This is a genomic window from Streptomyces sp. NPDC006551, assembly GCF_040611675.1.
Taxonomy (GTDB): Bacteria; Actinomycetota; Actinomycetes; order Streptomycetales; family Streptomycetaceae; genus Streptomyces.
Genome location: NZ_JBEXOT010000004.1, coordinates 1 through 56222, shown reverse-complemented (window position 1 = coordinate 56222; position 56222 = coordinate 1). Strand labels below are relative to the sequence as shown.

The following is a 56222-nucleotide window of genomic DNA, read 5'->3' as shown; positions in this document are numbered from 1 at the left end:
GTGCCGTGCCCGGTCTTGAAAGCGCGGATCTGTGGTGCCAGGCGGGCGTACGTCTCGGGGTCGTCGGTGGAGAGCGTGGCGACGAGCGCGCCGTTCGAGGCGTTCATCGCGGCGAGCAGTTCGGCCTCGGTGTCGACCAGGACGATCGTGTCGACCGGCCCGAAGGGTTCGGCGTGGTGCAGCGGTGAGGAGGGGGGCGGGTTGAGGAGCGTGACGGGTGGGAGGTACGCGGAGGTGTCCTGGCCGGCGAGGAAGCGGCCATCGGTGAGGGAGCCCTGGTGGAGGGGGATCGCGCCGCGGTCGACGGCCTCGGCGACCTGGTCGCCGAGCTCCTTGGCCTTGGCCGCGTTGATGAGCGGGCCGAAGTCGAGTGCGGGAAGGTCGTCGCTGGGGTGCGCGACGGCGAGCGGGTGGCCCATGCGGAGCGAGCGGACCGCCGGCAGGTAGGCGGCAAGGAAGTCGGCGAAGAGGGTGCGCTGGACGACGAAGCGCGGGTAGGCGGTGCAGCGCTGCTTGCCGTAGTCGAAGAGTTTGGGGATGACGGCGGTCAGGGCGGGCCAGTCGCCGAAGTTCCAGATGCCCCAGGTGTTGAGGCCCTCCTGTTCGAGGATGTGGCGTTTGCCCAGGTCGGCGACTGCCGTGGCGATCCGGGCGCCGGTGTCGCGGCCGCCGACGAAGGAGACGCAGCCGATCTCGGGGGCGCGGACGAGGGCCTCGGAGAGTTCGCCGCCGATGCCGCTGACGAGGGTGATCGGGACGCCCTCGCGGGCGGCGAGCGCCGAGGCGAGGGTGAGGCAGGCGAGGCCGCCGTCGGTCGGGGTCTTGGCGATGACGGCGTTTCCGGCCAGCGCCTGGACGAGCAGGGCGTGGACCAGGACCGACATCGGGTAGTTCCAGCTGGCGATGTTGGAGACCGGGCCGGGGAGCGGGCTGCGGCCGGCCAGCATGGGCTCGACGCCGTCGACGTACCACCGCACTCCGTCGATGGCGCGGTCGACGTCGGCCTGGGCGAGCCGCCAGGGTTTGCCGATCTCCCAGACGAGGAGGAGGGCGAGCAGCTCGCGGTGGGCGGCGAGCGCGTCGAGGGTGGCCGCGACGCGGGCGCGGCGCTCGGGCAGCGGGATGTGCCGCCAGGCGCGGTGCTGGTCGAGCGAGGCCCGTACGGCCTGGTGGGCGGTGGCGGCGTCGAGGCGCGGCGGGCCGGCGATGGGGCTGCCGTCGACGGGGCTGGTGGCGGGGAGCGCGCGGCCGTCGGGCCGCCAGGTGCCGGCCCAGAGGTTGAGGACGTTCTCGTCCCGGAACGCCTCGGGGGCGACGGTCAGACAGCGCTGCCAGGCGTCGGTCCAGGCCGTGCCCGGCTTGAGGGTGAGGGGTCTGGTGGGCGCGGGGGCGGGTTGAGCAGGGCTGGGTGCCATGGAGGGTCTCCGCTCTCGGTGCACAGTCGGGCGGGAGGTGGTCGTTGTGTCCGGTCAGTCGTGGGGGACGCCGGGGACCGTGAGGCGGGCCAGGACGAGGCCGGCGGTCTCGGTGGGGGTGGAGCCGACCTGTACCCCGGCCGCTTCCAGGGCTTTTCGTTTCCCCTCGGCCGTTCCGGACGATCCGGAGACGATGGCGCCGGCGTGGCCCATGGTCTTGCCCTCGGGGGCGGTGAAGCCGGCGATGTAGGCGATGACGGGCTTGGTGATGTGGGCCGCGATGTGGTCGGCCGCGCGTTCTTCGGCGTCGCCGCCGATCTCACCGATCATCACGATCAGATCGGTGTCGGCGTCGGCCTCGAAGGCGGTCAGGCAGTCGATGTGGGTGGTGCCGACGACCGGGTCTCCGCCGATGCCGACGGCTGACGAGAAACCGTGCTCCCGCAGCTCGTACATGAGTTGGTAGGTGAGCGTGCCGGACTTGGAGACGAGTCCGATGCGGCCGGGCTCGGCGGCGATGTCGGCGGGGATGATGCCCGCGTTGGACTGGCCGGGGCTGATCAGGCCGGGGCAGTTGGGGCCGATGATGCGGGTGCCGTGGGCGCGGGCGTGGGCCTGGAAGGCCACGGTGTCGTGGACGGGGATGCCCTCGGTGATGACGACGGCGAGGCGGACGCCCGCGTCGACGGCTTCGAGGACGGCCGCCTTGGCGAAGGGTGGCGGTACGAAGACGACCGTGACGTCCGCTCCCGTGGCCTCGATCCCTTCGCGGACGGAGCCGAAGACGGGGATCGTCCGGCCGCCGATGTCGACGCCGCGGCCGGCCTTGCGCGGGTTGACTCCGCCGACGACCTCGGTGCCGGCGGCGAGCATCCGGCGGGTGTGTTTCATGCCTTCGGCGCCGGTCATGCCCTGGACGAGGACTCTGCTCTCCTTGGTCAGGAAGATGGCCATGTCTCTCACTCCCCTTCAGGTGGTGGCGAGTTCGGCGGCGCGGGCGGCGGCGCCGTCCATGGTGGTGGCCTGTTCGACCAGGGGGTGGGCACGGGCGTCGAGGATGGCCCGGCCGCGTGCCGCGTTGTTGCCGTCGAGGCGTACGACGAGCGGTTTGGTGAGGCGGACGGATTCGAGGGCCCGGACGATGCCTTCGGCGACGGCGTCGCAGGCGGTGATGCCGCCGAAGACGTTGACGAGGACGGCTCTGACGTCGGGGTCGCTCAGGATGACGTCGAGGCCGTCGGCCATGGTGCGGGCGGAGGCGCCGCCGCCGATGTCGAGGAAGTCGGCGGGGCGGGCGCCGCGGCCGGCGACGACGTCGAGGGTGGACATGACCAGTCCGGCGCCGTTGCCGATGATGCCGACCTCGCCGTCGAGCTTGACGTAGTTGAGGCCCTTGGCCCGGGCGGCGGCCTCCAGCGGGTCGGCGCCGGGGTCGTCCGCCGGTTGGGCCGCGTCACTCCCCCAACGCGCTTGGCGGAAGCGTGCGTTGTCGTCGACGGTGACCTTGCCGTCGAGGGCGAGGATCACTCCGTCGGCGGTGCGGACGAGGGGGTTCACCTCGACGAGGAGGGCGTCCTCACGGACGAGGACCCGCCAGAGGCGGTGGAGCACGGCGGCGGCCTCCGGGGGCAGTCCGGCCGCGGCGGCGATCTCGGCGGCCTTGGCCTCGGTGACGCCTTCGGCCGGGTCGACGGGGATGCGGGTGACAGCCTCGGGGCGGTTCGCGGCGACCTCCTCGATCTCCACGCCGCCTTCGGCGGAGGCGATGGCGAGGAAGGTGCCGGCCTCCCGGTCGAGGACGTAGCTCACATAGAACTCGTCCTGGATGTCGACGGGTTGGGCGAGCATCACCCGGCGGACGGTGTGGCCCTTGATGTCCATCCCCAGGATCTGGCGGGCGGTGATCTCCGCGGCGGCGGGGTCGGCGGCGAGTTTGACGCCGCCCGCCTTGCCCCGGCCGCCGGTCTTCACCTGCGCCTTCACGACGACGCGTCCGCCGAGGAGTTCGGCCGCGTGCCGGGCCTCGCGTGGGTGGTCGACGACGGCCGCGTCGGGCACGGCGATGCCGTGGTCCTTGAACAGTTCTCTTGCCTGGTACTCGTACAGGTCCATCTCGGCTCCTGTCTCGAAAGTGCCGCACACCCCCTGGACACCATCCGGGCGATGCGGGATAACAAGCTTCATACAGTATTCGTCGACTGTATGCAATCGACCGCGACGGCACCTCAATCCCCCTACGAAGGGACAGGACTTCGCCATGCCCGACGACAGCCGGCAGCCTCGACAGGAACGCATCTCCGGCGGCCACCTGGTCGCCAAGGCCCTCAAGGCGGAGGGGGTCGACGTCATCTACACCCTCTGCGGCGGCCACATCATCGACATCTACGACGGCTGCGTCGACGAGGGCATCGAAGTCGTCGACGTACGCCATGAACAGGTCGCCGCGCACGCCGCCGACGGCTACGCCCGGATCACCGGGAAGCCGGGGTGCGCGGTGGTCACCGCCGGCCCCGGCACCACCGACGCCGTCACCGGTGTCGCCAACGCCTTCCGCGCCGAGTCGCCGATGCTCCTGATCGGAGGCCAGGGAGCCCACACCCAGCACAAGATGGGCTCACTGCAGGACCTTCCGCACGTCGACATGATGACGCCCATCACGAAATTCGCCGCGACCGTGCCGGACACGGCACGGGCGGCGGACATGGTCTCCATGGCGTTCCGCGAGTGCTACCACGGAGCGCCCGGCCCCTCCTTCCTGGAGATCCCGCGCGACGTCCTCGACGCCAGCGTGCCGGTGGAGAAGGCACGCGTGCCGAAGGCCGGGCAGTACCGGGCGTCCACCCGCAGCCCCGGCGACCCCGAGGCGGTCGAGAAGCTCGCCGATCTGCTGGTGCACGCCGAGAAGCCGGCGATCCTGCTCGGCAGCCAGGTCTGGACGACCCGCGCCACCGACGCGGCCGTCGAACTCGTACGGACCCTGAACCTCCCCGCGTACATGAACGGCGCGGGACGCGGCACCCTGCCGCCCGGCGATCCGCACCACTTCCAGCTCTCGCGGCGCTACGCCTTCTCGAACGCCGATGTCATCGTGATCGTCGGCACCCCCTTCGATTTCCGGATGGGTTACGGCAAGCGGCTCTCCCCCGACGCGACCGTCGTCCAGATCGACCTGGACTACCGCACCGTCGGCAAGAACCGGGACATCGACCTCGGGATCGTCGGCGACGCGGGGCTGATCCTGAAGTCGGTGACGGAGGCGGCGAGCGGCCGGCTCAACGGCGGTGCCATCAAGCGCAAGGCGTGGCTGGAGGAGCTGCGCGCCGCCGAACAGACCGCGCTCGACAAGCGGCTGCCTCAGCTGCGTTCGGACGCCTCCCCCATCCACCCGTACCGCCTGGTCAGCGAGATCAACGACTTCCTGACCGAGGACTCGATCTACATCGGGGACGGTGGCGACATCGTCACCTTCTCCGGGCAGGTCGTGCAGCCCAAGTCACCCGGGCACTGGATGGACCCGGGGCCGCTCGGCACGCTCGGCGTCGGCATCCCCTTCGTCCTGGCCGCCAAGCAGGCCCGCCCGGACAAGGAGGTCGTGGCCCTCTTCGGCGACGGCGCCTTCTCCCTCACCGGCTGGGACTTCGAGACCCTCGTCCGCTACAACCTCCCCTTCGTCGGCATCGTCGGCAACAACTCCTCGATGAACCAGATCCGTTACGGCCAGGCCCAGAAGTACGGGCTTGAGCGCGAGCGGGTCGGCAACACCCTCGGCGACGTCCACTACGACAAGTTCGCCCAGATGCTCGGCGGTTACGGCGAGGAGGTGCGCGACCCCGCCGACATCGGCCCGGCCCTGCGCCGCGCCCGCGAGTCGGGACTGCCGTCCCTGATCAACGTCTGGGTGGACCCGGACGCGTACGCCCCCGGAACCATGAACCAGACCATGTACAAGTGAGGGGTCTCGACGTGACCAAGGCACTCGAAGGCATCCGTGTCCTCGACATGACGCATGTGCAGTCCGGCCCGTCCGCCACACAGCTGCTCGCCTGGCTCGGCGCTGATGTGGTGAAGGTGGAGGCACCGTCCGGCGACATCACCCGCAAGCAGCTGAGGGACATGCCCGAGGTCGATTCGCTCTACTTCACGATGCTCAACTGCAACAAGCGGAGCGTCACCCTCAACACCAAGACAGAGCGTGGCAAGGAGCTGCTCACGGAGCTGATCCGGCGCAGCGACGTCATGGTCGAGAACTTCGGCCCGGGAGCCGTCGACCGGATGGGCTTCACCTGGGAACGCATCCAGGAGATCAATCCGCGAATCGTCTATGCCTCCATCAAGGGGTTCGGTGACGGCCCGTACACCAACTTCAAGGCGTACGAGGTCGTCGCTCAGGCCATGGGCGGCTCGATGGCCACCACCGGGTTCGAGGACGGGCCGCCGCTGGCGACGGGCGCCCAGATCGGTGACTCCGGCACCGGCATCCACGCCGTCGCCGGGATCCTCGCGGCGCTCTTCCAACGCGAGAACACCGGGCGGGGGCAGCGGGTGAACGTCGCGATGCAGCACGCGGTACTGAATCTGTGCCGGGTGAAACTGCGGGACCAGCAGAGGCTGGCCCACGGGCCGCTCTCCGAGTATCCCAACGAAGATTTCGGCGAGGAAGTCCCCCGTTCGGGTAATGCTTCGGGCGGCGGCCAGCCCGGCTGGGCGGTGAAGTGCGCGCCCGGCGGGCCGAACGACTATGTGTACGTCATCGTCCAGCCCATCGGCTGGGCCCCGATCTCTGAGCTGATCGGCCGGCCCGAACTCGCCGCCGACCCGGAGTGGGCGACGCCCGAGGCCCGGCTGCCGAAGCTCTCCAAGATGTTCCAGCTGATCGAGGAGTGGTCCTCGACGCTTCCCAAGTGGGAGGTGCTCGAACTCCTCAACGCCCGGGGGATTCCCTGCGGTCCGATCCTGTCCACCAAGGAGATCATCGAGGACGCCTCGCTGGTGGCCAACGAGATGGTGGTGGAGGTCGCGCACCCCGAGCGCGGCAGCTTCACCACGGTCGGCTCGCCGCTCAAGCTGTCCGACTCCCCGGTCGAGGTGCTCACCTCGCCCCTGCTCGGCGAGCACAACGAAGAGGTGTACATCGGCGAGCTCGGGCTCGGCGACGAGGAGCTGCGGCTGCTGAAGACGAGCGGGGTGATCTAGTGACGGATCCGGTGAAGGCACACGGCTCGGACGGCTTCGATCAGCGGGCGGTGCGGCGACTGCTCGACGCCGTACGGGCGGACGGGCGCACCTCCCTGACCGCGCCCGAGGGCAAGGTGATCGCCGACGCGTACGGGATCGCCGTGCCGGGCGAGGCCCTCGCCCGGGACGTCGACGAGGCGGTGGCGCATGCCGACCGGCTCGGCGGGAAGGTCGTCCTCAAGATCGTCTCCCCTGACATCCCGCACAAGACGGAGGCCGGCGGGGTGGTCGTCGGCGTGGAGGGGGCGGCCCAGGTCCGGGAGGCGTTCTGCCGGATCGTCGAGAACGCCCGGGCGTACGCGCCGGACGCCCGCGTCGAGGGCGTCCAGGTTCAGCGGATGCTGCCGCCCGGCCAGGAGGTCATCGTCGGATCGGTCACCGACCCCGCCTTCGGCAAGGTCGTGGCCTTCGGACTCGGCGGCGTGCTGGTGGAGGTGCTGAAGGACGTCACCTTCCGGCTCGCACCGGTGACCGCCGACGAGGCGGTGTCGATGCTCGACTCGATCCGGGCGGCGGAGATACTGCGCGGCGTGCGCGGGGCGCCGGCCGTGGACCGCTGGGCGCTCGCCGAGCAGATCCGCCGGGTCTCCCAGCTCGTCACCGACTTTCCCGAGATCGCCGAGGTCGATCTCAATCCGGTGATCGCCACGCCGCAGGGTGCGACGGCCGCCGACATCCGCGTCATCCTCGCTTCGGAGGCACCGGTCCGGCGCCGGACCTACGGCCGTGAGGAGATCCTGCGGGCCATGCGGCGGCTGATGGAGCCGAGCGCGGTGGCCGTGATCGGGGCCTCCAACGAGGGGGGAAAGATCGGCAATTCGGTGATGCGCAACCTCATCGACGGTGGTTTCCGGGGCGAGATCCATCCGGTGAACCCCCGGGCCGATGACATTCTCGGCCGCAAGGCGTACAAGAGTGTCACGGACGTTCCCGGTGAGGTGGATGTGGCGGTCTTCGCGATCCCCGCTCCGTTCGTGGCGTCGGCGTTGGAGGAGGTGGGCCGCAAGGGCATCCCCAACGCGGTACTCATTCCGTCCGGCTTCGCCGAGACCGGGGAACACGCCCTCCAGGACGAGATCGTGGCCGTGGCGGAACGGTACGGGATCCGGCTCCTGGGGCCGAACATCTACGGCTACTACTCGACCTGGCAGGACCTGTGCGCCACGTTCTGCACGCCGTACGACGTCAAGGGCGGTGTGGCCCTGACCTCGCAGTCGGGCGGGATCGGGATGGCGATCCTGGGCTTCGCCCGCACCACGCGCACGGGGGTGTCGGCGATCGTCGGGCTCGGCAACAAGTCGGACATCGACGAGGACGATCTGCTCACCTGGTTCGGCGAGGATCCGCGTACCGAGTGCATCGCCATGCACCTCGAGGACCTCAAGGACGGGCGCGCCTTCGTCGAGGCGGCCCGGGCGACGGTCCCGAAGAAACCGGTGATCGTCCTCAAGGCGGGGCGGACCAGTGCCGGCGCCAGGGCGGCGGGCTCGCACACGGGCGCACTCGCGGGTGACGACGCGGTGTACGACGACATCCTGCGGCAGGCGGGGGTGATCAGGGCGCCCGGACTGAGCGACATGCTGGAGTATGCGCGGGCGTTGCCGGTCCTGCCGACGCCGCGGGGGGACAACGTCGTCGTCATCACCGGGGCCGGCGGGTCGGGGGTCCTGCTGTCCGACGCGATCGTCGACAACGGACTGCGTCTGATGGACATCCCGGAGGATCTGGACGCCTCCTTCAAGGCGTTCATCCCGCCCTTCGGGGCGTCCGGGAACCCCATCGACATCACGGGCGGCGAACCTCCGTCGACGTACGAGGCCACGATCAGGCTCGGCCTGGAGGATCCGCGCGTCCACGCGCTGGTGCTCGGCTACTGGCACACCATCGTCACTCCCCCGATGGTGTTCGCCGAGCTCACCGCGCGCGTGGTGGCGGAGTTCCGGGAGCGGGGCGTCGAGAAGCCGGTGGTGGCGTCGCTCGCGGGCGATGTCGAGGTCGAGGAGGCGTGTCAGTACCTCTTCGAGCGGGGCGTCGTGGCCTACCCGTACACGACCGAGCGGCCGGTCGCGGTGCTCGGCGCGAAGTACCGGTGGGCGCGCGCCGCGGGGCTGCTCGGAGCGGACGGTGCGGTGGGGAGGCGGTCGACGGGCTGAGCGACAGCTCGAACCACGGGGCTCGCGGCGGCCGCACGCCGCGGGCCCCGGTGCGAAGAGAACGGACAGGGGGCGCTGGCCAGACTTCTTCCACGCGAGGGGTTCGATCTCCATGACGACAACCGACATCACCACCTCCCTCCCTTACAGGGAGGTGACGGACGCCAACGGTCGCACGTACCGGATCGGCGAGTCCGACGTCGACCTGATGGGCCGCACGCGCAAGTGGATGGTCATCCTGCCGTGGGTGGGCATGATGGGCATCAGTTCGGCGGAGTACGCGTTCGCCTCCGCCGAGGAGACCCTGCACACCGCGCACAGCTGGAGCAGTGCGCACATCTTCTGGATGCTCGGGGTCTGGGTGTTCTTCCAGGCCGCCGTCGCCTTCCCGGCCGGGAAGCTGCGGGAGAGCGGCAAGCTGCCGGCCCGCTGGGCGATGATGCTGGGCGCGCTCGGCACGCTGCTGGGCTATCTCTCGCTCGCGTTCGCGCCCCATGTGATCGTCGCGTACCTCGGCTTCGGCATGTTCAGCGGCATGGGCGCGGGCATGGTGTACGCGACCTGCGTCAACATGGTCGGGAAGTGGTACCCGGAGCGGAAGGGCGGGAAGACGGGCTTCGTGAACGGCGGCTTCGCCTACGGTTCGGTGCCGTTCGTCTTCATCTTCACCGGCTACATGGACCTGACCAACTTCCGTTGGGTGCTGGTCTCGGTGGGGCTGTTCCTGGCCGCGATGGTGGCGGTCGCGGGATACTTCTTCCAGGACCCGCCGAAGAACTGGTGGCCCGCGCAGGTGGATCCGCTGAGGAAGCCGGACGACCCGCGGGCGAGGAGGGCGCTGGAGAAGAACCCTCCGGCGGTGAAGCAGTACACGCCGATCGAGGCCTGGCGGACGGGCCGGGTGGCGCTGATGTGGTTCTGTCTGCTGTGCACCTCGGGCGTGAACATCTTCGGCATCGCCTTCCAGGTGCCGTTCGGTGACGAGGCCGGCTTCGCGGGCGGGATCGTGGCGACCGCGATGTCGTTGAAGGCGATCGTGAACGGCACGGGCCGTGGCGTGATCGGCTGGCTCTCCGACCGCTACGGCCGCAAGCAGTGCCTGATCTTCGTCTGTGTGGTCCTGGGACTCTCCCAGTACGGCATCCTGTGGTCCGGCAACATCCACAACCTGCCGCTGTTCCTGGTGTTCTCCAGCATCTCCGGCTTCGGCGGCGGCGCGATCTTCCCGATGTTCGCGGCGATGACCGCGGACTACTTCGGGGAGAACAACAACGCCTCCAACTACGGTCTGGTGTACAGCTCCAAGCTGGTGTCGGGGCTGCTCGGCTCGGGCATGGGCGCGGTCGTGGTCGCCTCCTGGGGCTATTCGGGAGCGTTCGTCCTCGCCGGGACGATCTCGCTGTTCGCCGGGATCGTGGCGCTGTTCCTGCATCCGCCGGGACGGCCGCGGGCCCGCCGCGTGGTGGCGAACCCGCGGCCGATCAGCCGGGATGCCGGAGCCGAGTGATGCCCCGGGTCAGCAGTCCTTCTCGCGCAGGGAGTGGAGGTGCGCGCTGGACTTCCGGGCGAAGTCGAACGACTCGACGGGGTTGTCGCGTTCGGCCTGCCAGTGATGGGCGTGGCGCCCGTGGCGGGTGCGGTTCACCTCCGAGATGAAGCGCCGGTAGTCGATGTCTCCGTCCCCGACGTCCGCCATGCGGTAGCCGTCTCGGACGGAGTCGTCGCGTTCGCCGTCCTTGACGTGGAAGAGCGGATAGCGGTGCGGCTGGTCGAGGACGTAGTCCAGCGGGTCGAAGGGGGCGGGGGTGCCGTCGACGCGCCGGGAGAAGCGGTGCTGGGCCACGTACGCCCAGTAGATGTCCATCTCGAGGTGGACGAGGTCGGGGTCGGTCTCGGCGAGCAGCACGTCGTAGAGCCGGACGTCCGGGCGGTCGGTGGCGAAGGAGAACTCCTCGGCGTGGTTGTGCTGGTAGAACTTCATGCCGCGCTTCTTCGCCTCGGCGCCGTAGTGGTTGAACTCCTCGGCGCAGCGCTTCCAGCCGTCGACGGTGGCGCCGTAGCGCCAGGGGCCGGAGGCGGTGCCGATGTGCGGGAGGCCGAGCGCCTGGGCGTCGTCGAGGACCTTGGTGAGGTTCTGGGCGAAGGTGTACGCCTTGGGGTCGGAGGAGTAGTAGCCGACGTGGCTGCCGATGCCGCGCAGGCCGTGGTCGCGGGTGAGCCGCTTGAGCTCCGCGAGGGTGAGGGGGCCTGCCGAGCCCTGCTGGTAGCCGGCGAACTCGACTTCGTCGTAGCCGTACTTCTTCAGCTCGGCGAAGACGGCCGCGAAGCCGAGTGCGGAGACCTTGTCGCGCAGGGAGTAGAGCTGGATGCCGAGGCGGCCGGGAGGCAGGACGGGGCGGCCGTGGCCGTTGCCGCGGGTGGCGGGGTCGGCCGCGGCGGGTCCTGTCCCCGCTTCGGTCTCGGCGGCCGAAGCCGTCGGGGCGGTCGCGCCGAGGAGGGCCGCGGCAGTGGCGCCGGCGGCGACGCCGAGCATGTTCCGTCTGCTGAGCTTGCGGGTCAGTTCGGGGTCGGCGGAGGGGCTGTGGATACGTCGGGTGCGGCTCATCTGTGGATAACTCCTGGTTGTCGGTGGAGTCTGCTTCACTGGAGTCCGGTCAGCAGAGACCGGCCAGTCGGAGCAGCAGGGATTTCACATCGGTGGCCGCGACGCGACCGCTCACAGCGCGGGGGGTGGAGCACAGAATGAGCGGACTTTCGTCCTCGCTCGTGGGGAGGCGGCCATGGCTGCCGCGAATAGGTGAGGGGTCGAGAGGCACGACCGCCAGCCGGTAGCGCATGCCGAGCTTCTTGCGGGCGATCGCCTTCGCCGCCTTGATCCGTACGTACGGGTCGTGCGGGTCCATGAACAGCTCGACGGGGTCGTAGCCGGGTTTGCGGTGGATCTCGACGAGCTGGGCGAAGTCGGGCGCCTTCGTGTCGTCGAGCCAGTAGTAGTACGTGAACCAGGCGTCGGGATCGGCGAGGGCGACGAGCTCCCCGGAGCGGGGGTGGTCGAGGCCGTGTTCCTTCTTGCCTTCGTCGTCGAGGAGCTGCTCGATGCCGGGAAGGCCGGTGAGGGCTTCCCGGGTGGGTTCGAGGTCTTCCGGGCGTCGTACGTAGACGTGGGCGAGCTGGTGGTCGGCGACCGCGAAGGCGCGGGAGGCCATCGGGTCCAGGTACTCCATGCCGTCCTGGGTGTGGACCTCCAGGAGGCCGGCGCGGCGCAGGGCGCGGTTGATGTCGACGGGGCGGGTCACGCGGGTGATGCCGTACTCGGAGAGGGCGACGACGGTGCGGCCTTCGGCTCGGGCGTCGTCGAGAAGGGGGGCGAGGGCGGTGTCGAGTTCGGCGGCGGCGCGGAAGGACCGCGGGTCGTCGGGGCCGTAGCGCTGAAGGTCGTAGTCGAGGTGGGGGACGTAGCACAGGGCGAGGTCGGGGCGGCGGGTGCGCAGGATGTGGCGGGTGGCGTCGATGATCCACCGGCTGGAGATCAGGTCGGCGCCGGGGCCCCAGAAGTGGAAGAGGGGGAAGGTGCCGAGTTTCTCGGTGAGTTCGTCGTGGAGGGCCGGGGGCCGGGTGTAGCAGTCGGGTTCTTTGCGGCCGTCGGCGTAGTAGACGGGGCGGGGGGTGACGGTGATGTCGGTGTCGGCGCCCATCGCGTACCACCAGCAGATGTTGGCGACGGTGTAGCCGGGGTGGGCGCGGCGGGCCGCGTCCCAGAGTCTGTCGCCGGAGACGAGGCCGTTGTGCTGGCGCCACAGGAGGACGTCGCCGAGTTCGCGGAAGTACCAGCCGTTGGCGACGATGCCGTGTTCGGAGGGGAGGGTGCCGGTGAGGAAGGTGGACTGGGCGGTGCAGGTGACGGCCGGGAGGACGGTGGAGAGGGCGGCCTGGGAGCCGTCGTGGCCGAGGGCCTTGAGGTGGGGCATGTGGGCGAGGAGGCGCGGGGTGAGGCCGACGACGTCGAGGACCAGGAGGGGGTTGGGTGAGGTGTCGCCTTGGGGGCCGGTCATGGAAGTTCCTTGAGGCCGAGGTCAGTCAACAGGTCGCGGGCCAGGCTGAGTTCGGCGGCGATGCCGTCGGCGAGGCGGGCGCGGGTGCGGGGGCGCTGCGCGGCCGGGAGGGCCTGCCAGGTGTAGGTCTCCACCTCCAGGTGGTGGGTGCGTGGCCGGGGGCCGCCGACGAGGAGGGCGAGGGCGTCCTGGAGGACGGGGAGGGTGGAGGTGAGCGGCGGGGCCGGCGGTGTGTGGAGGGGGACGTGGAAGTGGGCGCGCCAGGGGGCGCCGTCGGGAAGGGACCGGCCTGCGAGGGCCTGGGGCAGGTCGTCGGTGCCGCGCAGTCCCGCGGCGGTGCTGGTGCGGGTCTGGTGGAGGAAGCGTGGTTCGGCGAAGGCGGCGAGCGCGGCACGGACCTCGGGGAGGTGAGGGTGCTCGGCGTGCAGGGCGGCGGAGAGCTGGGTCTTGATCACGGGGACACCAGCGGAGGCGAGGGCTTCCAGAGCGGTGTGGGGATCTTCGAAGGAGGTGGCGAGATGGCAGGTGTCGACGCAGACGCCGATACGGGGGCTTGATACGGCGGTGAGCGGGCCGATCGCGTCGCTGGTGGTCTCGATCGTGCAGCCGGGTTCCGGTTCGAGTCCGATCCGGATGGATTTGCCGGTGAGCTCTTCGAGGGCGTCGAGGCGGTGGGCGAGGGTGGTGAGCGCGGTGTGGGCGGTGTCGGCGGCGCGGGAGTCGAAGGGGGTGCGCCAGGCGATCGGCAGGGTGGAGATCGAGCCGTCGGTGATGTCGTCGGGAAGGAGTGCGGCGAGGAGCCGGGCCAGGTCGGTGGTGTGGGCGAGACGTTCGGGGCGGGTCCAGTCCGGCTGGTAGACGCGGTACTTCACCTCTTCGGCGCCGAATCCTTCGTAGGGGAAGCCGTTGAGGGTGACGACTTCCAGGCCGCGGCGGTCGATCTCGGCGCGCAGTGCGCGGAGCGAGGCCGGGTCGGTGACGAGGGAGTGGACGGCGTCCCGGGCGAGCCAGAGGCCGATGCAGAGGCGGTCGCGTCCGAGGCGGCGGCGGACCGGCTCACAGTGGTCGCGGAGCTGGGCGAGGACGCCGTCGAGGGTCTCGGCGGGGTGGACGTTGGTGCAGTAGGCGAGGTGGACGGTGGAGCCGTCGGGGTGGCGGAAGCGCATGGACGGCCGCCTCATTCCCCGCCGCGGAGGATGGTGTTGCCCTCGTGGAGGGGTGGGACGGAGGGGAGGTCGAGCCGGAGCCGGCCGCTGAGGCCGTAGAAGGCGATGGGGTTGCGCCACAGGACCTGGTCGACGTCGTCCTCGGAGAATCCGGCGGCGAGCATCGCGTCGCCGACCCTGCGGGTCTTGAGCGGGTCGCTCCTGCCCCAGTCGGCGGCCGAGTTCACCAGGACGCGTTCGAGGCCGTGGTCCTTGAGCACGGCGACCATGCGGTCCTCGTCCATCTTGGTGTCGGGGTAGATGGAGAAGCCGAGCCAGGCGCCGCTGTCGGCGGCCTCCTTGACGGTGGTCTCGTTGAGGTGGTCGAGGAGGACCCGGTCGGGGGCGAGGGCGGACTCGCGTACGACGTCGAGGGTGCGGCGGAGGCCGGCGAGCTTGTCGCGGTGCGGGGTGTGGACGAGGGCGGGGAGCGCGTGGTCGGCGGCGAGCTGGAGCTGGGTGGCGAGGGCGGTGTCCTCGGCCGGTGTCATGGAGTCGTAGCCGATCTCGCCGACGGCGACGACGTTGTCCTTGACGAGGTAGCGGGGCAGGGCGTCGAGAACGGGGGTGCAGCGGGGGTCGTTGGCCTCCTTGGGGTTGAGGGCGAGGGTGCAGTGGTGGGCGATGCCGTACTGGGCGGCCCGGAAGGGTTCCCAGCCGAGGAGGGAGTCGAAGTAGTCGAGGAAGGAGGCGGGTGAGGTGCGGGGCTGCCCCAGCCAGAAGGAGGGCTCGACGAGGGCGCGGACTCCCGCCTCGTACATGGCCTGGTAGTCGTCCGTGGTGCGCGAGGACATGTGGATGTGGGGGTCGAAGATGCGCATCAGGACTCCTCCGTGGGGGCGGTGAGGGCGAGGACGCGGTGGAGGTCGGCGGGGACGGGGCGGCCGGCGGCGGTGCGCTCGGCGGCATGGTCGGTGAGCATCCGCGCGAGTTCGCGGTCGCCGCGGGCGCGTCGGCTGAGGCCGGCGACGGTGTCGACGGGCACGCCGGTGAAGAGGCATTTGAGGACGGCGTGACGCCAGGAGTGGGGGGTCAGATGGGTGGCGGCGTACGGGCCGACGGCGGCTGAGACGAGGGTGGTGTCGTGCGTGCGCAGGGCGTCCTCGACGAGGGGCACGGCCTCCGGGCCGCTGACGAGTGAGGGGAGGGCGAGGAGGACGGCGCGGCGTTCGGGGGCGGCGCCCTGCCGGTAGAGGCGGGTGAGGGTGTCCGGACCGGCGTGGGCCTCCTGGAGGAGGAGGGTGCGGACGGAGTCGGCGTGCTCCTGGCCGCAGTGCCGGCCGGCGGAGGCGAAGCGCAGTTCCCAGGCGGGGGTGCGGGCGGCGGCTTCGGTGAGGGCGTCGTCGAGCCAGGCGCGGGCGGAGTCGGTCAGCATGCCGGGGCCTCCCCGGGGGTGAGTCGGTCACGGAGGAAGGAGAGGGAGGTGCGGGCGAGATCGGGGCCGGCGTGGGAGTGGCGGGGCAGTTCCACGACGGTGAGGCCGGGGTAGCCGGCCGCGGTGAGTTCGGCGAGCGCGGCGAGGACGGGCGGGAAGTCGATCTCGCCGTCACCGAAGGGGAGATGTTCGTGGACGCCGCGGCGCATGTCCTCGATCTGGACGTGGTGCAGCCAGGGGGCGGCGGCACGGACGCAGTCGGCCGGGGCCTCGGCTTCCAGGCACTGGCAGTGGCCGATGTCGAGTGTGAGACCGAGGAGGGCCGGATCGGGGTCGCCGAGGAGGCGGCGGAGGTGGTGGAAGTCGTCGAGAGTGGCGAGAAGGTGGCCGGGTTCCGGTTCGACGGCGAGGGGGACGCGGGCGGCGGCCGCGGCTTCGAGGACGGGGGCGAGGGCTTCGGCGAGGCGCTTCCAGGCGTCGTCGGGGTGAGCGGGCTCGGGGTTGATGCCGCTGAAGCAGTGGACGGCGTGGGCTCCGAGGTCGGCGGCGACGCGGACGGCGCGTAGGAGGAACCGGGTGCGGGTGGCGCGGGCGTCGGGATCCGGGTCGAGGAGGGAGGGGCCGTGTTTGCGGCGCGGGTCGAGCACGTAGCGGGCGCCGGTCTCGACGGTGACGCCGAGGCCCAGGGTGTCGAGTCGCCGGGCGACCCGGGCCGTGCGGTCGGCCAGGTCGGGGGCGAGGGGGTCGAGGTGCATGTGGTCGAGGGTGAGACCGACCCCGTCGTAGCCGAGGTCGGCGAGGAGGGCGAGGGCGTCGTCGAGCCGGAGGTCGGTGAGGCCGTTGGTGCCGTAGCCGAACCGTGGGGTGGGGGGCCCGGGCGGCGGGGTGGTCGGGGTGGGGGTGGGGCTCATGTGGGGCTCACCTTCCTGGCCAGGCTTCGGGCGAGGGGCGCGAGCGTGAGGAGCGCGACGGCCGTGCCGGGGGCGCCGGATCGGGCGGCGAGCGCGGCCTGGAGCGGGATCAGGGCGCGGATGCCGGCGCCGACGGCGCGCTGCGTGAGCGGTGGGGAGGGGTTGAGTGCGGCGTGGAGGAAGGCGGGGGCGGGGGTGCGGGCATAGGCGACGGCGAGGGCGGCGGTGACGAGCCGGGGCAGGGAGTCCGGCCATCGCGTCGGGGGGTCACCGTCCGGTGCCGGCGGCATGACGGCGGGGTCGCGGAAGTGCGGGCGGGGCGCGGGGACGCGCGAGGCCGCCTCGCGTCGCCGGGCGCAGAACGGAAGAGCCGCTGACGTGCGGCCGGTCGTCCCCTGAGGTGTGCCGGGGCGCGGAACGGTGCCGAGGCCGGCCGCGCCCGCGGCCACGGTCAGGGTCGCGGCGAGGGCCAGCAGCGGGGCACGGGTGGAACCGCCGTGGGCTTCATGGCGGGAGACGGCGGTGATCGCGTAGGTGTGGGCGGCCAGAAGGGCGGCGGAGGGGAGGGGGCGGGGGGAGGGAGGGCCCCCCGTGGCGGTGGCGCCGAGGAGGAGGTCCAGGGCGCGGGCCGCCGCCATGGCCGCGGGCCCCGCCGCCGTGTGCTTGAGGTGGAGGTCGTAGGACCAGACGGTGGCCGCGAGGCCGGCGGCGACCGCCAGGGCCGGGCGGCCCGCGCGGGCGGCGAGCCCGAGGCCCGCCGCCGTCAGGGCCGCGGAGGCGACGAGGGCCGCGCGGGGGCTGATCCGTCCGGAGGGGATCGGGCGGTGGGGGCGGTCGACGGCGTCCTCGGCGCGGTCGGCCCAGTCGTTGAGCGCCATGCCCGCCTCGTAGAGGCAGAGGGAGGAGCCGATGGCCAGCAGGGTGGCGCGGTTCGGGCGCACGCCCGCGGCGGCGGCGCCCGCCAGGGCGTCGCCCGGGACGGTGAACAGCGCGGACACCCGCAGCAGTTCGGCCCAGGCGGACCAGGCTGCCTTCCCTCTCCGGGGTCCCGGGCGCGCCCCGGCCCCTCGAACACCGGCCCCGGACACAGCCGCGGTCCCGGCCGCTCGGACCCCGGCGCCTGCCCCGGCCCCGGCCCCGGCCGGTTGGAGACCGGTCTCGACCGCTCGGAGACCGGCCCCGCCCATGCCGCCCGGGAGCGCCCCGCCGACGGCCCCGCCCCCCGCCGCACCACCGCCGGCGCCGGCCCAGGCCCCCGACCCGTCGGCAGCCCCGGCCGCCCCCGTGCCAGCGTCCCCCGGCCCGCCGGCCGCCCCGGCCGCCCCGGCCGCCCCGGCGCGAGCGTCCCCCGACCCGCCGGCGACCCCGGCCCCCGCCGCACCACCGGTCCCCGGCCCACCCGGAGTTCCACCCCCCGCCTCCACCCCGCTCACCGTGACTCCCCCAGCCGCGTTCCGAAGGCCAGCAGGCGGGTGTACTGGTCGGCCAGGGCCGACGGGGGTGTGCCGTCCGGGTCCTTGAAGTAGAAGGCGAGGTCCTCCAAGGGGCCCGAGAGGCCGAGCTCGTGGGCGCGGGCGGTCAGGCGGGCGAGGTCGAGGACCAGGGGGGCCGCGAGGGCCGAGTCGCAGCCCTGCCAGGTGGTCTGGAGGGTCATGCGGGCGCCGAGGAAGCCGTCGAAGGCGATGTGGTCCCAGGCGGTCTTCCACTCCCCCAGGGCCGGTACGTCGTCGATGTGGACCTCGCCCTGCACGCCGGGGCCGAGGGTGTCGGTGAGGACGCGTTCCTTGCCCGCGTTCTTCGCCGCCGCCGCGGCCGGGTCGGCGAGGGCCGCCCCGTCCCCGCCGCCCAGCAGGTTGGTGCCGGACCAGGCCCGTACGGTCAGCGCGCGCTGCACGAACATGGGGGCGAGGACGGAGCGCAGCAGCGTCTGGCCGGTCTTGCCGTCGCGGCCGGCGTGCGGAAGCCCGCAGGCGGCGACGGTGTCGGTGAGGGCGGGGTGCCGCAGGCCGGCGGAGGGGGTGAAGTTGACGTACGGGCAGCCGGCGCGCAGGGCCGCGGCCGCGTAGAGGGAGCTGGGAGGGAGCCCGGCGCCCCCCGACGCCGGCTCCGTCGTCGCCACATTGAGGACGACGACTCGGGTGAGGTCCAGTCGTGTGCGGAAGTCCGTCAGGTCGGCGGCGAAGGAGGTGATGAGTTCTTCCTCGTCGCGCCCGTCGCCGGGGCGTGGGCCTCCGGGGCGGATCTCCTCGTCGGCGGCGCTGAGTTCGGCGGCGACGGCGGTGGCGAGACCGTGCGGGAGTACGCCCGCCGCCGTGAGTTCCTCGGCCCGCTTGGGCAGGGGGCATTCCGCCGTGTCGTGTCCTCCGAAGACGAGGGCCGGCAGCGGCGGCAGGCCCGCTGCGGCGAAGGCGTCGGTCTCGGTCACCATTCCGGTCGGCGGGTGCAGGCCCGCCGTCATCGCGGCGCAGCCGGCCACCACCGTGGTGGCGACGGAGCCTCTCGCTCCGACGAGCCAGACTCCCGTACGTGTTCCAGTGGTCAAGACCCTGCCTCCCTGGGGTGTGGTGGAGACGGCGGGCGGGGGGTACGGCGCCTCCCCGCCCGCCGCCGGCTGGGGCGGGAGCTCTACGAGGCGAGCTCCTTCAGCTGGATGTCGCGGAAGGACACCTGGTCGTCGGCTCCGTGGTTCTGGATGCCGATGTGTCCGTCCTTCAGGCTGCGAGCGGGGTCGGTGTTGGTGAAGTCGTTGATCTTCACGCCGTTGAGGAACACCTGGAGCCGCTCGCCCTGGACGCGGATCTCGTAGCTGTTCCACTGACCGGGCGGCCGCAGCACCGCGTCACGCGCCGCGAGGTTCGCCGACTTGAAGCCGTAGACGGCTCCGGTGGTGCGGTCGGCCGCGTCGGTCGCGTCGATCTGGATCTCGTAGCCCTTGTTCACGGCCGACCAGGGGTCGTCGGAGGCGGGGAAGCCGACGAAGATTCCGGAGTTGTCGTCGCCCGTCATCTTCCAGTCGAGCGTGAGCGAGTAGGAGGAGAACTCCTTCGCCTGGTACCAGAGCATCCCCATGCCGCCGACGGAGCGCAGTTCGCCGTCGGCGACGTCGAAGCCGCCGGGGCCTGCCTGCTTCCAGCCTTCCTTCGTCTCTCCGTTGAACAGGTCGCGGTAGCCGGTCTGGGGACGGCAGTCGGCGGTGACCTGGCCGGTGGCGTAGCGCAGTCCGCCGAGGAGGTGCTGGCGGAAGGCGGGTTCGGTGTACGACTCCTTGGTGTGGCCGCCGCCGGTGTAGAAGGAGCGTCCGCCGCCGTAGGACTTGCACCAGGCGATCGGGTGGTCGCCCTTCATCGTGCCGCCCTGATAGGTGGTTTCGTCGAGGGTGGCGAGGACGCGGGCCTGGCCGCGGGGGTTGGTGCGGTAGTTGTACCACTCGTCGGTGCGCTGCCAGGGGCCGTGCACGTGGGCGGTGGCGGGGTGGTCGTGGTCCTCCACCCTGACCGTCGCCGGCTGGATGTGCGGGTGGGAGGCGAAGTGGGCGCCGACGAGTCCGCCGTAGAACTCCCAGTCGTACTCGGTGTCGGCTGCGGCGTGGACGCCCATGTAGCCGCCGCCCGTGGAGACGTAGTTCTCGAAGGCGGTCTGCTGTGCGGCGTTCAGTACGTCGCCGGTCGTCGAGAGGAAGACGACGGCGTCGTAGCGGGCGAGGTTCTCGGTGGTGAACTGGCGTGGCTCCTCGGTGGCGTCGACGGTGATGTCGCTGTCGGCGCCGAGCTCCTTGAGGGCCGTGATGCCGGCGCCGATGGAGTCGTGGCGGAATCCGGCGGTGCGGGAGAAGACGAGGACGCGCTTGGCGGCACGGTTCACCGGTGCGTCGGAGAGGGTGAAGTCGTCGACGTCGTAGAGTGCGCCGGTTCCGCCCTTGAAGACGAGGAAGAGTTCGGTGGTCCTGCGGGGCACGTTGCGCAGGGGTACGTCGATGTCCTGGAAGGTCTCCCAGCCGCCGGTGACGGGTACGGGTGCGGAGCCGAGCAGGGTGCCGGTGGGTGATCCGGTGCGGACTTCCAGGAAGCCGCCGGTGCCGCCGGAGGAGACGCGGGCGGTGAGCTTGGTTGATCCGGTGAGGTGGTAGGGCTTGAAGGAGATCCAGTCGCCGTTGTGGACGTCGCCGACGGTCCGGCCGCCGTTGGCGGGCGCCTTGTCGATGACGCTGATGCCGTTCTGGGCGTCGAAGTGTTCGGCCTGACGGTGGCGGGGCTGCAGCTTGGCCTGGTCGTGGCTGGTGAGGGCGGCCTGGCCGCCGCCTCCGCCGTCGGTGTACTCGGCGTCGAAGACGCCGAAGATGTTGGCGTCGTCGTCGTGGCCGCCGTCGGCGGAGGTCTTGATGGTGCCGGTGCAGCCGTTGGCCGAGGTCACGGGGTGGCCGTGGCTGTCGTGGCCGAGGATGTAGGTGACCTTCACCCTGGCGCAGTCGATGGGTCCGGCGGCGCCGTCCTCGGGGTCCTTCACGGTCACCTTGAAGGGGATGTCGTCGCCGAAGTCGAACAGCGCGCCTTCGGTGGGCAGTTCGAGGGTGACCTTCGGGGCGGTGTTGCCGACGACGACGTGGACGGAGGCGGAGCCGGTGCGGCCGGACGGGTCGCGCGCGGTGAGGGTCGCGGTGTAGGTGCCGTTCTTGCGGTAGGTGTAGGTGGGGTTGGCGGCGGTGGAGGTGCCTCCGTCGCCGAAGTCCCAGCTGTGGGTGAGGGCGTCGCCGTCGGCGTCGGTGGTGCCGGCCGAGGAGAAGGTGACCTTGAGGGGTGTGGTGCCGGAGGTCTTGTCGGCGCTCGCCTCCGCGACGGGTGAGCGGCCTCCGGTGGCGTTCTCGATGCGGTAGAGGCCGGAGTTGTGGTCGCCGCCGAACCAGGCGGTGCCGTAGTCGAGGACGTAGAGGGCGCCGTCGGGGCCGAAGGCCATGTCCATGACCTGGGTGCCGGTCCAGGGCATGGGGTTGATGGACTGGACGGTGCCGTCGGCGCCGTGTTCGATGCGCTTGATCCAGCGTCGGCCGAACTCGCCGGCGAAGAAGTCTCCGTCGTACGACTCGGGGAACTTCACCGGGGAGGTGTTCGCGGCGTCGTAGCGGTAGACGGGTCCGCCCATGGGGGATTCGGATCCGGTGCCGAACTCGGGGAGGGAGCCGCCGTTGTAGGGGATCCAGGCGGGTTCGGCCGGGGGCAGGTCGACGAGGCCGGTGTTGTGCGGCGAGTCGTTCTTCGGCGCGCCGCAGTCGAAGGCGGCTCCGGAGACCTTGGTGGCGAAGTCGTAGTCGATGTAGGGGTCGTTGGCGCCGGTGCAGAAGGGCCAGCCGAAGTTGCCGGGTTTGGTGACCCTGGCGAATTCGACCTGTCCGGCGGGGCCGCGTTTGGGGTCGGCGGCGCCGGCGTCGGGCCCGTAGTCGCCGACGTAGAGCACGCCGGTCTTCTTGTCGACGCTGAAGCGGAAGGGGTTGCGGAAGCCCATCGCGTAGATCTCGGGCCGGGTCTTGTCCGTGCCGGGCGCGAAGAGGTTGCCGTCGGGGACGGTGTACGAGCCGTCGTCGGCGACCTTGATGCGGAGGATCTTGCCGCGCAGGTCGTTGGTGTTGCCGGAGGTGCGGCGGGCGTCGTACGCGGGGTTGCGGCCGGGGCGTTCGTCGATCGGGGTGTAGCCGTCCGAGGCGAAGGGGTTGGAGTCGTCACCGGTCGACAGGTAGAGGTTGCCCTGCGCGTCGAAGTCGATGTCGCCGCCGACGTGGCAGCAGATGCCGCGGGTCGCCGGGATGTCGATGACCTTCTTCTCGCTGGCGTTGTCGAGGGTGCCGTCGGCGTTCAGGGTGAAGCGGGAGAGCCGGTTGACTCCGTCGTACTTCGCGAAGTCGGCGGGCGTGCCGTCGTTGGGGGCGTCGCCGGCGGGGGTGTTCAGGGGCGGGGCGTAGTAGAGGTAGAGGGCCTTGTTCCGGGCGAAGTCGGGGTCGAGGCCGATGCCCTGGAGGCCTTCCTCGTCGTGGGAGTAGACGGGGATCGTGCCGATGACCTTGGTGTTGCCGGCGGCGTCGGTGCGGCGCAGTTCGCCGTTGCGCGAGGTGTGCAGGACGCTGCGGTCGGGGAGTACGGCGAGCGACATGGGTTCGCCGACCTCTTCGCCGCCCTTGGCGAGGGTGATCTGCTGGAACTCCTCGGCGGCCGCGGCGGCGGTGGTGGTGTCCGTCTCGGCGGCGAGGCTCGGCGGGGCGCCGAGGGCGAGCAGTCCGACGGCGAGCAGGGCGAGTGTCTTCCTGGCCCGGGGAGCTCGGGGCGCCCGGGGGGCTTGGACGGCTAGGGGAGCTCGGTGGGCTTGGTCGGCTCGGGTGGCGCGGGGGGCTCGGAGTCGTTTTCTGTGCACGAATGTCCTCCGGAGTAGGGCCGGGTTTTCGGGTGTCCGGGGACCGGCGTGCGCCGTCACGCTGGTCGAGATCGTCGGTCATGTCATGAGCACATCAGGGACCGTAGCGGGGTTCGTCCGCTGCGGAAAGCCCTTGTGCGGCAGTGCGGTTGAACTTTTCCCAGCGAGAGGACAAAGCCTCCCGCGGGCAGGCCGGACCGACCCGGTGACGTATCCGCCACCAGGCGCCGGCCTGCGACTATGGGCCTCCGACCGCTACCGATCGCCGCCGAAAGCGGCGTCGAAGGAGGCCGTCGGCGGTTCGAAGTCGTACCGCTTGAGTACGGAAAGCGCTTCCGGAGCGCCGGTCAGCCGGTCCATGCCGGCGTCCTCCCACTCCACCGAGACGGGGCCGGCGTAGCCGATGGAGCGGAGCATGCGGAACACGTCCTCCCACGGCACGTCACCATGGCCGGCCGAGACGAAGTCCCAGCCCCGCCGCGGGTCACCCCAGGGCAGATGGGAGCCGAGCCGCCCGTTGCGGCCGTCGAGCCGGCGCCGGGCCTCCTTGCAGTCCACGTGGTAGATCCGGTCGCGGAAGTCCCAGAGGAAGCCGACCGGGTCCAGGTCCTGCCAGACGAAATGGCTCGGGTCGAAGTTCAGCCCGAAGGCCGGCCGGTGCCCGATCGCCTCCAGGGCCCGCTGGGTGGTCCAGTAGTCGTAGGCGATCTCGCTGGGATGGACCTCGTGTGCGAAGCGGACGCCCTCGGCGTCGAAGACGTCCAGGATCGGGTTCCAGCGCTCCGCGAAGTCCTCGAAGCCGCGCTCGATCATCCGCTCCGGAACCGGCGGGAACATCGCCACCAGATGCCAGATCGACGAGCCGGTGAAGCCGATGACGGTGTCGACGCCCAGCGCCGCGGCGGCGCGTGCGGTGTCGGCCAGCTCGCGCGCCGCCCGCCGCCGTACGCCCTCAGGTTCGCCGTCGCCCCAGATCCGGGCCGGGACGATCGCCTGGTGCCGTTCGTCGATGGGATGGTCGCAGACGGCCTGGCCCACCAGGTGGTTGGAGACGGCCCAGCACTTCAGCCCGTACTTCTCGAGCAGGGCGCGCCGCCCGTCGACGTACGACGGGTCGGCCAGGGCCTTGTCGACCTCGAAGTGGTCGCCCCAGCAGGCGAGTTCGAGGCCGTCGTAGCCGAAGTCGCGGGCGAGCCGGCAGACCTCCTCCAGGGGCAGGTCGGCCCACTGGCCGGTGAAGAGGGTGAAGGGACGGGGCACGGTCGCGGCCTCCATTACTCCTGTACGGATGTGTAGACGGCGTTCTTGCGGGCGCTCTCCTCCACGGCCGCCAGGACTCGCTGGACCTGGAGCCCGTCGGCGAAGGACGGGGCCGGGGCGGTCCCGGACGCGATGGCGAGGACCAGGTCGCGGGCCTGGTGGACGAAGGTGTGCTCGTAGCCGAGCGCGTGGCCCGGCGGCCACCAGCCCTCCAGGTACGGGTGGCCCGGCTCGGTCACCAGGATGCGGCGGAACCCGGCGGTGTCGGCCGGTTCGGTGTGGTCGTGGAAGGAGAGTTCGTTGAGGCGCTCCAGGTCGAAGGCGAGCGAGCCCTTCTCGCCGTTGATCTCCAGGCGCAGGGCGTTCTTGCGGCCGGCCGCCATCCGGGTCGCCTCGAAGGAGGCGAGTGCCCCGGAGGCGAGCCGCCCGGTGAACAGCGCGGCGTCGTCCACGGTGACCTCCCCGTACGCCCCGCCCGAGGCGGCACCGGACAGGCCGGCCGACGCCCCGGCGAGCAGGGGCCGTTCGCGTACGAAGGTCTCGGTGAGCGCCGACACGCCGACCAGCGGCTCCCCCGCCAGATATTGGGCGAGGTCGACGGCGTGCGCCCCGAGGTCCCCGAGGGCGCCCGATCCCGCGTGCTCGCGCTCCAGGCGCCAGGTCAGCGGGAACCCCGGGTCGACCAGCCAGTCCTGCAGATAGGTGACCCGTACGTGCCGCAGCTCGCCGAGCCTGCCGTCCGCGACCAGCCGACGGGCGTACGAAAGGGCGGGCACGCGGCGGTAGTTGAAGCCGACCATGGCGACCTGGCCGCGGGCGGCCGCCGCCTCGGCGGCCCTGACCATGGCCTCGGCCTCGGCGACCGAGTTGGCGAGCGGCTTCTCGCACAGGACGTGCTTGCCCGCCTCCAGGGCGGCGACGGCGATCTCCGCATGGCTGTCGCCGGGCGTGCAGACGTCCACGAGCTGGACGTCGTCGCGGGCGACGAGGGCGCGCCAGTCGGTCTCGGCGGCGGCCCAGCCGTGCCGGTCGGCGGCGGCCCGGACGGCCGCGGCGTCCCGGCCGGCGACGGCGGCGAGTACCGGTCGCAGCGGCAGGTCGAAGACACGGCCCGCGGTTCGCCAGCCCTGCGAGTGGGCGGCCCCCATGAAGGCGTATCCGACCATTCCGACGCCGAGCGTCGGCGGTGCGGCCCCGCTCTCCGTCTGTTCCATACGGTTCCTCCGTTTCGTGGTGCGGCAACGGTCTGCTCCCCGCGGTGGTCACCCGCCGGGGCGGCGGCTCCGGTCAGTTGAAACCGGTGGGCAGGTACTCGTCGACGTTCTCCTTGGTGACGACGGCCGAGTAGAGGGTGATGGAGGCGGGGATCTCCAGCTCCGACATGCCCCCGACGCCCTTCTTCTGGCCCAGGGCGCGGGCCAGGTCGATGGCGGAGGCGGCCATGGTCGGCGGGTAGAGCACGGTCGCCTTCAGGACGCTGTTGTCGGCCTTGATGGCGTCCATGGCGGACCGGGCACCGGCGCCGCCGACCATCAGGAAGTCCTTGCGGCCGGCCTGGGCGATGGCGCGCAGCGCGCCGACGCCCTGGTCGTCGTCGTGGTTCCACAGGGCATCGAAGTTGCCTTGTGCCTGGAGGAGTTGGGCCATCTTGGCCTGGCCCGACTCGACGGTGAAGTCGGCGGCCTGGCGTGCCACCTTGCGGATGTTGGGGTAGTTCTTCAGGGCGTCGTCGAAGCCCTGGGTGCGCTGCTTGGTGAGTTCCAGACTGTCCATTCCGGCGAGCTCGACGACCTTCGCGTTCGGCTTGTCCTTGAGCCGCTCACCGATGAAGCGGCCGGCGTTGAGGCCCATGCCGTAGTTGTCGCCGCCGATCCAGCAGCGGTATGCCTGCGGGGAGGCGAAGACGCGGTCCAGGTTGATGACGGGGATACCGGCCTTCATGGCCTGGAGTCCGACCTGGGTGAGGGCCTTGCCGTCGGCGGGCAGGATGACGAGGACGTCGACCTTCTTGTTGATGAGGGTCTGGATCTGGCCTATCTGGGCGGCGGTGTCGTTGGAGCCCTCGGTGATCTCGAGGGTGACGTCCGTGTACTTCTTCGCCCGGTCCTTGGCGTTCTGGTTGATGGCGTTGAGCCAGCCGTGGTCGGCCTGGGGGCCGGCGAAGCCGATGGTGACGGGGGTGCCGGGCTTGTCGTCCGCCGCCGGGACGTTGTTCGCGGCGGGCGCCTGGTTCTTGGGCTCGTTGCTGGTGCAGGCGGTGAGCAGCGCGCCCGCGGAGACGGCGGCGGTGCCGAACAGCAGTCCTCTGCGGCTGGTTTCTGGCATGGCGGTGGGTCCCTTCGAAGAGGAGGGGGCGAGGCGGGGGGGGTGCGGGGGCTGATGCGAGGGGGTGTGGGGGTCAGGCCTCGCCGTCGCGCACGGTGCGGCGCTGGACCAGGACGGCGGCGACGATGATCGCGCCCTTGGCGATCTGCTGGACGTCGCTCTGCAGGTTGTTGAGCGCGAAGATGTTGGTGATCGTGGTGAAGACGAGGACGCCGAGGACGGAGCCGACGATGGTGCCGCGGCCGCCGCTGAGCAGGGTGCCGCCGATGATCGCGGCGGCGATGGCGTCGAGCTCGTACAGGTTGCCGTTGGTGTTCTGGCCGGAGCCGGACAGGACGATCAGCAGGAAGGCCGCGATGCCGCAGCACAGTCCGGAGAGCAGATAGAGGTAGAGCCGCTGGCGGCGTACGTCGATGCCGGCGAGGCGGGCGGCTTCCGGGTTGCCGCCGACGGCGACGGTGCGGCGGCCGAAGGTGGTCCGGTTGAGGATCATCCAGCCCGCGACGGTGACGGCGGCGAAGACGAGCACCAGCGGGGGGATGCCGAGGACGTAGGAGTCGGGGATGCCGAGGTCGAGGACGGATTCGACGGTGACGATCTGGGTGCGGCCGTCGGTGATCTGCAGGGCGAGGCCGCGGGCGGAGGCGAGCATGGCGAGGGTCGCGATGAAGGGCACCATCCCGCCGTACGCGATGAGCAGACCGTTCACCAGGCCGCAGGCGACCCCGACCACGACCGCGGTGAAGAGGATGCCGGCGAAGCCGTACTCCTGGGTGGCGAGCGTCGTCGCCCAGACGGAGGCGAGGGCCACGATGGCGCCGACGGAGAGGTCGATGCCGCCGCTCGTGATGACGAAGGTCATGCCGACCGTGACGACGCCGATGACGGAGGCCTGGGTGAGGACGAGTTGGAGGTTGGAGGTGGCGAGGAACTCGTCCGGTCTGGTGAAGCCGCCGACCACGATCAGTGCGGCCAGCACCCCGAGCAGGGAGAGGTTGCGGACGTCGGCCCTGAGACCGAGCGTGCGCCAACCGCCTTCCGGCGCGGGCGCCTCGGTGTTCTTGGCGGTGGACAGCGTCATGACGCCGGGCTCCCTTCCATCACAAGGTCGAGTACGCGGTGTTCGTCGAGCTCGCGGGCGGGCGCCGTGTGGACGACGTGGCCCTCTCTGAGCACCAGGACACGGTCGGCGAGGCCGAGCACCTCGGGCACTTCGCTCGACACCAGCAGGACGGCGAGGCCGTCGTCGGCGAGGCGGCGGATCACGGCGTAGAGCTCGGCGCGGGCGCCGACGTCGACTCCGCGGGTCGGCTCGTCGAGCAGCAGGACGCGGCAGCCGCGCAGCAGCCACCGCGCCAGGACGGCCTTCTGCTGGTTTCCGCCGGAGAGGGTGCGGATCCGGGCGTCGGGGTTGTCGGGTCGCAGGGAGAGCTCCCGGGTGGCCGCGCGGGAGGCGGCGCGTTCGGCGGTACGGTCGATCCAGCCGGCGCGCGAGAAGCGGGCGAGCGAGGAGACGGAGACGTTACGGGTGACGGACTCCAGCATCAGCAGGCCCTGGGCCTTGCGTTCCTCCGGTGCGAGGCCGAGCCCGGCGCGCACGGCGGCCCGGACGCTGCCGGGACGGAGGGGGCGGCCGTCGACGAGGACCCGGCCCGCGGTGGCCTTCCGGGCGCCGTAGATCGTCTCCAGGATCTCGGAGCGGCCCGAGCCGACGAGTCCGGCGAGACCCACGATCTCACCGGGCCGCAGATCGAGGTCGACGGGCGCGAACTCCCCCTCACGCGCCAGCCCCCGGACCTGGAGGACGGGTGCGTCGGCCGGGGGCTCGGCCGGTCGCTCGGGGAAGACGTACTCGACGTTCCGGCCCGTCATCAGTGCCACGATGTCCCGGGTCGGTGTGGACGCGGCGGGGAGTCCGCCGGCCACGGCCCGGCCGTCCTTGAGGACCGTGACGCGGTCGCCGATGCGGCGGATCTCCTCGAGGCGGTGGGAGATGTAGACGACGGCCACGCCGTCGGCGGTGAGGTCGGCGACGATTCGGAAGAGGTTGTCGACCTCGTCGGGGTCGAGGGCGGCCGACGGCTCGTCCATCACGATGAGGCGGACGTCGTGGGAGAGCGCCCGGGCCATGGAGACGATCTGCCGTTGGGCGGCGGAGAGTTCACCGACGAGCCGGGCGGGGTCGATCTCGGGATGGCCGAGCCGCTTCAGCAGCGCGGCGGCCGAGGCGCGGGCGGTGCGGCCCCGGACGACGAATCCGGCGGCGGTGGGCTCGTGTCCGAGGTGGACGTTCTCGGCGACGGACAGCCCTTCGACCAGGTCGAGCTCCTGGTAGATGGTGGCGATCCCGAGGCGCATGGCGGCGATCGGGGACCGGAGCCGGACGGGTTCGCCGCGCCAGGTGATGTGGCCGCCGTCGGGCTGGTGGGCGCCGGCGAGGACCTTGATGAGGGTGGACTTGCCGGCGCCGTTCTGGCCGAGGAGGCAGTGGACCTCGCCGGCCGCTACCTCCAGGTCGACGCCGTCGAGGGCGCGGACGCCGGGGAAGGACTTGGTGATGCCGGACATGGTGAGCAGGGGCGGTTGTGCTTGGGGCATGGCGGAGATCCCCTCGGCGGGTGCGGGTGGCGCCTGAGTGGGTGGGCTGAGGTGGGGCCGACGGTGTGCGGCCCGGTGGGGCTTCGGCTTACGCCGGGGAGAAGAGGTGGTCGCTGATGAGGCGGGCCGCGCCGATCACTCCGGCCGCCGGGCCCAGCTCGCCGAGCACGATGGGGAGGTTGCCGGTGGCCAGCGGGAGGGACTGCCGGTAGACCTGGGTGCGGACACTGGCGAGGAGGTTGTGACCGAGGCCGGTGACCCCGCCGCCGATCACCACCAGACCGGGATTGAAGAAGCTGACGAGTCCGGCGATGACCTGCCCGACCCGGTTGCCGCCCTCGCGGATGAGGTCGAGTGCGGTGGCGTCCCCCGCGGCCGCCGCCGCGGCGACGTCCACGGCGGTGAGCCGGCCGGCCGCCGCGAGGCGTCCGGCGAGCTCGTCCGACCGGCCCGCGCGGGCCGCGTCCTCGGCGTCGCGGGCCAGGGCGGCGCCGCTGAAGTGGGCCTCCAGGCAGCCCTTGTTGCCGCACGCGCAGGGGCGGCCGTCCGGTTCGACCTGGATGTGTCCGATGTCGCCGGCGCTGCCCGTCGTACCGCGGTAGACGTGACCGCCGACGACGATGCCGCAGCCGATACCCGTACCGATCTTGACGCAGAGGAAGTCGCCGACCGAGCGGGCGACCCCGGCGTGCTGTTCCCCCATGGCCATCAGGTTCACGTCGTTGTCGACCATGACGGGGCAGCCGAGTTCCTGGCTGAGCGCCTCCCGGACCGGGAAGCCGTCCCAGCCGGGCATGATCGGCGGTGCGACCGGGACGCCCTCGGGGAAACGGACGGGGCCGGGGACGCCGATGCCGGCGCCGTCGAAGCCTTCCGCGAGCCCGGAGGCGCGCAGTTTGGCGGCCATCGACAGGGCCTGCTCGAAGACGGCGACGGGGCCTTCGCGGACGTCCATCGGGTGGTTGAGATGCCCGAGCACCTCCAACTCGGCGTTGGTGACGGCCACATCGATGGAGGTGGCGCCGATGTCCATGCCGAGGAAGCGGAGTTCGGGGGCGAGCCGGATGTTGTGCGAGCGGCGTCCGCCGCGTGAGGCGGCGAGGCCGTCGGCGACGACGAGGCCGGTGTCGAGGAGCCGGTCGACCTCGACGGCGAGCTTGGAGCGGGAGAGATCGATCTGATCGCCCAGCTGGGCACGGGAGTTGGGTCCTCCGTCGCGCAGCAGTCGGAGCAGTCGCGCCTGGTGCGCGTTGGCAGGTCGTGCCGTCATGCGTCTCACGCGCCCCTCCCCTGTCGAAGCCGTCGGGCCTTGCGCCGTGCTTTCGAGGGGAACGTAGCAGTGGTGTCCTGGAGGGGGAAGAAGTCGCGCAGCAATCGGTGACGACTTTTTCCTGACTGAGGACAAAGAGCGTCCCAGGGTGGGTGGGTGCGGCTCGTGGGCCCGGTCAGCGGACGTCGACGAGGTGGGCGGAGACGATGATGTTGTCCTCGTACCCCGTGCGCTGCGAGAACGCGCCGCCGCAGGTGATCAGGCGCAGCTCGGGGCGGGCGGTGTTCCGGTAGATCCGCTCGGCCGGGAAGCGGTCCTTGGGGACGACCTCGACGCCGTACACGGAGAAGACGGCGGTCCTGCCGTCCGCACGGACGATCTCGACGCGCTGCCCCTTGTCCAGGGCGCCGAGGCGGAAGAAGACGGCTCGCCCGTCCGGGGTGTCGACATGGCCGACGACGACGGCCGTGCCCTCCTCCCCCGGGGTGACGGCGCCGCTGAACCAGCCGGCGAGGTTCTTCTCGTACGCCGGCGGGGTGTCGATCCATCCCTCGGCGTCGAGGCCGACCTCCTTGAGGGGCGCGTCGACGCGTACGGAGGGGACGCGGACGCGTTCGGGGCGGGAGGCGGGCAACGGCGCGGGGGCACGGGGGGCGTCGGTGGTGTCGTTGCGGGGGGCTCGGCCGGCGGCGAGGGCGGCGTGGTCCGGGGCGGTCGCGGCGGAGGGCCGCGGAGGGCCACCGGCCCGCCACTCCTCCGTTCCGCCGCGCACCAGGTGCACCCCGACGAGCAGGACGATGATCACGACGCCCCACGCACCGCGCCTGCCCGTACCGTTCGACCCCTGCACGACCGCTCTTTCCCGTGGCTTCCGCAGCTCCGTGTCTTCCGTGACCGTCTCGACCGTCTTCCGCGACGTCCCTTCCGTGCGCGCGAGGCACCCGTGTGCGTGGTGATACCCCTCCGCGCCCCGGACCTCGTCACCCCCGGGGACGGAGGGGCTGTTTCAGCACCCTCAAGCCCCGTTCAGGCGTGGCCGTCCTGGCCGCGGCGGCGCATCAGGAGGAGACCGCCGCCGAGAGCGCCCGCGATCAGCGCGGTGCCCGTGACCACCTCGGCCGTGTCGAGTTCGCCGGAGGCGCCGCCGAAGCCGGCCCTGACACCCTTGTGCGCGCCGGTTTCCGGGCCGGTGCCGGTGTCGGCGCCCGTGCCGGTACCGGTGTGCGTGTCGGTACCGGTGCCCGTGCCGGTAGTGGTGTGCGTGTCGGTAGTGGTGTGCGTGTCGGTAGTGGTGTGCGTGTCGGTACCGGTGCCCGTGCCGGTAGTGGTGCCCGTGCCGGTAGTGGTGTGCGTGTCGGTACCGGTGTCGGTGTGGGTGTCGCCCGAGGAATGGCCGCCCGTGGAGTGGCCGCCCGTGGAGTGAGCACCGGACCCCTCCGCGATGGTGAGCGGAGTGGTGCCCCGCTCGCCCTTGCAGTCGAACGTGACCTCGTACTCCGCGCCGGCCTTGGCGTCCGCGTCGACCGTCGCGGTGCCGGGAACGCCTTCCTGGAGGGTGACGGTGTCGAAGACGCCGGACTCGACGGTGACGGACGGGGCCTCGCAGCCCTCGGACGTCAGGGTGACCGTGCCGCCGGGGGCGACGGTCGAGGGCGAGACGGAGAAACCGAACGACGTGATGTCGTTGCCGGTTCCGTCGTCGGCGATGACCGAGGGCGCGCCGAGCGCGACGGCCCCGGCGGCCAGCAGGGCGGCGGAAGCGGCACGTATCGCGCGCATGGCGGTCCTCCAGATCACGCGAGGGGCGCACGCGGACGGGCTCCGCGGGCGGCGGGAGACAACCCTCGCCACGATCGAAGCTAGGTGGGTCCGTGGACCGCCGCCACCGGGCTCCGCCGAACGGGGAGCGGGCCGTGGGGCGCGGCGGGTCGCCGGGGTGTGCGGCGGCCGGGACCCGGCCGCCCCCGTCAGCCCTGGGTGTGCTCGCGGTAGGTCGCGCGGGTGTGTTCCGTGTGGGCACGCATGACGGCCGTGGCCCGCGCCTCGTCCCGGGCCGAGATCGCGTCGATCAGGGCCCGGTGCTCCTTCCAGGACTGGCCGCCGCGCTGCCGGGCCACCGGTGTGTAGTACCAGCGGACCCGGCGGTCGACCTGACCGGCCAGCTCCGCCAGCACGAGGTTCCCGGCCAGCTCCATGACCTTGGCGTGGAAGGCCGCGTTCGTGGCCACGACCAGGTCGACGTCGTCGTCCGCGACCGCCTGCTCGCCCCGCGCGCAGAGCTCCTCCAGCGCGGCGATCCCGGCCGAACCGGCGTTCGCGGCGGCGAGCCTGGCGGCCTCCGCCTCCAGGAGCGTACGGACGGAGAGCAGTTGGTCGGCCTCCTCGTCCGTCGGCTCGTGGACGAACGCCCCCTGCGCCGGGCGCAGATCGACCCATCCCTCGGTGTTCAGCCGCTGGAGCGCCTCGCGTACCGGCTGCCGCGAGACCCCGAGATGGCCGGCGAGCTCACTCTCGACGAGATGCTGACCCGGGCGCAGCGCCCGGGTGGTGATCAGTTCGAGCAGCGCCTCGTAGACGCGGTCGCGCAGCGGCCCCGGCCGCTCCAGCCTGGGCACAGCCCCTTGCGGCAGTCCTGCGGACAACATCGCGGCCCCCTCGTTCGCCGTAGGCGACGGCACGGATTGGCTATCGTCTACAGTCTACCGGCGACCTCGGCCGCCCAGGCGGAGCGCCGTCGACGTCGGCCGAATACGTACGGCGGCCCCCGCGGATCGGCGGCACGCCTTCTCCCCTCCGCACGCGAGCACCGCCGGCCCGGGGGACGTACCGCGAAAGTCGTCCGCGGACGCCGCCCGCTCGCCCGTGCTCCCTGATCAGGAGTGGCTCCAGATGAGGCCGCCCTTTCCCTTGGTGCCGGTGCCCTCCACCGTGACCGCCCACATCTGGATGGCCCGGCCCTTGGGTTCGATGTTCCCGCTGATCCAGCCGGTGCAGTACGGGGCGTCGTGACCACGGGTCGAGGCGATGCGGTCGATGGTGCCGTTGCGGTCGATGTCGAGCCAGGCCTCGATCCCCCACCCGTCGGCCGTGGTGTCGCAGGCGCGGATCGAGTCACCGGGTATGCCGTTGTGGGGGTCGGCGTTCCACTCGGCGTGACCGCCCTCGGTGACGGCGCGCGTCGCGGCCGCGGTCGCGGTTCCCTGAGCGGCGAGAACGAGAACGAGGGCGGCGACGGCGACGCGGCCACGGGCGACCGTGCGCATGGATGATCTCTCCTGAAGTGAACCGAGCGACCGCTGCGGTCGACTCACGCGAGGCGAAGATACATGCGCCGAACGATGTTCCCTTTCGGGGTGATCTGCCGGCCCTCGCATCCCGTGCGCGCCACCAGGAGGTGGGCGACGGCACGCGACGACCGTCGTACGCCCTACGGGATACGGACGACCTGCCCCGCGTACGACAGGTTGCCGCCGAAGCCGAACAGCAGCACCGGCGCGCCCGACGGCAGCTCGCCGCGCTCGACCAGCTTGGAGAGGGCGAGGGGGATGGAGGCGGCCGAGGTGTTGCCGGAGTCGACGACATCGCGGGCGACGATCGCGTTCACCGCACCGATCTTGGCGGCGAGGGGCTCGATGATCCGCAGGTTGGCCTGGTGCAGGACCACTCCCGCGAGCTCATCGGGCGTGATCCCCGAGCGCTCGCACGTCTGGCGGGCGAGCGCGGGGAGCCGCTGCGTGGCCCACCGGTAGACGGCCTGGCCCTCCTGCGCGAAGCGCGGCGGCGTGCCCTCGATGCGGACGGCGTGGCCCATCTCCGGCACCGAGCCCCACAGGACCGGCCCGATGCCGGGCTCCCGCCCGTCGTCGGCCGTCGCCTCGACGACGGCCGCGCCGGCGCCGTCACCGACGAGGACGCAGGTGGTCCGGTCGGTCCAGTCCGTCACCGCGGTCATCTTGTCGGCGCCGACGACCAGGGCCCGGCGGGCCGCCCCCGCCCGGACCGCGTGGTCGGCGGTGGCGAGCGCGTGGGTGAAGCCGGCGCAGACCACATTGAGGTCCATGGTGGCGGGCGAGGGCATGCCGAGCCGGGCGGCGACGCGGGCCGCCATGTTCGGGGAGCGGTCGATCGCGGTGGAGGTGGCGACGAGGACGAGGTCGATGTCGGCGGGGGCGAGTCCGGCGGCGGCGAGCGCCTTGCCGGCGGCGTGCGCGGCGAGCTCGTCCACCGGCTCCTCCGGGCCCGCCATGTGCCGGGTCCGGATCCCGACCCGGCTGCTGATCCAGGCGTCGCTGGTGTCGACCAGCGCCGTCAGGTCGTCGTTGGTCAGCACCTTGGCGGGCTGGTAGTGCCCGAGCGCGGCGATACGAGTGCCCGTCATGCCCGGGACCCCCTTGGGTTCGGCTGGCGCGTGGTTCACGCAGGAACCACCCAGTCTCGCCAGCGACTGATGGGTAACCGGGCACGTGAACCACCAAGAATCGCCCGTACCTGTTGGGCAACCGTGACAACGCGGAGCAAGCGGGCCTTTCGCGACCACTTGTCGACCGTCGTTCCATACTGTAGACAATATTTCGTCGACACTGCAGAGACACGTACTCCTGCCTGGTCCCTCGCGGTTCCCTCAACCGAACGGAGACCCGCACGTGAAGGTCGCAGTCCTCGGCGCCGGTGCGATCGGCGCCTATGTCGGAGCCGCGCTCGACCGCGCCGGCGCCGATGTCCATCTCATCGCCCGTGGACCGCATCTCGCGGCCATGAGGCGGCACGGCGTACGGGTGGAGAGCCCCCGCGGCGACTTCACCGCCCGGGTCCACGCCACCGACGACCCGACCGAGGTCGGTCCCGTCGACTTCGTCTTCCTGGGCCTGAAGGCCAACGCGTACGCGGCGTGCGGGCCGCTCATCGCGCCGCTGCTCCACGACACCACCGCGATCGTCGCCGCCCAGAACGGCATCCCCTGGTGGTACTTCCACCGGCACGGCGGGCCCCACGACGGCCACCGCGTCGAGAGCGTCGACCCGGGCGGCGCGGTCAGCGCCGTCCTCGCTCCCGAGCGGGCCATCGGCTGCGTCGTCTACGCGGCGACCGAGCTCAGCGGCCCCGGGGTCGTCCGCCACCTCGAAGGCACCCGGTTCTCCATCGGCGAGCCGGACCGCTCCGCGTCCAAGCGCTGTGAGGTCTTCGCCGAGGCGATGCGCGCCGGCGGCCTGAAGTGCCCGGTCGAGCCGGAGCTGCGCCACGACATCTGGATCAAGCTGCTCGGCAACGTCTCCTTCAATCCCATCAGCGCGCTCGCCCGGGCGACGATGCGCGAGATGTGTCTGCACGGCGGTACGCGGCGGGTCATCGAGCTGATGATGCGCGAGACCCTGGCCGTCGCCGCGGCCCTCGGCTGCCGACCCGACATCTCCGTCGAGCGGCGGCTCGCCGGAGCGGAACGGGTCGGCGACCACCGCACCTCCACCCTCCAGGACCTGGAGCGGGGCAAGCCGCTGGAGCTCGACGTGCTCCTGGCGGCCGTGGTGGAGCTCGCGGACATCACGGACGTGCCGGTGCCGACGCTCCGTACCGTCCACGCCCTGTCGGATCTGCTCGCCGTACGGATGGGGACCACGACATGAGCAAGAGGAACCGGGCCGAGAGCCGGGAGCCGAGGACGTACACCCGGCTCACCCACCCGCTCTTACGGGACGAGAAGGGCGGCCCGCTGCGGCGGGCGAGCTGGGAGGAGGCGCTGGAGCGCGCGGCGGACGGATTCCGGGCGGCGCGGGGCGCGTTCGGGATGTTCTCCTGCGCCCGGGCGACCAACGAGATGAACTACGTGGCGCAGAAGTTCGCGCGGGTGGTGATGGGCACCAACGACGTCGACTCCTGCAACCGGACCTGTCACGCGCCGAGCGTCGCCGGCCTCTCCGCGGTCTTCGGCTCGGGCGGTGGCACCTCCTCGTACGAGGAGATCGAGCACACCGACGTGATCGTGATGTGGGGCTCCAACGCCCGCTTCGCACACCCGATCTTCTTCCAGCACGTCCTGAAGGGGATCCACAACGGGGCCCGGATGTACGCCGTCGATCCGCGCCGCACCTCGACCGCCGAATGGGCCGAGAGCTGGCTCGGTCTCGACGTCGGCACGGACATCCCGCTCGCCCACGCGATCGGCCGCGAGATCATCCACGCGGGCCTGTACAACCGGGCGTTCGTGGAGCGGGCGACGAGCGGCTTCGAGGAGTACCGGGCCGAGGTCGAGCCGTGGACGCTGACGGCCACGTCGAAGGTGACGGGCGTACCCGCCGAAGCGATACGGGAGTTGGCGCACGCCTACGCCCGGGCGGAGCGGGCCCAGTTGTGCTGGACGCTCGGCATCACCGAGCACCACAACGGTACCGACAACGTCCGCGCGCTGATCAACCTGGCGCTGCTCACGGGGCACGTGGGCCGGTACGGCTCCGGTGTGCAGCCGCTGCGCGGGCAGAACAACGTGCAGGGCGGCGGTGACATGGGGGCGATCCCGAACCGGCTGCCGGGCTTCCAGGACATCCTCGACACGGGGGTGCGGGAGAAGTTCGAATCGTTCTGGGGCGTGGGGATCCAGCCGCGGTACGGGCGGACGCTGACCGAGATGTTCGAGGCGATGGAGAGCGGCGACCTGCGGGCCGTGTACTGCATCGGCGAGAACCCGGCCCAGTCGGAGGCCGACAGCGGGCAGGCGATGGAGCGTCTGGCGAGGCTGAACTGCCTGGTGGTCCAGGACATCTTCCTCACCAGGACCGCCGAGTTCGCCGACGTGGTGCTGCCGGCGACGGCGGCGTGGTGCGAGACGGACGGCACGACGACCAACAGCGAGCGGCGGGTGCAGCGGGTACGGAAGGCGGTACGGCCGCCGGGCGAGGCGCGCGAGGACATCGACATCATCTGCGACCTCGCGCGACGGCTGGGCCACGAGGACTGGAAGTACGCGGACGCCGAGGCGGTCTGGAACGAGCTGCGGGCGCTTTCGCCGGACCACTGGGGCATGACGTACGACCGTCTGGAGGCCCATCAGGGCATTCAGTGGCCGTGCCCGGACCTGGAGCGGATCGAACCGTCCTTCCTGCACGGGCGGTTGTGGCGGACCGACCCGGAACTGCGGGGTCGTCGCGCGCCGTTCGGGATCGTGCGGCACGACCCGCCGGTCGATCTGACGGACGAGGAGTATCCGATCCGGCTCACGACCGGGCGCCGGCTCGACTCGTACAACACCGGTGTGCAGAGCGGGAGTTTCGCCTCGCCACTGCGGCGCGGCGAGTACGTGGAGCTGTGCCCGGAGGACGCGGAGCGGTACGGGGTCGCGGTGGGCCAGGAAGTCCGGGTCGCCTCGCGGCGGGGGTCGGTGGTGGCCCCGGTGTGGGTGGATCCCGCGCTGCGGCCGGGGCTCGCGTTCATGACGATGCACTTTCCGGACGAAGTCGACACCAATCGGCTGACGATCGAGGCGAACTGTCCGATCGCGGGGACGGCGGAGTTCAAGGCGTCGGCGATTCGGATCGAGAAGCTGACCGACCAGCTGACCGAGAGGGTGGGCTCCTGATGGATCTGCGTTTCGGTGACAGCAAGCCGACGGACGAGGAACGCGAGGCGGTCGACGCGCTGTTGGGGCCGTCGGAGTCCGCGTGGGAGGGGGCGGACGACCGATCGGCGGCCGACCTGCGCTGGGCGCGGGGCGGGCGGGAGGCGCGTGAGCGCCGGGACCTGCTGCTGCCGGGACTGCACGCGCTGAACGACCGGGTGGGATGGATCAGCGAGGGGGGCCTGGCGTATCTGTGCCGGCGGCTCACGGTGCCGCCGGCGGAGGCGTACGGGGTGGCGACCTTCTACGCGATGTTCGCGGTCCGCCCGCGCCCGGCGCAGGTCCTGCACGTGTGCACGGACCTGGCCTGCGCGGCGAGGGGTTCGTCCGCGCTGACCTCCGGCCTGGACGCCGAGGGCGTCCGCTACGAGCCGAGCCCGTGCCTGGGCCTGTGTGAGAGGGCCCCGGCGGCGCTCCTGATCAGAGCGGGCGCGAACCGTGACGGCGGCCGCGCCTCCGCCCTCGCACCTCCCCCCGACCGCGCCACGGACGCGACGACCGCCCCCGAGCCCGCGCCTCGCCCCGACCGCCCCACGCACGCGACCGTCGCACCCGCGCCCGAACCCACCGCGGACACGACCGTCGCACCCGCGCCCGAACCCACCGCGGACACGACCGTCGCACCCGGCCTCCCGCCCGCTGCGGGCGCGACCGTCGCCCCTGAGCCCGCGCCGCGGAGTGGTTTCGGCCCGGGGTCCTCCCTGCTCGCCGCCCTGAGCGGCCAGGAGCCGCCGGCGGCGGGCGGCGCGGCCGCCGGGAGGTGCGCGCAGACCCCCGTCGCCTCGGGAGGCACGGCCCGGGGCGACGGGTCGCGCGGTGCCGTCGCGCGGCTGGCGGTGGTGGTCGCGCCCGCCGGTGTCGACGCGCTCGCCGCCGCCGCGCGCGAGCCCGAGGCGGCGCCGGCCGAAGCCCCGGCCGTCATGGCCGTGCCGCAGGCGGGGCAGGCACCGGCCGGACCCTCCGGACGGGACGGGCTCACGCTCCTGCGGCGGGTCGGCGTCGTCGATCCGTCCAGCGTGGACGACTACCGGGCGCACGGCGGCTACGCCGCGCTGCGGCGGGCCTTCGCGCTCGGGGCCGCCGGAGTGCTCCGGGAGGTCACGGAGTCCGGACTCGTCGGCCGGGGCGGGGCCGCCTTCCCCACCGGGCGGAAGTGGCAGGCGACGGCCTCGCAGCCCGACGGCCCGCACTACGTCGTGTGCAACGCCGACGAGTCGGAGCCGGGCACCTTCAAGGACCGGGTGATCATGGAGGGCGATCCGTACGCCCTCGTCGAGGCGATGACCGTCTCCGGGTACGCCGTCGGCGCCCGCCGCGGCTACCTCTACCTCCGGGGCGAGTACCCCCGCGCGTACGAGACGCTGACCCACGCGATCGACGAGGCCAGGGCCCGTGGTCTGCTCGGGGACGACATCCTCGGCAGCGGCTTCGCCTTCGACATCGAGATCCGGCGCGGCGCCGGCGCGTACATCTGCGGCGAGGAGACCGCCCTCTTCAACTCCATCGAGGGCTACCGGGGCGAGCCCCGTTCCAAGCCCCCCTTCCCGGTCGAGAAGGGCCTGTTCGGCAAGCCCACCGCCGCCAACAACGTCGAGACCCTCGTCAACGTCCTCCCGGTCCTCACCCTCGGCGCCGAGGCGTACCGGGCCGCCGAGACCAAGCTCTTCTGCGTCTCGGGCAACGTCGACCGCCCCGGGGTGTACGAGCTGCCGTTCGGCGCCACCCTCGGGGAGCTGCTCGACCTCGCCGGGAAGCCCGACACGCTGCGCGCCGTCCTCCTCGGCGGCGCCGCCGGCGGCTTCGTCCGCCCCGACGAGCTCGACATCCCGCTCACCTTCGAAGGCACCCGCGCCGCCGGGACCACCCTCGGGTCCGGTGTCGTCCTCGCCCTCGACGAGACCGTGGACCTGCCCCGGATCCTCCTGCGGATCGCGGAGTTCTTCCGCGACGAGTCGTGCGGCCAGTGCGTGCCCTGCCGGGTGGGCACGGTCCGGCAGGAGGAGGCGCTGCACCGCGTCAGGGACCGCACCGGCGCCGCCGCGGCCGGGGACATCGCCCTCCTCCGGGAGGTCGGAGAGGCGATGCGGGACGCCTCGATCTGCGGTCTCGGCCAGACCGCGTGGAACGCCGTCGAATCCGCCATCGACCGTCTGGGGGTCTATCGATGACCACGGTCCCGCTCGCCCCGCCCCGCCGTCTCCTCGAGTTCATCCTCGACGACACGCCCGTCCGCGTCCCGGAGGGCGCCACGATCCTCGACGCCTGCCGCGCCGCCGGCACGGACGTCCCGACCCTCTGCCACGGTGACACCCTCGCCCCGAAGAACGCCTGCCGGGTGTGCGTGGTCGAGGTGGAGGGGGCCAGGACGCTCGCCCCGGCCTGCTCACGCCGTGCCGAGCCGGGCATGGTCGTCCGTACCGACACCGCCCGTACCCGCCACAGCCGGAAGATCGTCCTGGAGCTGCTGGCCTCGTCCGTCGATCTGTCGACGACCCCGGGCGCCGCCGAGTGGATCAAGGAGTACGGGGCGGAGCCCGATCGCTTCGGACCGGACGCGCGCCGCCTGGGCGAGGAGCCGAGGATCGACAACGACCTGTACGTCCGCGACTACGACAAGTGCATCCTCTGCTACAAGTGCGTGGACGCCTGCGGCGAGCAGTGGCAGAACTCCTTCGCGATCTCCGTCACCGGCCGCGGCTTCGACGCCAGGATCGCCGTCGAGCACGACGGGCCGCTCACCGAGTCGGCCTGCGTGTACTGCGGCAACTGCATCGAGGTGTGCCCGACCGGGGCGCTCAGCTTCAAGCGCGAGTTCGACATGCGCGCGGACGGCACCTGGGACGAGGAGGCGCAGACGGAGACGACGACGGTCTGCGCGTACTGCGGAGTGGGCTGCAACCTCACCCTGCACGTGCAGGACAATGAGATCGTCAAGGTCACCTCGCCGCACGACAACCCGGTGACCCACGGCAACCTCTGCATCAAGGGCCGGTTCGGCTTCTCACACGTACAGAATCGGGTGTAGTCACTATGGGACGGGTCACCGAGCGACGGCGCGTCATCCGCATCCGCGCGGGGGCGGTGAACGAGCGCCCGGACACTCTGGTGGCCGAGGAACCGCTGGAGATCCGGCTGAACGGCAGACCGCTCGCCATCACCATGCGGACGCCGGGTGACGACTTCGCGCTGGCGGCCGGGTTCCTGGTGAGCGAGGGAGTGCTCGGCGCGGCCTCCGACGTACGGAACATCGTGTACTGCGCGGGCGCCAAGGACGACGGCACCAACACGTACAACGTGGTGGACGTCCAGCTGGCGCCCGGTGTCCCCGTCCCGGACATCACGCTGGAGCGCAACGTGTACACGACGTCGTCGTGCGGGCTGTGCGGCAAGGCGAGCCTGGACGCGGTACGGACCACCGCGCGCTTCCCGATCGCCGACGCTCCCCCGGTCCGGGTCACGCCGGAGCTGCTCGCGGTCCTCCCCGACCGGCTGCGGGCCGCGCAGCGGGTGTTCGACCGGACCGGGGGCCTGCACGCGGCGGCGCTGTTCTCCGAGGACGGCGAGCTGCTCGACGTACGGGAGGACGTGGGCCGCCACAACGCGGTGGACAAGCTGGTGGGCCGCGCGCTGCGCGAGGACCGGCTGCCGCTGGGACGCTCGATCCTCCTGGTCTCGGGCCGGGCCTCGTTCGAGCTGGCGCAGAAGGCGGTGATGGCGGGCATCCCGGTCCTCGCGGCGGTGTCAGCGCCGTCCTCGCTGGCCGTGGACCTGGCGGCCGAGACCGGTCTGACGCTGGTCGGCTTCCTGCGCGGCCCGGACATGAACGTGTACGCGGGCGAGCACCGGATCGCCCTCGGGGCCGCGGCCTCCCGGGGCTGACCGGTCGCCGACCCGCCGCACGGGTCGGGCCGCCGGCCGGCGGGGAGCGCCCCCTGCGCCGGCCGGCCCCGTACCGCTCCCCCGACGGTATTAGTTCTTCGGAGGGGCGATCATCTGGAGGGTGAGGGTGGCGGGCGGTTCGGCGAGGCCCGGGCCGCCCGCGGCCGTCCAGGCGAGGATGTCGTCGAGGCAGTCGTCGTCCGCGCTCCAGCCGATCCAGGCGGCCCGACCGCCCCGGCGACGGCCCTCGGTGGAGGGCTGGACCACGACGACGTTGGCCTGTGCGCACGGGCCGAGGCAGTCGCTGGTACGGACGGCCAGCCGGCCGCCTGAGGCCGCGGCGGCCGCGCGGAGCCGGGCGAGCTGGCCGGTGTGGTCGATGCCGGGGTTCTTGCGGGCGTCGCCGCAGCAGCAGCCCCGGCAGACGACCAGGGAGCAGGGGCGGGCGCCGTAACGTATCGGCACCCGGCTCACTCCGGGCCGCCCGGGGTGACGGGCGCGGGGACGAGTTCGCTGCCGAGCGGCTGGATGTCGATGTGAGGGCGTTCCGCCCTGATGCGGACGACGGGCGCGCCGGCGGTCCGGAAGGTCGCGGCCGGCAGGGTCGCGGCGACGATGTCGGTTCCGGGGCGGCGGGCGAAGGGCGGCGCGACGATGGGCTCCATCAGGTCGACGAGGACGAGCGCGGTGCGGCCGGGATCGAGTGCGGGCATGGGAGCACGGTAGCCGCCCTCTTGATCATCAGGGGCGGGGCCCGGTGGTGATCCGGCCATCCCGGATGCCGAGGCTTTCAGGGCCCGACCGCTCGCACCGTTGCGCGCCGCGAGCGCTGCCGGCTCAACGCGCGGCGACGGACGGCTCGTCGTCCCGCGCGCCGGCGGACGGCTCGGGGTCCCGCGCGCGGCGCTTGGCGATGACCGCGCAGACCATCAGCTGCATCTGGTGGAAGAGCATCAGCGGCAGCACCGCGAGCGAGGCCTGCGCCCCGAACAGCACACTCGCCATCGGAAGTCCGGCCGCCAGGCTCTTCTTCGAACCGGCGAACTGGATCGCGATCCGGTCCTCGCGTCCGAAGCCGAGCCGCTTCGCGCCGTACCAGCTCAGAGCCAGCATCACCGCGAGCAGCACGGTCTCGACGGCGAGCAGCAGCGCGAGCCGCGCCGGGGTGACCTGGTGCCAGACGCCGGCGGCCATGCCCAGGCTGAAGGCCGTGTAGACGACGAGCAGGATCGAGCCCCGGTCGACACGGCCCAGCACCTTCTTGTGCCGGACCAGCGGCCCGCCCAGCCAGGGGCGCAGCAACTGGCCGGCCACGAACGGCACGAGCAGCTGGAGCACGATCTTCAGGAGCGAGTCGGCGGAGAAGCCGCCCGTGCCGCCGCCGAGCAGCGCGGCCGCGAGCAGCGGCGTCAGCACGATTCCGGCGAGGGAGGAGAAGGAGCCCGCGCAGATCGCGGCGGGCACGTTCCCACGGGCGATCGAGGTGAACGCGATCGAGGACTGGATGGTGGAGGGCACCAGGCAGAGAAAGAGGAACCCGCTGTACAGCGGTGGCGTGAGCACCGTCGGAACGAGCCCCTTCGCGGCCAGGCCGAGGAGCGGGAAGGCCAGGAAGGTGCAGGCCAGGACGGTGAGGTGGAGCCGCCAGTGCCGCAGCCCTTCGAGGGCCTCGCGGGTGGAGAGCCGGGCGCCGTAGAGGAGGAAGAGCAGGGCGATGGCGGCCGTGGAGGCGCCGTTCGCGATGTCGGCCGCCGTCCCCGAGGCCGGAAACAGCGCCGCGAGGCCGACCGTGCCGAGCAGCGTCACGATGTACGGGTCGATCGGCAGCCAGGACGGGAGAAGGGTCGTACGGCTGCTCATGTGCTCCACTGCTCTCGGACGAGGGTCGTGCCCTCCCCATCCTGCTCGCCCGGGCGGAGATCGGGAATCCCGTACAGCGCTCTGACTGTCATCACGTTCCGCGATAGCCTCGGGCTTGTGTACGACCCGTCCCAGCTCCGTACGTTTCTCGCGGTCGCCCAGACGCTGAGTTTCACGCAGGCGGCGCGCCGGCTCGGGCTGCGTCAGTCGACCGTGAGCCAGCACGTGCGGCGGCTGGAGGATGCCACCGGCCGTCCGCTGTTCACCCGGGACACGCACAGCGTGGAGTTGACGGAGGACGGCGAGGCGATGCTCGGCTTCGCCCGTACGATCCTGCAGGCGCACGAGCGGGCGGCGGCCTTCTTCACCGGGACGCGGCTGCGGGGGCGGCTGCGCTTCGGCGCCTCGGAGGATTTCGTGGTGACCCGGTTGCCGGAGATCCTGCAGTCCTTCCGGAGCGAGCACCCGGAGGTGGATCTGGAGCTGACGGTCGAGCTGTCGGGCACCTTGAACGCCCGGCTGGAGGCGGGGCGGCTCGATCTGATCCTCGCCAAGCGGCGTGCCGACGAGAGCGGGGGCGAGCTGGTCTGGCAGGACACGCTGGTCTGGATCGGCTCGCCGCAGCTGCGCCTCGACCCGGACCGGCCGGTTCCGCTGATCGTCTTCCCGCCGCCCGGCATCACCCGGGCCCGGGCGCTGGAGGCCCTGGAGGGGCAGGGGCGGGCGTGGCGGATCGCCTGTACGAGCACGAGTCTGAGCGGCAACATCGCGGCGGCCCGGGCGGGGCTCGGGGCGATGGCCCACACTCGTGGGCTGGTCCCGCCGGGGCTGAGCCGGGTACCGGCGCGGGCCGGGCTGCCGGAGCTCGGCGAGGTCGACTTCGTGCTGCGCAAGGGGCGGCGGCGGGGGGCGACCCAGGAGGCGGCGGATGCCTTGGCCTCGGCGATCCTGGCGGGTGGCGACCGGCTGCACCGGCCGCGCTGAAGACTCCGGGGGGCGGGCAGCGGCACCAGCACCGGAGCTCCGGGCGCGGGCCGCGGCACCGGGAACGGGACTCTGGGACGGCGGGCCCTGGCGGTCGATCGCACGCTCCCGTGACGGCGGATCGCGCGTGCCCTGGCAGTGGATCGCCCGCTCCCGTGACGGCGGATCGCACGGGCCCTGGCAGTGGATCGCCCGCTCCCGTGACGGCGGATCGCACGGGCCCGTGATCGGTCCGTACAGATTCCGTGGAGATTCCCCGCCCGGCTGCTTACCCGCGAGTCAGTAACGGGCGGCGCGCCTCCGCCGCTTGCTCCCCTTTCCGGGCCTGACCTGTGCGTATGCCCAATGTCCCGACTTGGTGAAGCCTCCCCCTTCGGCCTGTCCGGTGGGGTACCGTCACCCGCGCCGTACGGAGCGCGACAACGAGCGGTCGAGGAGCAGTCTTTGCGCGAGTTCACCGTGCCGCCCGTCGAGGCGGCGCCTCAGGTCGGCGGCCTGGCGGACGCCGTGTTCGACCGCGCCCAGCAGACTCCGGACCGGGTCGCCTTCGGCCGCAAGGACGCCCGGGGGCAGTGGCGGGACGTGACCTCCGCACAGTTCCGGGACGAGGTGCTCGCCCTCGCCAAAGGGCTGATCGCGCACGGCGTGCGGTTCGGTGACCGGGTCGCGATCATGGCCAGGACCCGCTACGAGTGGACGCTCTTCGACTTCGCGCTGTGGACGCTGGGCGCGCAGCCCGTGCCGATCTACCCCACGTCCTCCGCCGATCAGGTCTACTGGATGCTCCACGACGCCGAGGTCACGGCGTGCGTGGTGGAGCACGAGGACCATGCGATGACCGTCGGCTCGGTGATCGACCGGCTGCCGCGGCTCCAGCGGTTGTGGCAGCTGGACGCCGGCCGGGGCGCGGTCGCGGAGCTGGTCGAGGCGGGGGCGGGGATCGAAGAGGACGTGGTGCACCGGCACCGGCGGGCGGTGACACCGGAGTCCGTCGCCACGATCATCTACACCTCGGGCACCACCGGCCGCCCCAAGGGTTGTGTGATCACGCACTCCAACTTCATGTTCGAGACCGACATGCTGGTCGGCCGCTGGGAGCCGGTGTTCCACTCCAAGCCGGGGGACGAGGCGTCGACGCTGCTCTTCCTCCCCCTCGCCCATGTCTTCGGGCGGATGGTGGAGGTCGCGGCGGTACGGACCGGGGTGAAGCTGGGTCATCAGCCTGCCCTCACGGCGTCCGCGCTGCTGCCCGATCTGGCAACGTTCCGGCCGACGTTCATCCTGGCGGTCCCCTACGTCTTCGAGAAGGTCTTCCAGGCGGCCCGGCGCAAGGCGGAGGGCGACGGAAAGGCGGGGCCCTTCGAGAAGGCCGTGGAGGTGGCGGTCAGGTACGCCGAGGCTCTGGAGCACAAGGCGTTCGGGCTCGGTCCCGGGCCTTCGGCGGCGCTGCGGGTGCAGCACCAGTTCTTCGAGAAGGTCGTGTACGGGAAGGTCCGCGAGGCCATGGGCGGGCGGGTCCGGCACGCGATGTCGGGCGGTTCGGGGATGGACCGCAGGCTGGGGCTGTTCTTCGAGGGCGCGGGGGTGACGGTCTTCGAGGGGTACGGCCTGACGGAGTCCTCGGCGGCGGCCACCGCCAACCCGCCCGAGCGCGTGAAGTACGGCACCGTCGGCCAGCCGATCCCGGGGACGACCGTGCACATCGCGGAGGACGGGGAGGTGTGGCTGCACGGCGGCCAGATCTTCTCGGGCTATCTGAACGATCCGCGGGCCACCGCCGCCGTGCTCAACGACGGCTGGCTGGCCACGGGGGATCTGGGCATGCTCGACGAGGACGGCTATCTGACGATCACCGGGCGGAAGAAGGAGACCCTGGTGACGTCGAACGGCAAGAGCGTCTCGCCGGCCGGTCTGGAGGAGCGGGTGCGGGCACACCCGTTGATCGCCCAGTGCATCGTGGTGGGCAACGACCGGCCGTACATCGCGGCACTGGTGACGGTGGATCAGGAGGCGGTCGAGCACTGGCTGGCGATGCAGGGGCGGATGCCGCTGCCCCCGGCCGAGATGGTGCGGGACCCGAGCCTGGAGACGGAGATCCGGCGGGCGGTGGTGGCGGCCAACACCCTGGTCTCACAGGCGGAGTCGATCCGGACGTTCCGGATCCTGGCGCATCCGTTCAGCGAGGAGCACGGCTTGCTCACCCCGTCGATGAAGCTGAAGCGAAAGGCGATCGAGAAGGCGTACGCGGCGGAGGTCGAGGCCCTGTACGGCTGATCCGGCCCCGCCCCGGTGCGCGAGGCGTATGTCGGGACGGCGGCCGGCCCGGCGGAATGCGATCCGGCCCCCGATCGTTGACCCTGGGAGTACCACCCGACGACGTTAGGATCGACCGCACGTGAGCACGGACAACAAGGTCCCTTCCCTCACCCTGAACAACGGCGTGCAGATGCCTCAGCTCGGCTTCGGCGTCTGGCAGGTGCCGGACGACGAGGCGGCGACGACGGTGACCACGGCCCTGGAGGCCGGCTACCGCTCCATCGACACGGCCGCGATCTACGAGAACGAGACGGGCACCGGCCGGGCCGTCGCCGGTTCGGGGATCCCGCGCGACGAGCTGTTCGTCACCACCAAGCTGTGGAACACCGAGCAGGGTTACGACTCGACCCTGCGCGCCTTCGACGCCTCGCTCGACAAGCTGGGCCTCGACTACGTCGACCTGTACCTGATCCACTGGCCGGTGCCGGCCAAGGACGCCTATGTCGACACGTACCAGGCGTTCGAGAAGATCCACGCCGACGGCCGCGCCCGGGCCATCGGTGTCTCGAACTTCCTCCCCGAGCACCTGGAGCGGCTGATCGGGGAGACCTCGATCGTGCCCGCCGTGAACCAGATCGAGCTGCACCCGCATCTGCAGCAGCGAGCGACTCGCGCGGCGCACGCCGTGCACGACATCGCGACCGAGGCGTGGTCGCCGCTGGGGCAGGGCAAGGGCCTCCTGGAGGTTCCGGCGATCGTCGCGATCGCCCAGAAGCACGGCCGCACCCCGGCCCAGGTGGTGCTGCGCTGGCACCTGCAGACCGGGAACGTGGTCATCCCGAAGTCGGTGACCCCGTCCCGTATCCGGGAGAACATCGACGTGTTCGGCTTCGTCCTGGACGACGAGGACATGGCCGCGATCGCCGTCCTCGACGAGGACCGGCGTCTGGGCCCGAACCCCGGCGAGTTCAACCTCGGCGCCTGAGCAGCGGCGACGGGTCAGCGTGCGAAGCGGGTGCCGGCCCGGCTGCGGCCGGCCGGCAGCCGCTTTCGCCGCGAGGACGACCCGAAACGTCGATGGGCCGCGTTCAGACGACGGTGAGGACGATCTTCCCGCGCGTCCGGCCCGACTCCCCCAGCTCGTGCGCCTTCGCCGCCTCCGCCAGCGGCAGCACCGTGTCGACCTCGGGCCGCAGCCGTCCCGTCTCCACCAGCTCCGCCAGGCCGAGCAGGCCCGCGTAGTCCGGCTCGACGAGGGTGAAGCCGGTGCGGATGCCCCGCTCCGTCGCGACCGGTACGGCGTCGGGCGACGGCAGTGTCACCAGCGTGCCGCCCTCCCGGAGCACCGGCAGCGAGCGGGTGCCGTAGTCGCCGCCGTAGCTGTCGAGGACGATGTCCACGTCCCGTACGGCCTCGGCGAAGTCGGTCGTCGTGTAGTCGATCGGCTCGTCGACGCCCAGCGCGCGCAGGAACGCGTGCTTGGCGGCACTGGCCGTACCGATGACGTACGCGCCGCGGGCCTTGGCGATCTGGACGGCGAGGTGGCCGACGCCGCCCGCCGCCGCGTGGACCAGGACCCGCTGCCCGGCGCGGAGCGCGGCGGTCTCGGTCAGCGCCTGCCAGGCGGTGAGCCCGGCGAGCGGCAGCGCCGCGGCCTCGACGTGGGAGAGGCCGGCGGGCTTGCGGGCGAAGTGGCGGGCCGGGCCGGTGACGTACTCGCCGTAGCCGCCCGCCTGGCGCGGGAACTCGGGCATGCCGAAGACCTCGTCGCCGGGGGCGTAGAGGGTGACGCCGAGTCCGACGGCCTCGACGACGCCGGAGACGTCGTAGCCCAGGACCGGGGTCTCGCCCCACATGCCGAAGCCGCCGGTGGCGCGGGACTTCCAGTCGACCGGATTGAGACCGGCCGCGTGGACGCGGACGAGGATCTCGGTCGGGCCGGGTTCGGGGCGGGCCACGCGGGCCTCGGCGAGGACCTCGGGACCGCCCCACTCGACGGCGGTGATCGCGCGCATGGTCGCGGAGGCGGCGGTGGGCATGTCGTTCATGAGAGGCGCTCCTGTGCGAGGGGTGCCGGTGGGTTCCCGGCGGCCACCAGCCTCGGGGAGATCACAGCTCTCCAGTACTGGCCAGATGGCCATGATGTGACAGAATCCGGCCATGCCCCCTTCCGCGCCTCCGCCCCACCGGGTCGCCGTGCTCGCCCTGGACGGTGTGATCCCCTTCGAGCTGGGGATTCCGTCCCGGATCTTCGGCGCCGCCCTCACCGAGGACGGCTCGCCCCTCTACGACGTGCGCGTCTGCACGCTCGACGGCGGCCCGGCCCGCACGTCCGACGGCTTCTCGATCGCCGCCGCGCACGGTCCGGAGATCCTCTCGGAGGCCGACACCATTGTCGTTCCGCCCACGCACGAGCTGCGCACGCGCGCGGAGGACGGCTCGCTGGGTGCCGAGCTGACGGCGGCGCTGGAGCGGATCCGGCCCGGCGCGCGGACCGTCTCCATCTGCACGGGGGCGTACGCCCTCGCCGCCGCCGGTCTGCTCGACGGCCGGCGCGCCACCACCCACTGGTACGAGGCCGCCCATTTCCGGTCGCTCTTCCCGCGCGTACGGCTCGACGAGGACGTCCTGTTCGTGGACGACGGTGACGTGCTGACCTCGGCGGGGGCGGCGGCCGGGGTCGATCTCTGCCTTCACCTGGTGCGGCGGGACCACGGCAGCGCCACGGCCAACCAGGCCGCCCGGCTCTGCGTCGTCCCGCCGTGGCGGGACGGCGGACAGGCGCAGTACATCGAGCGCCCGGTTCCCAGCCCGTCCTCGGCCACCACCGCGCCGACCCGCGCCTGGGCGCTGCAACGCCTGGACCGGCCGCTGACACTGGCCGAGCTCGCGGCGCACGCCGGGATGAGCGTACGGACCTTCACCCGCCGCTTCCGCGACGAGGCGGGGACGACGCCGGGACAGTGGCTGACCGCCCAACGGGTCGAGGTCGCCAAGCAGTTGCTGGAGACCAGTGACCTGACGGTGGATCATATCGCGGACCGGTCCGGCTTCGGCAGCGGCAATTCCCTGCGTCAGCACATGCGCGCCCTGGTCGGCATCTCCCCGGCCGCCTACCGGCGCACCTTCCACCGGACGACGGACGAGGAGTACGCACGGTGAGCGGTTCGCCCACACCGGTCGAAGAGGGTCTCTACCGGGTACGGAACGTGGCCAGCGGGCTGCTCCTGGAGGTGTACGACGGTTCGACGCGCAGCGGCGCCAACGTACAGCAGGGCAAGGAGAACGGGACGGCCGGCCAGCACTGGCACATCGTGCCGGTTCCGAACGGCGGCGGCCTCCATCATCTGGTCAACGCGGCCAGCGGCAAACGGCTCGACGTGGCGGGCGCCTCCACCGAGAACGGCGCCAACGTCCAGCAGTGGAAGGCGAACAACTTCGGCGCGCAGGAGTGGATCATCGAGCAGGACCTCCAGTCACCGGGCACGGTAGCGCTGGTGAGTTTCATCAGCGGGCTGCTCCTGGAGGTGGAGGGCGCCTCGACGGAGGACGGCGGCAATGTGCGGCAGTGGGAGGACACCGACTCCCCTTCCCAGTGGTGGCGGCTGGAGCCGGTGTCCTGACGGCTGCGGTCCGGGACTAGCCCTTGCGTGCCGTGTGGATCGTGCGGGCGGAGAGCCGGAACAGGTCGCCGCGGCGGTGCAGGGACAGGGGCTCGGAGGGGTCGAGGAGCCGGTCCAGGGCCTTCCGGTCGTCGGCCGCGAGGTGGTCGCCGTCGACGCTGCGCCGACGCTCGAAGTGGGCGAGGATGTGCTCCCGGACGACCGGGGTGACGGGGGCGGGGCTGTCGGCCAGGAAGGTGCGCGTGCCGGCCGGGGTCAGGCCGGCGGCGGACAGGAGTGCGCGCCAGTCGTCGATCTCGTCCTTGGAGTCGGGCAGATCCGCCCGCATCCGGCCGAAGCGTTCGGCGTCCAGCGCGTCGAGCCGGGCCTCCAGGCCGGGGCGGCCGACGCCCTGGTTCCACGGCAGGTGGCGGCCGGGCAGGCCGCCCTCGACGAGGACCATGAGGCCGCCGGGGCGCAGACGTTCGGCGAAGGAGGCGAGCGCGGCCCGCTGATCGCCGATGTGGTGCAGGGAGTTACCGGCCCAGATGACGTCCGCCTCGCCCAACCGGTCGATGGCCTCGGGGAGTTCGGCGAGCAGGGTGGAGACGCGGTGGCCGAGCCCGCGGGACTCGGCGCGGGCGGCCGCGCGTTCCAGGAGCTGCGGGGTGCCGTCGACGGCGACGGCCTCGGCGTCCGGGAAGGCCTCCGCGAGGAGCGCGGTGATGACGCCGGGTCCGCTGCCGACGTCCAGGATCCGGCGGACGCCGACCGGGGGGACGAGGGTGCCGAGCCAGCGGGCCGCCTCGGTGTAGAGGGAACTCTCGACCTCGGCCTGGCGCTCCAGGAACGTCGCCATCTCGGCCCAGTCCAGATGGGTGCTGTCGTCGTGGTGGTGATGGTGTTGGCTCATGACGACAGCGTGCGGCGGGCGGGTCGGGAGCGCGAGAATTATTGCCGTTCCGGCAAAGAATTCACCCTGTTCCCCGGTGCTCGCGCGGGCTGATCCCCCGCACCCGCTTGAAGGAGGCGCTGAGCGCGAACGCGCTGCTGTAACCGACCTGGCGGGCCACGGATTCGACCGTGGCGTCCGTCTCCCGCAGCAGATCCGCCGCGAGGGCGAGGCGCCAGCCGGTGAGGTACGCCATCGGGGGCTCCCCCACCAGATCGGTGAACCGCCGCGCGAGCGCCGCCCGCGAGACACCCGCCCGGGCGGCGAGGGAGGCGACCGTCCAGGGGTGGGCCGGGTCGTTCTGCAGGAGGCGGAGCGCCCGTCCCACGACGGGGTCGGCCATGGCGCGGTACCAGGCGGGGGCCTCGCCGCCGGGCCGGGAGAACCAGGCGCGGACGGCGGCGATGAGGAGCAGGTCCAGGACCCGGTCGAGCACCACGCTCTGGCCCGGTTCGTCGCGCGCGATCTCCTCGTCGAGGAACGGCATGAGGGGGCAGCTCCACACCTCGGCGGGGAGGTGGAGCAGGGCGGGCAGCGCGTCGAGCAGCCGCCGGCTGACCTCGCCGTCCATCTGGTAGGTGCCGACGAGCAGGGTGGTCGAACCGTCGAGCGCGTTGCCCCAGCTGCGGACGCCCAGGTGCATGGACTCGGAGAGCGGCTCTCCGCTCAGGGTGGTGCAGACGCCGCCGGGGCCGATGACGGCGCGCGGCGGGGCGTCGGTGGAATAGGCGACGGTGTACGGCTCCGGGCCTCGGGCGATCGCGATGTCGCCGGGGCGCAGCAGGACGGGGTCGCCCTGGCCGGGGACGATCCACGCCTCGCCCTCGGTGACGCACATCAGACAGAGCGGTGCGCGATCCTCGATCCGGACGGACCAGGGCGGCTCCATGATCATCCGGAGGAGGAAGGCCCCTTTGGCCCGGGGTCCGTCGAGGAGTCCGGCGAGAGCGTCCATGGGGTCGAAGCGTAGACGCAGGCGTATGGGGGTGAGTCTGTGGAGCATGGGAAGCGAGGCGGCCGCCCGCCAGTCTTGAGCCATGACGACGCAGACGAACACGCACCACTTCCCCACCACGCAGACGGTCCTCGTGACGAGCGCAACCGGCAAGACCGGGCGGCGCGTGGCCGAGCGCCTCGCGGCGCGCGGCGCGACCGTGCGGGCCGGATCCCGCACCGGAACGACCCGGTTCGACTGGGAGAACTCGGAGACCTGGGCCCCGGCGCTGCGGGGCGCGGAAGCCGCGTATGTGAACTACCACCCGGACCTGGCCGCGCCGGGCGCGGTCGAGGCCATGCGGACCTTCGGCGAGCTGGCCGTGGCGCACGGGGTGCGGCGGCTGACGCTGCTGTCCGGTCGCGGCGAGCCGGAGGCGGTCCGGTCCGAGGAGGCGCTGCGCGCCTCTGGGGCCGAACTCACCGTCGTGCGCGCCGCGTTCTTCGCCCAGAACTTCAGCGAGGGCGCACTGGCCGAGGGTGTCGCGGCGGGCACGCTCGCGTTCCCCGCGGGCGAGACGCCCGAGCCGTTCATCGACGTGGACGACCTGGCGGACGTGGTCGTCGAGACACTGGTCCAGGACGGTCACGCGGGCCTGGTGCACGAGGTGACCGGTCCTCGGCTGCTGACGTTCGCGGAGGCGGCGGCGGAGATGTCCCGCGCGTCGGGCCGGGAGGTGACGTACGTCCCGATGGACGAGGACGCGTACGCGGCACTGCTCGCGGAGTTCGGGCTTCCGGAGCCCGAGGCGCGCTGGCTGTCGTCGCTCTTCACGATGCTGCTCGACGGCCACAACGCGTCGGTGACGGACGGGGTGAAGCGCGTCCTGGGCCGCGACCCGCGCGACTTCACCGCCTTCGCTGCGGGGGTGGCCTGGCACGCCTGACCGGTGTGCTCTCGCGCTTCGCGGCGAGCCGGAGTCAGCCGAGGTACCGGCCGGCCAGGGACGCGATCGTCTCCGTGAGGCGGGTGCGGAGTTCGGCGGGTTCGAGGACCTCCACGTCCGCACCCGGGGAGAGGAAGTGGTCGTGGGCGTGGGTGAGCGACTCGATGGGGAGGACGGACGCTGGGCCGTCCGCGTCCGCTTCCGCGGGTCGGGGATCTCCGCCGACACCGCCCGCTGGGAGCAGGCATTCGCGCCCGCGGGCGGGGACCGTGACGGCGACCGCGAGGAATGGGTGACGAACTGGGTGATGGAGTTCAGCCGCGTGGGACGGGCCGGCGGTAGGCCGTCAGCCGGTACTCGGGGTCGGCGCGCCGGCCGTCCTGGTCCGGGAGTGCGGCGAGCGCGGCGGTGAGCGCGGCGGAGGTCTCGGCGTCGCCGCGGAACCACGAGGCGTAGGAGCCGCGGCGCAGCTTCTCGGCCGTTCCGCGTGGCGTGCCGCCCTGGCCGTGGCCGGTGAAGCACGTGGTCCCGGCCGGTTCGAGACCGTGGGCGGCGGCGTACGCCTCGACGCGGTCGGCCCGGTCGGAGGCGTGCTCGTACGAGCGGTGGGGGGCGAGAAGGCGGTCGATGTCGCTGCCGACGTCGTGAGCGCCGTCCTTGTCGACCGTGACGACGAGGACGCCGCCGGGGCGCAGCACCCGGGCGGCTTCGGCGACGATCGCGTCGGCGAACGGGACGAGGTGGAGCAGCCAGACCGCGCTGACCGCGTCGACGGAGGCGTCGGGGAGGGGCAGCCGCCGGGCGTCGGCGAGCGCGACCCGGCCGGGGAGGCGCTGGGCCGCCTTGCGGGCCATGCCGTACGCGGCGTCGAAGCCGTGTACCCGCAGCCCGGGGCGGCCGAGCCGCTCGGTGACCAGTCCGGTGCCGCAGGCGAGGTCGAGAAGGGTGCGGGCGCCGGGCGGGACCAGGCGCAGGACGGCCTCGGCCGCGGCGCGGGCCCGGGGCACACCGCCCCGGGTCTCGTCGTAGCGGTCCGCCTCGGCGTCGTAGTCCAGCAACGTCTCGCCCACACGGCCGATACCACGGTCCATCAGTCGGCCCCGTGCGTCGGGGCGATCGCCTCCACACGCTCGGCCAGCTCGAAGTCCTTCTCGGTCACCGCGTCTCCCGCGGAGTGGGTGTTCACGGAGACGGCGACGGTGTTGTAACCGAGCGTCAGATCGGAGTGGTGGTCGAGTTCCTGCTGGATCTGTGCCACATGGACGACCATCGCGGTGGCCGCGAAGTGGTCGCCGAGACGGTAGGTGCGGGTGATCCGGTCATCCGCCAGGGACCAGCCGGGGAGCTCTCGCAGCCGGTCCTCGATCTCCTTCTGCGACAGCGGCTCAGTGGGCATGTCCGTACTCCCTCCGGTCGGGATTGCTGACGGTGACGATACGGTCCCGGGGACTCGATACCCGGGCCGACACCTGGGTTACCGTCTGACCATGACAACTCTCGCGACCGACACGGGCGTAGGGCCGCTTCTGCGGGGCTGGCGTGAGCAGCGGCGGCTGAGCCAGTTGGAGCTTGCGCTGAGGGCCGATTCCTCGGCCCGGCACATCTCGTTCATCGAGACGGGCCGCTCCCGGCCGAGCGAGGAGATGATCCTGCGTCTCGCCGAGCATCTGGAGGTGCCGGTACGGGAGCGCAACGCGCTTCTGCTCGCGGCGGGTTACGCGCCCCGGTTCACGGAGTCGGCGCTGGACGGCCGGCGGCTGGAGACGCTGCGGGAGGGGATCGGTCGGCTGCTCGCGGGCTACGACCCGTATCCGGCGCTCGTCGTGGACGGCTCGTACACGGTGGTGGCGGCCAATCAGGGCATCGGGCTGCTGATGGCCGGGCTTCCGGAGCATCTGCTGGCCCCGCCGATGAACGCGATGCGGATCACGCTGCACCCGGAGGGGCTCGCCCCGCGGATCCGGAACCTGCGGGAGTGGCGGGGCCATCTGCTGGCCCAGATGGAGCGGCAGATCGGCCTGGCCCGCTCCGAGGCGCTGCGCAGCCTGTACGAGGAGGTGGCGGCGTACCCGTTGCCGCAGGGGGCCGGGGATCCGGAGGACCGGGAGGACCCGGAGCCGTACCCGTACTTCGCGCTGCCGATGCGGATCGAGCACGACGGGCGGGTGCTGTCGTTCGTGTCGTCGATCTCGACGTTCAACACTCCGATGGACGTGACGGTCGCCGAGCTGGCCATCGAGACGTTCCTCCCGGCCGACCCGGCGACGGTCGCGTATCTGCAGTCGCTGCCGACGCCGCGACCGACGACGTAGCCGCCCTACGCCGCGGCCCGCAGGGCCGACCACTGCAGTGCGGCGAAGCCGGCGACGGTGGCGGCCTGCAGCGGCGTCCACACCAGCCCGGCGGTGGTGGGCTCCAGCCAGGCGACGAGGGCGACGATGCTGAGCACGGCCCAGAGGACGTTGGCGTCGACGACGAGCTTCACACCGAGGGCCGGGGGCTGCGGCCGGCTCGCCAGCCAGGCGACGCCCGCGGCGAACGCGGTGAGGAAGAGGCCGAGTTCGAGGAGGAGTGCCGAGTCGACTCCGAGCAGCTCCCCCAGCGGCCCGGAGGCGGCGAGGTAGGCGAGGCCGTTGGCGCCGGTGACCACGGCGTCGAGGGCGAGGAAGCGGCGCACCATGGACTGCGGGCGGGTGGTGCGGGAGAGACCGGCGAGCAGGGCCTGGGACATGACGGATCAACCTCCATGGGAGACGTTCGCGCTGGTGGCGGACCCGGAGCTCGGGCGGAGTGCGCCGCCCGAGTTCCGGTGGACACCACGATGCCGCCCTGGGCGGCACGGGTCGATGACGTCCCAGGTAATGGGGGTCGTCCTGCGGCTGCGGGTGCCGGCGCCTATCCGGCCCTGGCACCCGGACAGGCATCAGCGCCAGATGGTCTGGACGGAGTCGAGCTGGACCCAGGTGATCGGGTTGCCGGTGTTGCCGCCGTAGATGCTCACCGAGCCC

49 protein-coding genes (1 of these 49 running past the window's edge) are annotated in these 56222 nt (G+C 72.1%); 16 read left to right on the top strand and 33 right to left on the bottom strand.

Translation table 11 applies throughout. From position 1 onward, the window contains the following. The 3 genes in view from ABZY12_RS06500 to sucC are tightly spaced (at most 54 nt apart) and all read right to left on the bottom strand, a layout consistent with a single transcriptional unit that may run on beyond the window. Positions 1-1415, bottom strand: partial view of an aldehyde dehydrogenase family protein gene (locus ABZY12_RS06500; RefSeq protein ID WP_356887781.1) — the 5' portion only. The gene continues 160 nt to the left of window position 1, outside the view; 1415 of the gene's 1575 nt are visible here — the first part of the coding sequence; its start codon is at positions 1413-1415; its stop codon lies off the left edge, out of view. Positions 1416-1469: 54 nt separating this feature from the next. Beyond that, positions 1470-2369 carry a succinate--CoA ligase subunit alpha gene (gene sucD / locus ABZY12_RS06495; protein ID WP_356887780.1) on the bottom strand — a complete coding sequence of 300 codons (900 nt, stop codon included), beginning with the start codon at positions 2367-2369 and terminating at the stop codon, positions 1470-1472. Between the two features lie 15 nt (positions 2370-2384). Then, positions 2385-3527: an ADP-forming succinate--CoA ligase subunit beta gene (gene sucC / locus ABZY12_RS06490; RefSeq protein ID WP_356887778.1), complete on the bottom strand. Its 1143-nt coding sequence runs from the start codon at positions 3525-3527 to the stop codon at positions 2385-2387. 145 nt (positions 3528-3672) lie between these two features. On the opposite strand from sucC, the gene ABZY12_RS06485 reads away from it, so the two are divergent. The 4 genes from ABZY12_RS06485 to ABZY12_RS06470 all read left to right on the top strand — a co-directional run bounded on the left by ABZY12_RS06485 (position 3673) and on the right by ABZY12_RS06470 (position 10310). After that, on the top strand, positions 3673-5367 hold the full coding sequence (locus ABZY12_RS06485) for a thiamine pyrophosphate-binding protein (RefSeq protein ID WP_356887776.1): 1695 nt from the start codon (positions 3673-3675) through the stop codon (positions 5365-5367). An 11-nt stretch (positions 5368-5378) separates the two neighbouring features. Continuing rightward, positions 5379-6608, top strand: coding sequence for a formyl-CoA transferase (frc, locus tag ABZY12_RS06480; protein WP_356887774.1), 1230 nt, complete (start codon positions 5379-5381; stop codon positions 6606-6608). Continuing rightward, positions 6608-8803 carry an acetate--CoA ligase family protein gene (locus ABZY12_RS06475; protein ID WP_356887772.1) on the top strand — a complete coding sequence of 732 codons (2196 nt, stop codon included), beginning with the start codon at positions 6608-6610 and terminating at the stop codon, positions 8801-8803. Before frc ends, ABZY12_RS06475 begins: the two co-directional genes overlap by 1 nt. A 112-nt stretch (positions 8804-8915) precedes the next feature. Continuing rightward, positions 8916-10310, top strand: coding sequence for an OFA family MFS transporter (locus ABZY12_RS06470; protein ID WP_356887770.1), 1395 nt, complete (start codon positions 8916-8918; stop codon positions 10308-10310). Positions 10311-10319: 9 nt separating this feature from the next. On the opposite strand, the gene ABZY12_RS06465 is transcribed toward ABZY12_RS06470, so the two are convergent. The 20 genes from ABZY12_RS06465 to ABZY12_RS06370 all read right to left on the bottom strand — a co-directional run bounded on the left by ABZY12_RS06465 (position 10320) and on the right by ABZY12_RS06370 (position 34573). Next, positions 10320-11408 (bottom strand): sugar phosphate isomerase/epimerase, encoded by a 1089-nt coding sequence (locus tag ABZY12_RS06465; protein ID WP_356887768.1) that lies wholly within the window; start codon positions 11406-11408, stop codon positions 10320-10322. Positions 11409-11457: 49 nt separating this feature from the next. Beyond that, positions 11458-12855, bottom strand: a complete 1398-nt coding sequence (locus tag ABZY12_RS06460; protein WP_356887766.1) for a nucleotide pyrophosphatase/phosphodiesterase family protein — start codon at positions 12853-12855, stop codon at positions 11458-11460. Further along, positions 12852-14021: a metabolite traffic protein EboE gene (gene eboE, locus ABZY12_RS06455; RefSeq protein WP_356887764.1), complete on the bottom strand. Its 1170-nt coding sequence runs from the start codon at positions 14019-14021 to the stop codon at positions 12852-12854. The genes ABZY12_RS06460 and eboE overlap by 4 nt, the downstream gene beginning before the upstream one ends. A gap of 11 nt (positions 14022-14032) precedes the next feature. Next, complete coding sequence (locus ABZY12_RS06450) at positions 14033-14881, bottom strand: TatD family hydrolase (RefSeq protein ID WP_356887762.1); 849 nt, start codon at positions 14879-14881, stop codon at positions 14033-14035. After that, entirely contained in the window at positions 14881-15435 is a 555-nt protein-coding gene (locus tag ABZY12_RS06445; protein ID WP_356887760.1) for an EboA domain-containing protein, read from the bottom strand. The genes ABZY12_RS06450 and ABZY12_RS06445 overlap by 1 nt, the downstream gene beginning before the upstream one ends. Continuing rightward, on the bottom strand, positions 15429-16346 hold the full coding sequence (locus ABZY12_RS06440; protein WP_356887758.1) for a sugar phosphate isomerase/epimerase family protein: 918 nt from the start codon (positions 16344-16346) through the stop codon (positions 15429-15431). The genes ABZY12_RS06445 and ABZY12_RS06440 overlap by 7 nt, the downstream gene beginning before the upstream one ends. After that, positions 16343-17533, bottom strand: coding sequence for an SCO3242 family prenyltransferase (locus ABZY12_RS06435; protein ID WP_356887756.1), 1191 nt, complete (start codon positions 17531-17533; stop codon positions 16343-16345). Before ABZY12_RS06435 ends, ABZY12_RS06440 begins: the two co-directional genes overlap by 4 nt. 242 nt (positions 17534-17775) lie before the next feature. Continuing rightward, positions 17776-18888: an inositol-3-phosphate synthase gene (locus ABZY12_RS06430; RefSeq protein WP_356887754.1), complete on the bottom strand. Its 1113-nt coding sequence runs from the start codon at positions 18886-18888 to the stop codon at positions 17776-17778. Between the two features lie 83 nt (positions 18889-18971). After that, positions 18972-22622 carry a ThuA domain-containing protein gene (locus tag ABZY12_RS06425; RefSeq protein WP_356888127.1) on the bottom strand — a complete coding sequence of 1217 codons (3651 nt, stop codon included), beginning with the start codon at positions 22620-22622 and terminating at the stop codon, positions 18972-18974. A gap of 375 nt (positions 22623-22997) precedes the next feature. Then, positions 22998-24002, bottom strand: a complete 1005-nt coding sequence (locus ABZY12_RS06420) for a sugar phosphate isomerase/epimerase family protein (protein ID WP_356887752.1) — start codon at positions 24000-24002, stop codon at positions 22998-23000. Between the two features lie 14 nt (positions 24003-24016). Beyond that, complete coding sequence (locus tag ABZY12_RS06415; protein WP_356887750.1) at positions 24017-25216, bottom strand: Gfo/Idh/MocA family oxidoreductase; 1200 nt, start codon at positions 25214-25216, stop codon at positions 24017-24019. 73 nt (positions 25217-25289) lie between these two features. Then, positions 25290-26327, bottom strand: coding sequence for a substrate-binding domain-containing protein (locus ABZY12_RS06410; protein ID WP_356887748.1), 1038 nt, complete (start codon positions 26325-26327; stop codon positions 25290-25292). 73 nt (positions 26328-26400) lie between these two features. Further along, positions 26401-27408, bottom strand: coding sequence for an ABC transporter permease (locus tag ABZY12_RS06405; RefSeq protein WP_356887746.1), 1008 nt, complete (start codon positions 27406-27408; stop codon positions 26401-26403). After that, positions 27405-28925, bottom strand: coding sequence for a sugar ABC transporter ATP-binding protein (locus ABZY12_RS06400; protein ID WP_356887744.1), 1521 nt, complete (start codon positions 28923-28925; stop codon positions 27405-27407). The genes ABZY12_RS06405 and ABZY12_RS06400 overlap by 4 nt, the downstream gene beginning before the upstream one ends. Positions 28926-29013: 88 nt before the next feature. Further along, positions 29014-30195 carry an ROK family transcriptional regulator gene (locus ABZY12_RS06395; protein ID WP_356887742.1) on the bottom strand — a complete coding sequence of 394 codons (1182 nt, stop codon included), beginning with the start codon at positions 30193-30195 and terminating at the stop codon, positions 29014-29016. 175 nt (positions 30196-30370) lie between these two features. After that, the gene (locus tag ABZY12_RS06390) at positions 30371-31045 is read right to left on the bottom strand and encodes a class F sortase (protein WP_356887740.1); all 675 of its coding nucleotides are present in this window, start codon (positions 31043-31045) and stop codon (positions 30371-30373) included. 176 nt (positions 31046-31221) lie between these two features. Next, positions 31222-31974 (bottom strand): hypothetical protein, encoded by a 753-nt coding sequence (locus tag ABZY12_RS06385; RefSeq protein ID WP_356887738.1) that lies wholly within the window; start codon positions 31972-31974, stop codon positions 31222-31224. A 188-nt stretch (positions 31975-32162) separates the two neighbouring features. Further along, on the bottom strand, positions 32163-32840 hold the full coding sequence (locus ABZY12_RS06380) for a GntR family transcriptional regulator (protein ID WP_356887736.1): 678 nt from the start codon (positions 32838-32840) through the stop codon (positions 32163-32165). Between the two features lie 228 nt (positions 32841-33068). Further along, the gene (locus tag ABZY12_RS06375; protein ID WP_356887734.1) at positions 33069-33458 is read right to left on the bottom strand and encodes a hypothetical protein; all 390 of its coding nucleotides are present in this window, start codon (positions 33456-33458) and stop codon (positions 33069-33071) included. A gap of 164 nt (positions 33459-33622) precedes the next feature. Next, positions 33623-34573 carry a beta-ketoacyl-ACP synthase III gene (locus tag ABZY12_RS06370; RefSeq protein ID WP_356887732.1) on the bottom strand — a complete coding sequence of 317 codons (951 nt, stop codon included), beginning with the start codon at positions 34571-34573 and terminating at the stop codon, positions 33623-33625. A 265-nt stretch (positions 34574-34838) separates the two neighbouring features. Here ABZY12_RS06370 and ABZY12_RS06365 point away from each other — a divergent pair, with 265 nt between their 5' ends. The 5 genes from ABZY12_RS06365 to fdhD are packed head-to-tail and all read left to right on the top strand — an operon-like array spanning position 34839 to position 41680. After that, positions 34839-35816: a 2-dehydropantoate 2-reductase gene (locus ABZY12_RS06365; protein WP_356887730.1), complete on the top strand. Its 978-nt coding sequence runs from the start codon at positions 34839-34841 to the stop codon at positions 35814-35816. Beyond that, positions 35813-37762: a molybdopterin-dependent oxidoreductase gene (locus ABZY12_RS06360; RefSeq protein ID WP_356887728.1), complete on the top strand. Its 1950-nt coding sequence runs from the start codon at positions 35813-35815 to the stop codon at positions 37760-37762. The genes ABZY12_RS06365 and ABZY12_RS06360 overlap by 4 nt, the downstream gene beginning before the upstream one ends. Next, positions 37762-39969 (top strand): NADH-ubiquinone oxidoreductase-F iron-sulfur binding region domain-containing protein, encoded by a 2208-nt coding sequence (locus ABZY12_RS06355; RefSeq protein ID WP_356887726.1) that lies wholly within the window; start codon positions 37762-37764, stop codon positions 39967-39969. The genes ABZY12_RS06360 and ABZY12_RS06355 overlap by 1 nt, the downstream gene beginning before the upstream one ends. Further along, a complete protein-coding gene (locus ABZY12_RS06350; protein ID WP_356887724.1) occupies positions 39966-40826 on the top strand; it encodes a 2Fe-2S iron-sulfur cluster-binding protein in 861 nt (286 codons plus the stop codon). The genes ABZY12_RS06355 and ABZY12_RS06350 overlap by 4 nt, the downstream gene beginning before the upstream one ends. 5 nt (positions 40827-40831) lie before the next feature. Beyond that, the gene (gene fdhD, locus ABZY12_RS06345; protein WP_356887722.1) at positions 40832-41680 is read left to right on the top strand and encodes a formate dehydrogenase accessory sulfurtransferase FdhD; all 849 of its coding nucleotides are present in this window, start codon (positions 40832-40834) and stop codon (positions 41678-41680) included. Positions 41681-41770: 90 nt separating this feature from the next. On the opposite strand, the gene ABZY12_RS06340 is transcribed toward fdhD, so the two are convergent. The 3 genes from ABZY12_RS06340 to ABZY12_RS06330 all read right to left on the bottom strand — a co-directional run bounded on the left by ABZY12_RS06340 (position 41771) and on the right by ABZY12_RS06330 (position 43540). Further along, entirely contained in the window at positions 41771-42154 is a 384-nt protein-coding gene (locus tag ABZY12_RS06340) for a (2Fe-2S) ferredoxin domain-containing protein (protein WP_356887720.1), read from the bottom strand. Then, positions 42151-42393, bottom strand: coding sequence for a hypothetical protein (locus ABZY12_RS06335; RefSeq protein WP_356887718.1), 243 nt, complete (start codon positions 42391-42393; stop codon positions 42151-42153). Before ABZY12_RS06335 ends, ABZY12_RS06340 begins: the two co-directional genes overlap by 4 nt. A 124-nt stretch (positions 42394-42517) precedes the next feature. Beyond that, entirely contained in the window at positions 42518-43540 is a 1023-nt protein-coding gene (locus ABZY12_RS06330) for a bile acid:sodium symporter family protein (protein WP_356887716.1), read from the bottom strand. Positions 43541-43657: 117 nt separating this feature from the next. Between ABZY12_RS06330 and ABZY12_RS06325 the strand changes: the two genes are divergently transcribed. From ABZY12_RS06325 to ABZY12_RS06315, 3 genes are all read left to right on the top strand, one after another. Continuing rightward, positions 43658-44524 (top strand): LysR substrate-binding domain-containing protein, encoded by an 867-nt coding sequence (locus ABZY12_RS06325; RefSeq protein WP_356887714.1) that lies wholly within the window; start codon positions 43658-43660, stop codon positions 44522-44524. A 444-nt stretch (positions 44525-44968) separates the two neighbouring features. Further along, the gene (locus tag ABZY12_RS06320; RefSeq protein WP_356887712.1) at positions 44969-46798 is read left to right on the top strand and encodes an AMP-dependent synthetase/ligase; all 1830 of its coding nucleotides are present in this window, start codon (positions 44969-44971) and stop codon (positions 46796-46798) included. Positions 46799-46970: 172 nt separating this feature from the next. Continuing rightward, positions 46971-47765 carry an aldo/keto reductase gene (locus ABZY12_RS06315; protein ID WP_356888125.1) on the top strand — a complete coding sequence of 265 codons (795 nt, stop codon included), beginning with the start codon at positions 46971-46973 and terminating at the stop codon, positions 47763-47765. Positions 47766-47868: 103 nt separating this feature from the next. Here the strand turns inward: ABZY12_RS06315 and ABZY12_RS06310 are convergent, their stop codons facing one another. Next, positions 47869-48828 carry an NADP-dependent oxidoreductase gene (locus ABZY12_RS06310; RefSeq protein WP_356887710.1) on the bottom strand — a complete coding sequence of 320 codons (960 nt, stop codon included), beginning with the start codon at positions 48826-48828 and terminating at the stop codon, positions 47869-47871. A 112-nt stretch (positions 48829-48940) separates the two neighbouring features. Here ABZY12_RS06310 and ABZY12_RS06305 point away from each other — a divergent pair, with 112 nt between their 5' ends. Both ABZY12_RS06305 and ABZY12_RS06300 read left to right on the top strand, forming a co-directional pair. Continuing rightward, complete coding sequence (locus ABZY12_RS06305; RefSeq protein ID WP_356887708.1) at positions 48941-49942, top strand: helix-turn-helix domain-containing protein; 1002 nt, start codon at positions 48941-48943, stop codon at positions 49940-49942. Then, complete coding sequence (locus ABZY12_RS06300; RefSeq protein ID WP_356887706.1) at positions 49939-50403, top strand: RICIN domain-containing protein; 465 nt, start codon at positions 49939-49941, stop codon at positions 50401-50403. The genes ABZY12_RS06305 and ABZY12_RS06300 overlap by 4 nt, the downstream gene beginning before the upstream one ends. Positions 50404-50419: 16 nt before the next feature. Here ABZY12_RS06300 and ABZY12_RS06295 read toward each other — a convergent pair whose 3' ends face one another. Beyond that, a complete protein-coding gene (locus tag ABZY12_RS06295; protein ID WP_356887704.1) occupies positions 50420-51295 on the bottom strand; it encodes a class I SAM-dependent methyltransferase in 876 nt (291 codons plus the stop codon). 61 nt (positions 51296-51356) lie between these two features. After that, entirely contained in the window at positions 51357-52289 is a 933-nt protein-coding gene (locus ABZY12_RS06290; protein WP_356887702.1) for an AraC family transcriptional regulator, read from the bottom strand. Positions 52290-52371: 82 nt separating this feature from the next. Between ABZY12_RS06290 and ABZY12_RS06285 the strand changes: the two genes are divergently transcribed. Beyond that, the gene (locus ABZY12_RS06285; protein WP_356887700.1) at positions 52372-53214 is read left to right on the top strand and encodes an NmrA family NAD(P)-binding protein; all 843 of its coding nucleotides are present in this window, start codon (positions 52372-52374) and stop codon (positions 53212-53214) included. A gap of 34 nt (positions 53215-53248) precedes the next feature. On the opposite strand, the gene ABZY12_RS06280 is transcribed toward ABZY12_RS06285, so the two are convergent. From ABZY12_RS06280 to ABZY12_RS06270, 3 genes are all read right to left on the bottom strand, one after another. Continuing rightward, the gene (locus ABZY12_RS06280; RefSeq protein ID WP_356888123.1) at positions 53249-53380 is read right to left on the bottom strand and encodes a hypothetical protein; all 132 of its coding nucleotides are present in this window, start codon (positions 53378-53380) and stop codon (positions 53249-53251) included. A gap of 148 nt (positions 53381-53528) precedes the next feature. Then, the gene (locus ABZY12_RS06275; RefSeq protein WP_356888121.1) at positions 53529-54272 is read right to left on the bottom strand and encodes a methyltransferase domain-containing protein; all 744 of its coding nucleotides are present in this window, start codon (positions 54270-54272) and stop codon (positions 53529-53531) included. 32 nt (positions 54273-54304) lie between these two features. Beyond that, positions 54305-54610 (bottom strand): 4a-hydroxytetrahydrobiopterin dehydratase, encoded by a 306-nt coding sequence (locus ABZY12_RS06270; protein ID WP_356887698.1) that lies wholly within the window; start codon positions 54608-54610, stop codon positions 54305-54307. A gap of 91 nt (positions 54611-54701) precedes the next feature. On the opposite strand from ABZY12_RS06270, the gene ABZY12_RS06265 reads away from it, so the two are divergent. Continuing rightward, positions 54702-55526, top strand: a complete 825-nt coding sequence (locus tag ABZY12_RS06265) for a helix-turn-helix transcriptional regulator (RefSeq protein WP_356887696.1) — start codon at positions 54702-54704, stop codon at positions 55524-55526. A gap of 5 nt (positions 55527-55531) precedes the next feature. Here ABZY12_RS06265 and ABZY12_RS06260 read toward each other — a convergent pair whose 3' ends face one another. Continuing rightward, a complete protein-coding gene (locus ABZY12_RS06260; RefSeq protein ID WP_356887694.1) occupies positions 55532-55945 on the bottom strand; it encodes a hypothetical protein in 414 nt (137 codons plus the stop codon). Positions 55946-56222: the final 277 nt, after the last annotated feature.

Excerpts from the sequence above, each read along its gene's own strand:
- ABZY12_RS06370 (WP_356887732.1), bottom strand. The coding sequence starts at position 34,573 with ATGACGGGCACTCGTATCGCCGCGCTCGGGCACTACCAGCCCGCCAAG.
- sucC (WP_356887778.1), bottom strand. The coding sequence starts at position 3,527 with ATGGACCTGTACGAGTACCAGGCAAGAGAACTGTTCAAGGACCACGGC.
- ABZY12_RS06385 (WP_356887738.1), bottom strand. The coding sequence starts at position 31,974 with ATGCGCGCGATACGTGCCGCTTCCGCCGCCCTGCTGGCCGCCGGGGCC.
- ABZY12_RS06450 (WP_356887762.1), bottom strand. The coding sequence starts at position 14,881 with ATGCGCATCTTCGACCCCCACATCCACATGTCCTCGCGCACCACGGAC.
- ABZY12_RS06270 (WP_356887698.1), bottom strand. The coding sequence starts at position 54,610 with ATGCCCACTGAGCCGCTGTCGCAGAAGGAGATCGAGGACCGGCTGCGA.
- ABZY12_RS06355 (WP_356887726.1), top strand. The coding sequence starts at position 37,762 with ATGGATCTGCGTTTCGGTGACAGCAAGCCGACGGACGAGGAACGCGAG.
- ABZY12_RS06295 (WP_356887704.1), bottom strand. The coding sequence starts at position 51,295 with ATGAGCCAACACCATCACCACCACGACGACAGCACCCATCTGGACTGG.
- ABZY12_RS06290 (WP_356887702.1), bottom strand. The coding sequence starts at position 52,289 with ATGGACGCTCTCGCCGGACTCCTCGACGGACCCCGGGCCAAAGGGGCC.
- ABZY12_RS06440 (WP_356887758.1), bottom strand. The coding sequence starts at position 16,346 with ATGAGCCCCACCCCCACCCCGACCACCCCGCCGCCCGGGCCCCCCACC.
- ABZY12_RS06315 (WP_356888125.1), top strand. The coding sequence starts at position 46,971 with ATGCCTCAGCTCGGCTTCGGCGTCTGGCAGGTGCCGGACGACGAGGCG.
- ABZY12_RS06375 (WP_356887734.1), bottom strand. The coding sequence starts at position 33,458 with ATGCGCACGGTCGCCCGTGGCCGCGTCGCCGTCGCCGCCCTCGTTCTC.
- ABZY12_RS06265 (WP_356887696.1), top strand. The coding sequence starts at position 54,702 with ATGACAACTCTCGCGACCGACACGGGCGTAGGGCCGCTTCTGCGGGGC.
- ABZY12_RS06260 (WP_356887694.1), bottom strand. The coding sequence starts at position 55,945 with ATGTCCCAGGCCCTGCTCGCCGGTCTCTCCCGCACCACCCGCCCGCAG.
- ABZY12_RS06445 (WP_356887760.1), bottom strand. The coding sequence starts at position 15,435 with ATGCTGACCGACTCCGCCCGCGCCTGGCTCGACGACGCCCTCACCGAA.
- ABZY12_RS06335 (WP_356887718.1), bottom strand. The coding sequence starts at position 42,393 with ATGCCCGCACTCGATCCCGGCCGCACCGCGCTCGTCCTCGTCGACCTG.
- ABZY12_RS06310 (WP_356887710.1), bottom strand. The coding sequence starts at position 48,828 with ATGAACGACATGCCCACCGCCGCCTCCGCGACCATGCGCGCGATCACC.
- ABZY12_RS06305 (WP_356887708.1), top strand. The coding sequence starts at position 48,941 with ATGCCCCCTTCCGCGCCTCCGCCCCACCGGGTCGCCGTGCTCGCCCTG.
- sucD (WP_356887780.1), bottom strand. The coding sequence starts at position 2,369 with ATGGCCATCTTCCTGACCAAGGAGAGCAGAGTCCTCGTCCAGGGCATG.
- ABZY12_RS06470 (WP_356887770.1), top strand. The coding sequence starts at position 8,916 with ATGACGACAACCGACATCACCACCTCCCTCCCTTACAGGGAGGTGACG.
- eboE (WP_356887764.1), bottom strand. The coding sequence starts at position 14,021 with ATGCGCTTCCGCCACCCCGACGGCTCCACCGTCCACCTCGCCTACTGC.
- ABZY12_RS06350 (WP_356887724.1), top strand. The coding sequence starts at position 39,966 with ATGACCACGGTCCCGCTCGCCCCGCCCCGCCGTCTCCTCGAGTTCATC.
- ABZY12_RS06465 (WP_356887768.1), bottom strand. The coding sequence starts at position 11,408 with ATGAGCCGCACCCGACGTATCCACAGCCCCTCCGCCGACCCCGAACTG.
- ABZY12_RS06405 (WP_356887746.1), bottom strand. The coding sequence starts at position 27,408 with ATGACGCTGTCCACCGCCAAGAACACCGAGGCGCCCGCGCCGGAAGGC.
- ABZY12_RS06400 (WP_356887744.1), bottom strand. The coding sequence starts at position 28,925 with ATGCCCCAAGCACAACCGCCCCTGCTCACCATGTCCGGCATCACCAAG.
- ABZY12_RS06415 (WP_356887750.1), bottom strand. The coding sequence starts at position 25,216 with ATGGAACAGACGGAGAGCGGGGCCGCACCGCCGACGCTCGGCGTCGGA.
- ABZY12_RS06395 (WP_356887742.1), bottom strand. The coding sequence starts at position 30,195 with ATGACGGCACGACCTGCCAACGCGCACCAGGCGCGACTGCTCCGACTG.
- ABZY12_RS06380 (WP_356887736.1), bottom strand. The coding sequence starts at position 32,840 with ATGTTGTCCGCAGGACTGCCGCAAGGGGCTGTGCCCAGGCTGGAGCGG.
- ABZY12_RS06330 (WP_356887716.1), bottom strand. The coding sequence starts at position 43,540 with ATGAGCAGCCGTACGACCCTTCTCCCGTCCTGGCTGCCGATCGACCCG.
- ABZY12_RS06435 (WP_356887756.1), bottom strand. The coding sequence starts at position 17,533 with ATGGGCGGGGCCGGTCTCCGAGCGGTCGAGACCGGTCTCCAACCGGCC.
- ABZY12_RS06485 (WP_356887776.1), top strand. The coding sequence starts at position 3,673 with ATGCCCGACGACAGCCGGCAGCCTCGACAGGAACGCATCTCCGGCGGC.
- ABZY12_RS06285 (WP_356887700.1), top strand. The coding sequence starts at position 52,372 with ATGACGACGCAGACGAACACGCACCACTTCCCCACCACGCAGACGGTC.
- ABZY12_RS06360 (WP_356887728.1), top strand. The coding sequence starts at position 35,813 with ATGAGCAAGAGGAACCGGGCCGAGAGCCGGGAGCCGAGGACGTACACC.
- fdhD (WP_356887722.1), top strand. The coding sequence starts at position 40,832 with ATGGGACGGGTCACCGAGCGACGGCGCGTCATCCGCATCCGCGCGGGG.
- ABZY12_RS06460 (WP_356887766.1), bottom strand. The coding sequence starts at position 12,855 with ATGACCGGCCCCCAAGGCGACACCTCACCCAACCCCCTCCTGGTCCTC.
- ABZY12_RS06410 (WP_356887748.1), bottom strand. The coding sequence starts at position 26,327 with ATGCCAGAAACCAGCCGCAGAGGACTGCTGTTCGGCACCGCCGCCGTC.